Below are 57,671 nucleotides of genomic sequence, written 5' to 3' on the forward strand. Positions count from 1 at the left end.
GTCGGGGTGGCCTGCGCGGGGGGGGGGCCCTTACAGTGGGGGCGTGCACTGGGAGGGCGCAAAGGGCGATGCGGTCCGGGGCCGCGCCTTCCGGCGCCGCCCAGGACCGCTTCAGTGGCTTGTTACGCGGGCTTGTTACGCGAGCGGGCCCGACGGGACCACCAGGTCCCGCGTGATGTCCGCGAGGGTCCTGCTTCCCGAGAGGGTCATCGCCAGGTCCAGATCGGCGAGCAGACAGCGCAGGACGTGCTCCACGCCCGCCTGCCCGTCGAGCGCGAGACCGTACAGGTACGGCCTGCCGAACAGGATCGCGTCCGCGCCCAGCGCCAGCGCCTTGACCACGTCCGTGCCCGTGCGCACCCCGGAGTCCATCAGGACCGGGACGTCGGGGCCGAGGGCCGCGCGCACCGCGGGCAGCGCGTCGAGCGCGGCCACACCGCCGTCCAGCTGACGGCCGCCGTGGTTGGAGACCACGACACCGTCGGCGCCGGACGCGAGCGCCTTGCGGGCGTCGTCCGGGTGCTGGACGCCCTTGATGAGGATGGGCAGGTCCGTCCACGACCGAAGGCGCGGCAGGTCGTCCCAGGTGAGCGTCGGGTTGCCCGAGATCTTCGCCCAGTGCCCGACGGCCGCCATCGGCCCGCCGTCCGCGGGCAACTGGGCCTGGAACGCCGGGTCGCTGGTGAAGTTGGCGATGCCCTGGCCGTGCACGAACGGGATGTACGCGGTGTCCATGTCGCAGGGCCGGTAGCCGAAGGTGGGGTTGTCCACCGTGACCACGATCGCCGAGTACCCGGCGGGCGCGACCCGGCGGACCAGGGACTCGGCCACCTCCGGGTCGTTCGGCCAGTACAGCTGGTACCAGCGCGGCTCGTCCCCGGCCGCCTTCGCCACGTCCTCCATGGAGTGCGAGGAGAAGGACGAGAGGACGAACGGCAGGCCGACCTCGGCGGCGGCGCGGACCGAGGCCAGCTCGCCCTCGGGGTGCGCCACCGTCTGCGCGGCCACCGGCGCAAGGAGCACCGGCGCGTCCAGGCGCTGCCCGAACAGGGTCACCGACATGTCCCGCTCGCTGACGCCCTTCCACATGCGCGGCAGCAGCCGCCAGCGCTCGAACGCCTCGCGGTTGACGTGGCCGGTCGTGCCGGTGCCCGCGTCCCCCGCGATGTAGGCGTGCGCGTGCGGCTCCAGGACCGCGCGCGCCGCCTCCTCCAGCGTCGTCAGGTCCGTGGACAGCTTCGGCTTCCGCCCGGAGATCCCGGCCAGATAGATCTGCCGGACCATCTCGGCACGGGGCGGCCGCGCCTGGTCGGTCCCCTCGGTCTGCTCGGTCTGCTCGCTCATGCGCCGCCCGCCTCTCCGGCCGCCCGCGCCAGGTCCGCACGGATGACACGGGTGAGCAGCGGGACCACCGCCGGGTCGGGCTCGGTGAGGGCGAAGTGGCCGCCGGGAATCAGCTCCAGGCGGTACTCGCCCGTGGTGTGCCGCTCCCAGTCGGCCATCTGCTCGGCCGTGTTCTTCGGGTCGTCCCGCGCGAGCAGGACCGTGAGGGGCGCCGTGATCGCGGCGCCGTCCTTGGCCTGGTAGCGGCCGAGGACCTCCTGGTCGCCGCGCATCAGGCGGATCATCTCGGCGACCATCTCGGGGTCGTTGAGAATGACGTCCGGCACGCCGCCGAGCCACCGGATGTGGCCGAGGATCTCCTCGTCGGAGTGCGCCCCGTCGGCGTGCGCGCGCCAGTCAGCCGAGGGCGGCCACGCCGCCGACGCGAACAGGCGGGCCAGGCCGGCCCGCTCCTGCAGGAGACGGGCCGACTCGAAGGCCACGAGCGAGCCGAAGCTGTGCCCGAGCAGGAACAGCGGCCGGTCGTCGAAGTCGGCGAGCGCGTCCACGATGCCCGTGGCGAGCGTCGTCACGTCCTCCGCGAACGGCTCCGCCCTGCGGTCCTGCCGCCCCGGGTACTGCACGGCGAGCAGCTCGACATCGGCGGGCAGCGCCGCCGACAGCGCGGTGAACGCGATCGAGGGACCGCCGGCGTGCGGGAAGCACACCAGGCGGGCCTTGGCGTCGGGCTTCGCATGGAACGTACGAATCCATTTGTTGCGACTCATGATGTGGGTCCCGTTCCTCAGGAGCCGAGCTTGGTGAGCAGGGCGTTCAGACGGTCGGTCACGGTGTCGCGCACCGCGTCACCGAGCTGAGCCCCGGTGACCTCGGCGAACACCGACTCCAGCTTGGTGATCTCGTCGAGCAGGGCCTGCGGGTCACCGGCGGCGTCCGCGGGGCCCGCGGCCTCGGCGGTGTCGGCAGCGCCCGCAGCGTTTTCTACGTAGCCCTGCTCCGCCTTCAGGTGCTCCACCAGTTCGGCCGGGGTCGGCCAGTCGTAGATGAACGTGGCGGGCAGCTTCACGCCGGTGGCGGCGCCGAGCCGGTTGCGCAGCTCCACCGCCGTCAGCGAGTCGAAGCCGATCTGGTCGAAGGCGCCGTGCGGGTCGACGACCGCGGCGGAGGCGTGGCCGAGGACCGCCGCGACCTCCTGCAGGACCGTGTCCAGGAGCCGGTCGCCGGTGCCCGCGCTCTGGGCGGGGGCGTCGGCGGTCGCCGCCGCGGCCTTGCGGGCGGCGGCCGGGACCAGGTTCTTCAGGAGCGCCGGGACGGCGCCGCCGTTCGCGACCTGCTCGCGCAGACCCTCCAGGTGCCAGGCGGCGGCCACGGCCACCGCGGCATCCCTGCGGACCGCCGCGTCGAGCAGCTCCAGGCCCCGCTCCGACGTCAGCGGCGCGACGCCGATGCGGCTCATGCGGGTGATGTCGGTCTCGGTCAGGCCGGAGCCCATGCCGCCGACGCCCTCCCACAGGCCCCACGCGATGGACACGCCGGGCTTGCCGATCGAACGCCGGTACTCGACGAGGCCGTCGAGGAAGGAGTTGCCCGCGGCGTAACCGCCCTGCGCGGGCGAACCCATGGTGCCCGCGAGCGAGGAGAACAGCACGAACGCGTCCAGACCCAGGTGCTCGGTCAGCTCGTGCAGGTTCAGCGCCGCGTCCACCTTCGGGCGCAGCGACCGGTCCAGGCTCTCCGGGGTGAGGTCCGCGAGGATGCCGTCGTCCAGGACGCCCGCCGCGTGCAGGACGCTGCCGACGTGCACGCCGTCCGCCGCGAGGGAGTCCAGGGCCGCGGCCAGCGCGTCCCGGTCCGCCGCGTCGCACGCCACCACACGCACGTCCACGCCCTGCGCGCGCAGCTCGTCGATGTCCCGCCGCGCGTCCTCCTTCGGCGCGCCCCGGCCCATCAGGACCACGCTGCGCGCGCCGTGCTCGGCCACGAGGTGCTTGGCGACGAGACGGCCGAGCCAGCCCAGGCCGCCGGTGATGAGGGCGGCGCGGGTGGTGTCGTACGGCTCGTCCGGGTCGGACAGGGCCAGGACGACCTTGCCGATGTGCCGGGCCTCGCTCAGGTAGCGGAACGCCTCGGGCGCGCGCCGGATGTCCCACACCGAGATCGGCGGGGCCTTGAGGGCGCCCTGCTGGAACAGCTCAAGGAGTTCAAGGAGCATGCCCTGGATGCGGTCCGGGCCGGGCTCGCGCACGTCGTAGGCGCGGTAGTCCACGCCCTCGTGCGCCGCGGCCACCTCGGCCGGGTCGCGCCGGTCGGTCTTGCCCATCTCCAGGAACCGGCCGCCGCGCGGAAGCAGGCGCAGCGACGCGTCGGCGAACTCGCCCGCGAGGGAGTTCAGGACGACGTCGACGCCCTTGCCGCCGGAGACGCCCAGGAAGGACTGCTCGAAGTCGAGCGTCCGGGAGGAGGCGATGTGGTCGTCGGCGACACCCGCGGCGCGCAGCGCGTCCCACTTGCCCTGGCTCGCCGTCGAGTAGACCGTGGCGCCCAGGTGCCTGGCGATCTGGATGGCCGCCGTGCCGACGCCACCGGCACCCGCGTGGATGAGGACCGACTCGCCCTCGCCGAGCCGGGCGAGGTCCACCAGGCCGTAGTACGCGGTCAGATACGTCACCGGGACCGCGGCGGCCTGCCGGAACGACCAGCCGTCGGGGATCCGGCAGACCAGGCGGTGGTCGGTCACCGTGTTCGGGCCGACGCCGTTGATGAGGCCCATCACGCGGTCGCCGGGCTTCAGGTCCGTGACGCCGGGGCCGACCTCGACGACGACACCCGCGCCCTCGCCGCCACCGCCGTTGTCGGACGCGTTGGCGTCTACGGAGGCGTGGATGACGCCGAGCGCGAGCAGCGCCTCACGGAAGTTCAGACCCGCGGCGCGCAGCCGCAGGCGGATCTGGCCCTCCTTGAGCGGCTCGGCGATCTCCGGCCACGGCTCGAAGGACAGGTTCGCGAACGACGACTTGGCGACGTAGTCCAGGTACCAGTTCGGCTCGTTCAGCGGCGGGCGCAGCGTGGTGCCCGCGGCCGTGGTGCTCAGGGCCGGGCGGTAGCCGGTGGCGCCGCGCAGCGCGAGCTGCGGCTCGTCGGCGGCGACGGCGACCGCGCCCGCGAGCGCCGCCCGCGCACCGGCCGTGCCGTCCTCGTCCAGGAGCGCGAAGCGGCCCGGGTGCTCGGCGACAGCCGACCGCAGCAGACCCCACACCGCGCGCTGGCCGAGCCGTCCCGTGGGCTGCTCGGCGTCCACGGCGACCGCGCCGCGCGTGACCGCGACCAGACGCGTCGTCGACAACCGGTCGTCGGCGAGGAGGAGCTGAGCGGTCGTCAGGACGTGCCGCAGGGCGTCGCGGACGGCCGCCGGGTCCGGCGTCTCGTCGGCGGCGCCCGCCGCGACGGGCAGCAGGATGACCTCGGGGGCCTCCTCGCCCTCGTCCAGGGCGTTGGACAGGGAAGCCTGGTCGGCGAAGCGGCGCGGCACGACGCCGTGCAGCGCCTCGTCGGCGAAGTCGCCGATGACCGCCCACAGGTCCGTGTCGCCGGTCGAGGGCAGCTCCGCGAGGGCCTCCCACGACGGCACGTACAGGCCGTCGCGGTCGCTCGCGGACGCCATCGCGGCCGGGCGCAGCGCCAGCGAACCGATCGACGCCACCGGCTTGCCCGCGGCGTCGGCGACGTCCACGGAGATCGCGTTCTGGCCCGCCGGGGCGAGCCGCACGCGCAGCGCGGCGTCGGCCGTGCCGAGGGTGCGGGCGTTGTTCCAGGCGTAGGGGAGCAGCGTCTTGCCGCCCGAGGAGTCGGTCAGGCCACCGGCCGCCGACGGGTGCAGGGCCGCGTCGAGGAGCGCCGGGTGCAGGCCGTAGCCGCCCGTGCCGGGCTGCTTGTCGTCCGGCAGCGCCACCTCGGCGAACACCTCGTCGCCGCGCTTGTACATCGCCTTGACGCCGCGGAACACCGGGCCGTACGACAGGCCCTTCGCGGTGAGGTCGGCGTACAGGTCGTCCAGGGCGACGGGCAGTTCCTCGGCGTCCTGCGGCGGCCACACCGTGAGGTCGGCGGGGGCCGCCTCGTCGGTGCCCTCGGCGACGGAGCCGCTGGCGTTGCGCAGCCAGCCGCCGAGCTCGGCGTCGCCCTCGCGGCGCGAGTGGATCGTCACCTCACGGCTGCCGGTGGCGTCCGGGGCCGCGAGGAACACCCGCAGCTGCACCTCGGCGTCCTCGGCGACGATCAGCGGCGCCTCGAGGAGCAGCTCCTCCACGACGCCGTAGCCCGCCTCGCGGGCGGAGCGCGCGGCCAGGTCGAGCAGGGCGGTGCCCGGCACCAGGACCTGGTCCCCGACCTTGTGGTCGGCCAGCCACGCGTGCGTGGCCAGGGAAAGACGGCCGGTCAGCAACAGGCCGTCCAGCTCCGGGAGTTCGGCGACGGCCGTCAGCATCGGGTGGTCGAGCGCGACCAGACCGGCCGAGCGCACGTCACCGGAGACGACGCGCTTGTCGAGCCAGTACGGGCGGTGCTGGAAGGCGTACGTCGGCAGCTCGACGCGGTGCGCGCCGTGGCCCGCGAACACCGCGGCCCAGTCGACGTCGCCGCCGCTCGCGTGGGTGCGGCCGAGCGCGGTGAGCAGCGTCTCGGTCTCCGCGTGGCGGCGGCGCAGCGAGGGGATCAGCTCGTGCGCGGTGCGCGCGGTGCGCTGCTCGGCGAGGCCGTCCGCGGCCATCGCGGTGAGGTCGCCGGACGGGCCCATCTCCAGGAACCGGACGCAGCCGTCGGCGGCGAGGCTGTGCACACCGTCCTGGAAGCGGACCGCGTTGCGCATGTGCCGCACCCAGTAGTCGGGGCTGGCCAGCTCGTCGGGCTCCACCGGCTGCCCGGTGAGGTCCGAGACGACCGTCAGCTCGGGGAAGTTGAACTCCAGGCGGGCGGCGAGCGCGCGGAACTCGGCGAGCGCCGGCTCCATCAGCGGGGAGTGGAAGGCGTGGCTGACCTTCAGCCAGGTCGCCTTGCCACCCGCCTCCTCGAACGGCTTGACGGCGGCGGCGAGCGCCTCCTTGTCGCCGGAGAGCACGGTCGCGGCGGGGCCGTTGACGGCGGCGAGCGACACCTTGCCCTCGAACCCGGCGAGGAGCTTGACCGCCTCCTCCTCGGAGGTGCGCAGCGCCACCATGGCGCCGCCCGCGGGCAGCTGCTGCATGATCCGGCCGCGGGTGACGGCCAGTTGGGCGGCGTCCTCCAGGGAGAGCACCCCGGCCGCGTGCACGGCCGCGAACGCGCCGACCGAGTGGCCGAGCACGGCGTCCGGGCGGATGCCCCAGGACTCGAAGAGCCGGAACAGCGCCACCTCGACGGCGAACAGCGCGGGCTGGGTGTACTCGGTGCGGTTCAGGAGCTCGGCCTCGGGCGTGCCCTCGGCGGCGAAGACCACCTCGGACAGCGGCCTGGCCAGGTGCGGGTCGACCACGGCGCACACGGCGTCGAAGGCCGCGGCGTACGCGGGGAACGTCTCGTACAGCTCCTTGCCCATGCCCGGGCGCTGGGAGCCCTGCCCGGCGAAGAGGAACGCGGTGCGGCCCTCGGCGGCCTTGCCGCGCACGACCTCGGCGCCCGCCGTGTCGTCGGCGAGGGCGCGCAGCTGGTTCAGGAGCGACTCGCGGTCGGCGGCCGTCAGGACGGCGCGGTGCGCCAGGTGGGCGCGCGCGGTGGCGAGGGACAGGCCGAGTGGCGCGAGGCCGTCGGCGGTCACGGAGGGCTCGGCGGTCAGGTGCTGGTGCAGCCGGTCGGCCTGGGCGCGCAGGGCGGCCTCGGTGGTCGCCGACAGGACGTGCGGGACGGCGGGCAGCGGCTTGGCGGCCGGCTCCTCGGCGGGCCGCTCGGCGGGCTCGGGGGCCTGCTCCAGGATGACGTGCGCGTTGGTGCCGCCGATGCCGAAGGAGGACACGGCGGCGCGGCGCGGCCGGTCGACCTGCGGCCACGGCTTGGCCTCGGTGAGCAGCTCCAGGGTGCCGCTGGACCAGTCGACGTTCGGGCTGGGCTCGTCCACGTGCAGCGTCTTGGGCATCACGCCGTGCCGCAGCGCCATCGTCAGCTTGATGAGGCCACCGACACCCGCGGCCGCCTGGGCGTGCCCGATGTTGGACTTCAGGGAGCCGAGGTACAGCGGGTTGTCCGCGGTGCGGGCCGCGCCGTACGTGGCGAGCAGCGCGTTCGCCTCCAGCGGGTCGCCGAGCGGGGTGCCCGTGCCGTGCGCCTCCAGGAGGTCGACGTCGGCGCCGCTCAGGCCGGTGCCCGCGAGCGCCTGCTTGATCAGGGCTTCCTGGGCGGGGCCGTTGGGCGCGGTCAGGCCGTTGCTCGCGCCGTCCTGGTTGACGGCCGAGCCGCGCACCACCGCGAGGACGGGGTGGCCGAGGCGGCGGGCGTCGGACAGGCGCTCGACGAGCAGCAGGCCCGCGCCCTCCGCCCAGGCGGTGCCGTCGGCGGACGCCGCGAAGGACTTGCAGCGGCCGTCCTTCGACAGGCCGCGCTGACGGCTGAACTCCACGAAGGAGTTGGGGGTCGCCATCAGCGTCGCGCCGCCCGCGAGGGCCAGCGAGCACTCGCCGCGGCGCAGCGAGCTCACGGCCAGGTGCAGCGCCACCAGGGACGACGAGCACGCCGTGTCGACGGTGATCGCCGGGCCCTGCAGGCCGAAGGTGTACGACACCCGGCCCGAGGCGACGCTGCCGGTGCTGCCGATGGTCAGGTACGCCTCGTACTCCTCCGGGGCGGGCGACAGGCGCGCCGCGTAGTCGTCGTACATGGTGCCGACGAACACGCCGGTGCGGCTGCCGCGCAGCGTCGCGGGGTCGATGCCCGCGCGCTCGAAGGCCTCCCAGGCGGTCTCGAGGAGGAGCCGCTGCTGGGGGTCGATCGCGTGCGCCTCACGCGGGGAGATGCCGAAGAACTCGGGGTCGAACTGCGCGGCGTCGTAGAGGAATCCGCCCTGCTCGACGTAGGAGGTGCCGGCGTGGTCGGGGTCCGGGTCGAACAGGTTCGACAGGTCCCAGCCGCGGTCGGTGGGGAAGGCGCCGACCGCGTCGACCTCGTCGGTGACCAGCTGCCACAGGTCCTGCGGCGAGCTGACGCCGCCGGGGAAGCGGCAGCCCATGCCGACGATCGCTATCGGTTCCTCGTCGCGCTCCTTGGCGCGGGCGTTCGCGGCCTTCAGCCGCTCGTTCTCCTTCAGCGCGGCCCGCAACGCGTCGACGACTTGCTGGGGTGATGTGGACGCCATCGTGTCTCTCTCCATAGTTCCCTGCTGGGGCTGTGTCAGGACTCGCTGTCGCCTAGAGCCAGGCGGATCAAGTCGTCGGTGTTCATGTCGTCCAGGAGGCTTTCGCTCTCGGACAAGTCGGTGCCGATCAAGGCGTTCTGCGGGTCGTGCGGACCGGCTTCGCCGTCCGCGGCGGACTCCTCGACGGGCTCGGGAGCGAGCGCGCCGAGCAGCCACTGCGCGAGGGAACCGGGGGTCGGGTGGTCGAATACCAGGGTCGGCGGCAGCTTGATGCCGGTCGCGGCGATCAGCCGGTTGCGCAGCTCCACCGCGGTCAGCGAGGTGAAGCCCAGGTCCTGGAAGCGCTGCCCCGCCGAGACCTGCCCCGGCTCCTGGCCGAGGACGGCCGCGACCTCGGCGCGGATGAGCTGGAGCACGATGTGCCGGTGCTCGCGCTCGGGCGCACGGCCCAGCTTCTCGCGCAGCTCCGCCGCCGAGTCCTTCGGGGGCGCAACGGCCGCCGCCCGGTGCGGGGCCAGGCCCTTCAGGAGCGCGGGGGCGGTGGCCTTGTCCAGGGCGCGCGGGTCGAGCACGAAGGCCGCGAGGACCGGCGCGCCGTCACCGAGGGCCGCGTCGAACAGGGCGAGCCCGTCCTCGGCGGACAGCGTCCCGATGCCGGAGCGCTGCAGCCGCAGCAGATCGGCCTCACCGAGGCCGCCCGTCATCGTGGACTCGTCCGCCCACAGGCCCCACGCCACGGACAGCGCGGGCCGCCCCTCGGCGCGGCGCCGCTGCGCGAGGCCGTCCAGATAGGCGTTGGCCGCCGCGTAGTTGGCCTGGCCCGGGGTGCCGAGCGTGCCCGCGAACGACGAGAACAGCACGAACGCGGTCAGGTCGAGCTCCCGCGTCAGCTCGTCCAGGAGCGCCGCGCCCGCGACCTTGGGCCGCAGGACCGTGTCCAGGCGCTCCGGGGTGAGGGAGCCGATGACGGCGTCGTCGAGGACACCGGCCGCGTGCACCACACCGGTCAGCGGGTGCGCGGCCGGGACCGCGCCGATGACCCCGGCGAGCGCGGCCCGGTCGGCCGTGTCGCAGGCCGCGACCCGCACCTCGGCGCCGGTGGCCCGCAGGGAGGCCACGAACTCCTCGGCGTCCGGGGTGCTCATGCCGCGGCGGCCGGTCAGCAGGAGTCGGCGTACGCCGTGCTCCGTGACGAGGTGCCGGGCGAGCAGACGGCCCAGGGTGCCGAGGCCGCCGGTGATCAGGACGTGGCTCGTGCTGTCGAAGGCCGGGGCGGCGGCCTGCCCGGTCTGCTCCTTCGGGGCCCGCGGCTCGTGCTCGTGCAGCAGCGGCGCCGTCACCCGCCCGGCGCGCAGCGCCAGTTGGGGATCGTCCCCGGCCGCGGCCTGGACCACGCCGGGCGCGGACTCGGGGCGCCCGTCGGTGTCGATGAGGGTGAAGCGGCCCGGGTTCTCCGTCTGCGCCGAGCGCAGCAGGCCCCACACCGGGGCCCCGGTCAGGTCGACGCTCTCGTCGGCGGTGACCGCGACGGCCCGCTCGGTCACCACGGCGAGGCGGGATCCGACGAGGCGGGAGTCGGCGAGCCAGTCCTGGGCCAGGGCGAGGGCCGCGCGGGTGGCGGCGGCCGGCCCCTCGGTGGGTCCACCGGGTTCGGTGGACCCACCGGCCGTGGCGGGCCCGTTGGTGGCGGGCTCGCTGATGGGGGATCCGCTGGGTGCGGCGGATCCGCCGGGTCCGGTGGCGACGACGACGGTCGGCACCGCTGCCCCGTCGTCGAGCGCCCGGCGCAGTCCGGCCAGGTCGGGGTAGGCGTCCACCGACACCCCCGCGGCCCGGACCACGCCCGTCAGGTGGGAGCGGTCGTGACCCACGACCGCCCAGGTTCCCTCCGGGGTCGCCCCCGGCGTCTGCGGTTCGGCCCAGTCGAGGGCGAACAGGGCCGCCCCGTCGGCCGATGCGGCCGAAGCGGCCGAGGCGAGCGTCTCCGCCGGAAGCTCGCGCACCGCGAGGGTTTCGGCGTCGAGAACCGGCGTACCGGTTTCGTCGGCGATGTGCACGGAGCAGGAGTCCCTTTCGTGTTGCCGGATACGGACGCGCAGCGCGGTCGCGCCGGGCGTGTAGAGGGTCAGGCCGCTCCAGGCGAACGGCACGACGAGCCGGGTGCCCTCGCCGCTCGTGCCGCTGACCAGGGTCTGCAGCGCGGAGTCCAGCGCGGCCGGGTGCAGTTGGAAGCCGCGCGCGTGGGTCTCGGCGGGCAGCTCCACCTCGGCGTAGACGTCGGCTCCCCGCCGCCAGACGGCGCGCAGACCCTGGAAGGAGGGCCCGTACTCGTATCCGATCTTGGCGAGTTCGGTGTAGAGGCCGTCGATGGGCACCGGCACCGCGTTCACCGGCGGCCACAGGGCCAGGGCCGCGGAACCCTCCGGGTCGGCGGTGGGCTCGGCGACCTCCAGGACACCGGCGGCGTGCCGCTTCCAGTCGTCCTTCGCCGCGGCCTCGGGCCGGGAGTAGAGGGTGAAGGCGCGCGCGCCGTCCGCGTCGGCCGGGCCCACCATCAGTTGCAGGCCCATCGGCTCGGAGAGCAGCAGCGGCCGCTCCAGGGCGATGTCGCTGACGCGCTCCGCGCCGGACTTGCGCCCCGCGTACAGGGCGAGCTCGGCGACGGCCGCGCCCGGAAGCAGCGGCTGGCCCATCAGCGTGTGGTCGGCCAGCCAGTGGTGCACGTCCGGGTCGATCTCCCCGGTGAACAACCAGCCCTGGCCACCGGCCAGTTCGACGGCCTGGCTCAGCAGCGGGTGCCCGGTGGAGTTCTGCGCGGGCGCGCTGCTCGCGGCGGTCAGCCAGTAGCTCTCGCGCTGGTACGCGTACGTGGGCAGCGCCACCGTACGGCCGCCGCGGAGCAGGTCGCCCCACTCCACGGTGACGCCCTGCGCATGCGCCTCGCCGAGCGCGAGCGCGAACCGGCCCGGGCCGCCGTCACCGCGGTGCAGCGTGCCGACGGCCGCCGCGTCCCGGACGCCCGCGCGGCGCGCGGTCTCCACGACCGCCGACGTCAGGACGGGGTGCCCGCCGGTCTCGACGAACGTGCGGTGGCCGAGGCCCACCAGGCTGCTGACCGCGCGGTGGAACTCCACCGGCGAGCGCAGCCCGCGCGCCCAGTACGCGGCGTCCAGGAGCGCGGTGTCCACGGCCTCGCTGTCCACCGTCGAGTAGAACGGCACCTGCGAGGAGCGCGGGGTGATCCCGTCGAGCAGACCGGGCAGTTCGGCCGCCGCCGCGTCCGCCGCCGCCGTGTGCGCGGCGTGCCCGCCGTCGATGCGGCGGGCCGTGATCCGCTCCGTCGCGCAGGCCGCGAGCAGCATTTCCAGGGCCGCGGGCTCACCCGCGAGCACCGTGGACGAGGGGCTGTCGACGGCCGCGACGGCGATCCGGCCCGCGGAGCCGGTGATCCGGGCCTCGGCCGCGGCGCGCGGCAGGCCCACGGCGACCGCGCCGCCGCGGCCCGCGAGGTGCCCGGCGATCAGCTTGGCGCGGGCCGCGACGACCCGGGCGGCGTCCGTCAGGGACAGGCCGCCGGTGACGGCCACGGCCGCCAGCTCGCCGTGGCCGTGCCCGACGACCGCGGCGGGCTCGACGCCGTGCGCGCGCCACAGCTCCGCGAGGGACACCATCACGGCCCACGACAGGGGCTGCGTGATGTCGACGCGGTCCGGGCTGCCCGCGAGTTCGGTGGCGAAGTCCCAGTCCACGAACGGGGCGAGCGCCTCGCCGCACTCCCGCATCCGGTCCGCGAAGACCGGCTCGGACTCCATCAGCTCACGGGCCGCGCCCGCCCAGTGGGCGTCCTCGCCGGGGAAGACGAAGACCGCGTCACCGGCCTGCCGGGCCTTGCCCACGACCGTCAGCGGCGACGGCTCGCCCCGGGCGACGGCCTCCAGACCGGCGAGGAGCTCGTCCCTGCCGCCCGCGACCACCACGGCCCGGTGCTCCAGGGCCGCACGGCCGCGCACCAGCGACGCGGCCACGTCGACCGGCGCGAGGTCGGGCCGCCCGGCGACGTGCGCCCGCAGCCGCTCGGCCTGCGCGCGCAGCGCGGCCGGGCTCTTCGCCGACACCGTCCACGGCACCACGGCGGGCGCCGGGGCGTCGGCCGAGGCGTCGACCCCGGCGGCCTCGGGGTCGGGGGTCGGCTGCTCCAGGATGACGTGGGCGTTCGTACCGCTGACGCCGAACGAGGAGACGCTGGCGCGGCGGGCGCGGCCGGTCTCGGGCCACGGCCGCTCCTCGGTGAGCAGCGACACCGCGCCCGAGGTCCAGTCGACGTGGGTCGTCGGCCGGTCGACGTGCAGGGTGCGGGGCAGCACGCCGTGCCGCATCGCCATGATCATCTTGATGACGCCGCCGACACCCGAAGCCGCCTGCGCGTGCCCGATGTTGGACTTCAGCGAGCCCAGGTACAGCGGCTTGTCGGCGTCGCGGCCCTGGCCGTAGGTGGCGAGCACGGCCCGCGCCTCGATCGGGTCGCCCAGCTTGGTGCCGGTGCCGTGCGCCTCGACGGCGTCGACGTCGGCGGCGGCCAGGCCCGCGAAGGCGAGCGCGTCCCGGATGACCCGCTCCTGCGAGGGGCCGTGCGGGGCGGTGATGCCGTTGCTCGCGCCGTCCTGGTTGACCGCCGAGCCGCGTACCACCGCTAGGACCTCGTGGCCGTTGCGGCGCGCGTCGGAGAGCCGCTCGAGGAGCAGCACGCCCACGCCCTCGCTCCAGCCGAGCCCGTCCGCGGACTCCGAGAACGACTTGCAGCGCCCGTCCACGGAGAGCCCGCGCTGGCGGCTGAACTCCTGGAACGTGCTGGGCGACGACATGATCGCGACACCGCCCGCGAGCGCCAGGTCGCACTCGCCGCCGCGCAGCGCCTGCGCCGCCAGGTGCAGCGACACGAGCGACGAGGAGCACGCCGTGTCGACGGTGACCGCCGGGCCCTGCAGGCCGAAGGTGTACGACACGCGGCCGGAGGCCACGCTCGGCGAGTTGCCGATGAAGCGGTTCGCCTCCACGTCGTCCGGCGCGGTGTGGAGCCGCGAGGTGTAGTCGCTGTACATCACGCCGCTGAACACGCCGGTACGAGTGCCGTGCAGGGACGTCGGGGCGATGCCCGCGCTCTCCACGGCCTCCCAGCTGGTCTCCAACAGCAGCCGCTGCTGCGGGTCGAGCCGGACGCTCTCCCGGGTGCTCAGACCGAAGAACTCGGCGTCGAACTGGTCGGCGTCGTAGAGGAATCCGCCGTGGCGCGTGTAGGACTTGCCGTGCCGGTCCGGGTCCGGGTCGTACAGGTCCTCGACGTCCCAGCCGCGGTTCTCCGGGAACGGGCCGATCGCGTCGGTGCCGGACGCCACCAGGTTCCACAGGTCCTCGGGGGAGCGGGTGTCGCCCGGGTAGCGGCAGGCCATGCCGACGATGACGACGGGGTCGTCCTGCGTGGCCGCCGCGCGCGCCGGGACCGGCCCCGCGGCCTCGTCGGGCCGCTCGTCACCGGCGACCTCCGCGACCTCGGCGAGGAGGTGGTCGACGAGCGCGCCCGGCGAGGGGTGGTCGAAGACCAGCGTGGTCGACAGGGCCACACCGGAGGCGGCACCGAGCCGCCCGCGCAGTTCGAGGGCCGTCAGCGAGTCCATGCCGAGGTCCTTGAACGCCACGGCGTCGGCGACGGCCGCCGGGCCCGCGAGCCCGAGCACGGCCGCCACGGTCGAGCGGACCAGGTCCGTGACCGCCCGCCGCCGCTCGCCCTCGGGCAGCGCCGCCGTCGTACGCGCCCACGTGGACGCGTCCGCACCGGCCGCCACGGCCTTGGCCACCGTGCGGCGGCGGGCCGTGCGCACCAGACCGCGCAGCAGCGCGGGCGCGGACCGCGCGGCGTCCGCGTCGCGCAGCGCGGCCAGGTCGAGCTCGGCCGCGAGGAACACCGGGTCCGCGGTGGTGAGGGCCGCGTCGAAGATCTCCGCGCCGCGCGCGGCCGTGATCGGGGCGAGCCCGCTGCGCCGCCAGCGCGCCAGGTCGCCGTCGGACAGCGTCCCCGCCATGCCGTCGGTGCCCCACAGGCCCCAGGCCAGCGAGGTGGCGGGCAGGCCCAGGTCGCGGCGGCGGCGGGCCAGGGCGTCCAGGAAGACGTTGGCCGCCGCGTAGTTCGCCTGGCCCGCGTTGCCGATGAGGCCCGCGATCGAGGAGAACAGCACGAAGGCCGCGAGCGGCGCGTCGGCGGTCAGCTCGTGCAGGTTCCAGGCGGCGTCCGCCTTCGGCCGCAGGACCGCGTCCAGGTCGGCGTCCGTGAGGTTCTGCAGGGTCGCGTCGGCGAGCACGCCCGCCGTGTGGATCACGGCGGTCAGCGGGGCTTCCGCCGGTACGCCGGACAACAGCTCCGCGAGCGCGGCGCGGTCGGCCACGTCGCAGGCCGCGACGGTGACCTCGGCGCCCAGACCCTCCAGGAACGCGGTGAGTTCACCGACGCCCTCGGCGGCCGGGCCGCGGCGGCTGGTCAGGAGCAGGCGCCGGACGCCGTGCCGGGTGACGAGGTGCTCGGCGAAGAGACGGCCGAGGGCGCCGGTGCCGCCGGTGATGAGGACGGTGCCTTCGGGGTCGAGGGCGGGGATCGCCTGGTCCGCGGCGGTCGCGGCGGTCGCGTCGGTCGCGTCGGTCGGGGTGGCCGGGGTGGCCGGGGCGACCGGGGTGCGCTCCAGGGCGGGCTCGTACAACTCGCCCTCGCGGAGGGCTAGTTCGCCTCCCTCGGCCACGACGGCCAGGGCGGCGGCGACGAGCTGTGCGGGCGGCGTGCCCTCGGGGGTGTTGGCGGCTGGCGTGTGCTCCGGGGAGGTCTCGCGCAAGTTGCGTGAGTGCGGGGCCAGTTCGGCTTCCTCGGCCGCGACGGCCAGGGCGGCGGTGTCGAGCTGCGCGGGCGGTGCGCCCTCGGCGGCGGTGGCGGACGCGGTGCCGGTGGCGTCGGTCGAGGCCGCGGCCTCGGCACCGTCGGTGGCGGCAGCGGCTCCCGCCACGTCCAACAGGGCGAAGCGCCCCGGGTGTTCGCTGCGCGCGGTCCGCACGAGCCCCCAAGCGGCGGCGCCGGGCAGGTCCGCCACCTTCTCGGCGGCGCCCGCGGCGACCGCGCCCCCGGTGAGCAGCAGGAGCCGGCTCGGGGCCAGGCGCTCGTCGGTCAGGCAGCGCCGGACGGCGTCCAGGGCGTCGGCGGCCGCGGTGTGCGCGGCGTCGGCGACGGCTCCGGACACGCCCTCGGCGCCGGGCGCCGGGCGGGTCAGGACGACCACGTCCGGGGCGCCCGCGCCGAGCGTGGGGGCAAGGGCGGCGGCGTCCGCGAAGGCGTCGGCGGCCACCCCGGCGGCGGTCAGCGCGGCGGTGAGGCCGAGCGGGTCGGCGCCGAGCACGGCCCAACGGCCCGCCGCGGCGACGGCGTTCGGCTCCGCGGCGGCGGGAGCCTGCCGCACCGGCTTCCAGCCGAAGCGGTACAGGCCCTCGTGGTGCGCGGCCGCCCGCACGGCGAGCCGGTCGGCGGGCAGCGCCCGCAGGACCACGGAGCCCACGGTGAGCACCGGCTCGCCGTCGGGCGTGACGGCCGTCAGGGCGGCGCCGTCACGGCCCGCCGGGGTCAGGCGCACCCGCAGCGCCGTGGCGCCCGCGGCGTGCAGCGTGACGCCGTCGAAGGAGAACGGAAGCCGCAGTTCGTCGCTCAGGCCGCCCTCGGGCCCGGCGAGCAGCAGCGCGTGCAGGGCCGCGTCCAGGAGCGCCGGGTGCACGCCGTACCCGGCGGCCTCGGCGTGCAGGTCGGCGGGGAGCGCCACCTCCGCGTACCGGTCGTCGCCCGCCTGCCAGGCGCCGACGAGGCCCTGGAAGGCGGGGCCGTAGGTGTAACCGAGGTCGTTCAGGCGGTCGTACACGCCGTCGACGTCGATCGGCGTCGCGTCCTGCGGCGGCCAGGTCGCCCCGGCGTCCGTCGGCGCGTCGCCGTCCACCGCGAGGACACCCGACGCGTGCCGCGTCCAGCCGCCCTCGTCCCAGGGCTCGCCCTGGCCCGCGCTCTCCCGGCGGGAGTGGACGGCCACCGGACGCTGCCCGGAGCCGTCGGCCGCGCCGACGGTCACCTGGACGCGGACCGCCCCGTCCTCGGGCACGATCAGCGGTTCCTCCAGGACGACCTCGCGCAGCCGGTCGTGGCCGAGGCGGTCGCCCGCGGCCACGGCGAGCTCGACCATCGCGGTGCCCGGGAGCAGCGCGGCACCGGCGATGACGTGGTCGGCGAGCCACGGGTGGCCGCGCAGCGAGAGCCGGCCGGTGAGGAGCAGGCCGTCGCCCTCGGCGAGGCTCGTCATGCCGCCGAGCAGCGGGTGGCCGGCGGGGGAGATGCCGAGACCGGTGGCGTCGGCCGCGGCGGCGGGCGCGTCGAGCCAGTAGCGCTCGCGCTGGAAGGCGTACGTGGGCAGTTCGGTCCGCAGGGCGCCGGGGAAGAGGCGTGCGGTGTCGGGCGTCGCGCCGCGAAGGGCGGCGTGGCCGAGCGCGGCGGCGACGGTCAGGGACTCGGCCCTGCCCTTGCGGAGCACCGCGACGGGCGCGGCCGCCTCGGCCTGCTCCTCGCCCAGGCAGTTGCGGACCATGGCGGCGAGCACCGCGTCAGGGCCGAGCTCCACGTACGCGGTGACGCCCGCCTCGCGCAGGACGCGCACGCCGTCCTGGAAGCGGACGGTGCCGCGCAGGTGGCTCGTCCAGTAGTCGGGCGAGGCCAGCTCCTCGGGGGTGGCGAGGGCGCCGGTGAGGTTGGAGACGACGGGGATGCGCGGGGCGGCGTACGTCAGGCCCGCGGCGACCGCGCGGAACTCGTCGAGGACGCCGTCCATGTGGTGCGAGTGGAAGGCGTGGCTGACCTTCAGGCGCGAGGTGCGGCGGCCCTGCTCCTTGAAGGCGGCGGCCAGTTCGAGCGCGGCGTCCTCGTCGCCGGTCACGACGGCGGCCAGCGGGCCGTTGACCGCGGCGACGTCCAGGCGTCCCGCGTACGCGGGCAGGGCCTCGCGGACCTCCTCCTCGGTGGCCTCGACGGCGACCATCGCGCCCCCGCCCGGCGCGGCCTGCATCAGCCGCCCGCGGGCCGCGACCAGCGCGCAGGCGTCCGCGAGGGAGAGCACGCCCGCGACGTGGGCGGCGGCCAGCTCGCCGACGGAGTGGCCGATGAGGTAGTCGGGGGAGAGGCCGCTGTGCTCCATCAGGCGGAACAGCGCGACCTCGACGGCGAACAGCGAGGCCTGCGTGTACAGCGTCTGGCCGAGCAGCGCCGCCTCGTCGCTGCCCTCGGCGGCGAACACCACGTCCTTCACCGCGTGCGGCAGATGCGGGTCGAGGTGCGCGCACACCGTGTCGAGGGCGACGGCGAACGCCGGGCAGTTCTCGTACAGTTCACGCCCCATGCCGAGGCGCTGGCTGCCCTGACCGGTGAACAGGAACGCCGTCCTGCCCTTGGTGGAGCGGCCGGTGACCGCCTTCGTGGGGACGGCGGGCGGGCCCTGCAGGACCTCGGCGGCGGACTCGCCCGCGGCGAGCGCGGCCAGGCCCCGGACGAAGCCGTCGCGGTCCTCGGCGACGACGGCCGCGGTGTGCGCGAACAGGGTGCGCGCGGACATCAACGACAGGCCGATGTCGGCGAGTTCACCCTCGGGGTGCTCGGCGACGAAGTCCCGGAGGCGGGCCGCCTGCTCGCGCAGCGCGCCCTCGGTGCGGCCGGAGAGCAGCCACGGCGTGGCCGGGACCGGCGCGGGCCCGACGGCACGCGGCGCGGGCACGACGACGGGCGCCTGCTCCACGATGACGTGGGCGTTGGTGCCGCTGATGCCGAACGAGGAGACGCCCGCACGGCGGGCGCGGCCGGTCTCGGGCCAGGGGCGCGCCTCGGTCAGGAGCGAGACGGCCCCCGAGGTCCAGTCGACGTGGCTGCTGGGCGTGTCGACGTGCAGCGTGCGCGGCAGCACGCCGTGGCGCATCGCCATCACCATCTTGATCAGACCGCCGACGCCCGCCGCGGCCTGCGAGTGGCCGACGTTGGACTTCAGCGAGCCCAGGTACAGCGGCTCCACGGCGCCCTCGCGCTGACCGTACGTGGCGAGCAGGGCCTGGGCCTCGATCGGGTCGCCCAGCCTGGTGCCGGTGCCGTGCGCCTCGACGGCGTCCACGTCGGCGACGGTCAGGTCCCCGCTGGCGAGGGCGTCCAGGATCACCCGCTCCTGGGAGGGGCCGTTGGGGGCGGCGATGCCGTTGCTCGCGCCGTCCTGGTTGAGCGCGGATCCGCGTACGACGGCGAGGACCTCGTGGCCGTTGCGGCGCGCGTCGGAGAGGCGCTCCAGGATCAGCATGCCCGCGCCCTCGGCCCAGCCGGTGCCGTCGGCGGAGTCGGCGAACGCCTTGCAGCGCCCGTCGGGGGAGAGCCCGCGCTGGCGGCTGAACTCCATGAACAGACCGGGGCTCGACATCACCGTCACGCCGCCCGCGAACGCGAGCTCGCACTCGCCGTTCCGCAGTGCCTGCGCGGCCATGTGCACGGCCACGAGCGAGGAGGAGCACGCGGTGTCGACGGTGACGGCGGGGCCCTGCAGACCGAAGGTGTACGAGGCGCGGCCGGAGACCACGCTGGTGAAGTTGCCGGTGATCAGGTAGCCGCTCGCGGTCTCGTCGGCGGCGTCCAGGCGGGGGCCGTAGTCCTGCTTGATGGCGCCGACGTACACGCCGGTGCCGCTGCCGCGCAGCACGGAGGGGTCGATTCCGCCGCGCTCGACGGTCTCCCACACCGTCTCCAGGATCAGCCGCTGCTGCGGGTCGAGGCCGAGGGCCTCGCGCGGGCTGATGCCGAAGAACTCCGCGTCGAACAGGTCCGCGTCGTGCAGGAAGCCGCCCTCGCGGGCGTAGGAGCGGCCCGCGCGGTCCGGGTCGTCGTCGAACAGCGCGTCCAGCGGCCAGCCGCGGTTCTCGGGGAACGGCGAGATGGCGTCGCGGCCGTCGAGGACGAGCCGCCACAGGTCCTCGGGCGACGTCACGTCGCCGGGGAAGCGGCAGGCCATGGAGACGATCACGATCGGGTCGTCCTCGGCGCCGCTCCGCGCGGCCGCCTTGCGTCCGCTCGCCTTCGGCGCGGACTTCGTGCCGAGGATCTCCTCGGCGATGCGGGCGGCGAGGTCCTGCGGCGTCGGGTGGTTGAAGAGCAGCGTCGCCGGGAGCTTCAGGCCGGTCGCCTCGACCAGGCGGTTGCGCATCTCCACGGCCGTCACCGACTCGAAGCCGAGGTCGATGAACGCGCCCTCGGGGTCGACGTCGGCGCCGCTGTCGTGGCCGAGCACCAGGGCCGCCTCGGCGCGCACCAGGTCGAGCGCCCGCTCCAGGGTCTCCTCCGGGCTCAGGCCGCGCAGGCCCGACTCGTCGTCGAGGTCGGTGTGGTCGGAGACGTCCGGGGTGGCCTGGGCGCCGTACTCCGCCCGTGCCGGGGCCGTCGCCGGTACGAGGTCGGCGCGCGGCTCGTCCCCGGCGGCGGGCACGGCGTCGGCCGCGGGGGCCGCGAGGGTCGTGGTGCCGGTCGCGGCAGAGGCGGTGCCGGTGCCCGCGAGGCCCTCCAGCCAGTAGCCGCGCCGCTGGAACGCGTACGTCGGCAGCTCGACGGCCGAGGCGTCCGCCGGGAACGCGGGACGCCAATCCACCTCCGCGCCACTGGCGTTGAGCTGCGCCAGCGAGGTGAGGAAGCGGCGTCGGCCGTCCTCGCCGCGGCGCAGCGTGCCGACGATCGCCGCGTCCGAGCCGACGTCCTCGGTGATCTGCTGCAGCGCCATGCCGAGCACCGGGTGCGGGGTGATCTCGACGAACGCGTCGGTTCCGGGGGCGAGTTCCCGGACGGTCCGCTCGAAGTTCACGGTGCCGGTGAGGTTGCTCATCCAGTACGTGCCGTCGAGGACCGGCCCGTCGACGAGCTCGCCGGTGATCGTCGAGTACATCGGCAGCGTCGGCGTGCGCGGCCGGATCGGCGCCAGGAGGCCGAGGATCTCCTCGCGCAGGACCTCCATCCAGGCGCAGTGCGGCGCCAGGTCGATCTGGATGCGCCGGGCCTGTACGCCCTCGGCGACCAGCTCGGCCTGCAGGGCCTCGATGGCCTCGACGTCACCGGACAGCGTGAACAGGCGCGGCCCGTTGATGGTGGAGACGAAGAGGCGGTCCTGCCACGCGGACAGGCGCGGCGTGACCTCGGCGACCGGCAGCGGCACCGAGAGCATCGTGCCCTGGCCGACGACGGCCAGCATCGCCCTGCTCCACAGCGCCACCACACGCGCGCCGTCCTCCAGGGACAGGGCGCCGGAGACCACGGCGGCGCTGATCTCGCCGTTGCTGTGCCCGACGACGGCGTCGGGCTCGACGCCGAACGACTGCCACAGCGCGGCGAGGGACACCATGACCGCGAACAGCGCGGGCTGGGCGACGTCCTCGCGCTCCAGGGAGGCCGCGCCGGGCGCGTCCCTGAGCACGGCCTCCAGGTCCCAGTCGATGTGCGGCGCGAGCGCGGCCGCGCACTCGTCGATGCGGGCCCGGAACACGTCCGACGCGTCGAGCAGGTCGCCCGCCATGCCGGTCCACTGCGGGCCCTGGCCGGGGAAGACGAACACGACGCGCTCGCGCGGCTTGGCGGTGCCGCTGATCCGCGTGGCCGAGCGGCGGCCCTCGGCGAGCGCGGCCAGCTCGGCGGTGAGCTCCTCGCGGCCGGAGCCGAGGACGACGGCGCGGTGCTTGAAGGCGGTACGCGTGGTGGCGAGCGAGAGCCCGATGTCGGCGGCGCTCGCGGCCTGGCCCTCCAGGTGGGCGAGGAGCCGCTCGGCCTGCGCGCGCACGGCGGCGGCGCTGCGGCCGGAGACGAGCCAGGGGAGCGGGCCGCCGCGCAGGGACGGCGACACCGCGCCCGCCACGGCTTCGGAACCCTCCGCGCCCTCCGCGCCCTCTCCGGTCTCCGCGATCTTCGCGACCTCCGCGGCATCCGTGCTCTCGGCGCTCTCCGGCGCCGAGGCCACCACCACATGGCAGTTGGTCCCGCCGACGCTGAACGACGAGACACCGGCGAGCCGTTCGCCCTCGCCCGGCCAGTCGCCCACCGTGTCCTGCACCCGCAGGTTCAGCTCGGCCATGGGGATGCGGGGGTTGGGCGAGGCGTAGTTGAGGCTCGGCGGGAGCTGGCCGTGCGTGAGGGAGAGGACGACCTTCAGGAGCCCGGCCATGCCGGCCGCGGCGCCCAGGTGCCCGATGTTGGTCTTCACGGAGCCGACGAGCAGCGGCTCCCCGGCGGGCCGGGCGGCGCCGAGCACCGCGCCGAGGGCGGCGGCCTCGACCGGGTCGCCCACGGGGGTGCCGGTGCCGTGCAGTTCGACGTAGCCGACCTCGGCGGGCGCGGTCCCGGCCCGCTCGTGGGCGCGGCGCAGCAGGTCGCGCTGGGCGTCCTCGTGCGGCACGGTCAGGCCCGCGCCGCCGCCGTCGTTGTTCACGGCGCTGCCGCGCAGCACGGCGTGCACGCGGTCGCCGTCGGCGAGGGCACGCCGCAGCGTCTTCAGGACGACGACGGCGCCGCCCTCACCGCGTACGTAGCCGTTGGCGCGGGCGTCGAAGGTGTAGCACCGGCCGTCGGGGGAGAGGCCGCCGAACTTCTGCGCCAGGGCGGTCTTCTCGGGTGCCAGGTGCAGCTCGACGCCGCCCGCGAGGGCGACCTCGGACTCGCTGTTGCGCAGCGACTGGCAGGCCATGTGCACGGCGACGAGGGAGGACGCCTGGCCCGCGTCGACGGTCAGGCTCGGGCCGCGCAGGCCGAGCACGTACGAGACGCGGTTGGCGATGAGGCTGCGGTCGAGGCCGGTGAAGGAGTGGTGCGTGACGTTCGAGCCGTCGGTGGCGCGGTGCACGAGGTCGGCGTAGTCGCCGGTGGTCGCGCCGAGGAAGATGCCGGTGTCGCCGCCCTGGAGGTCGGCGGGGACGACGCCGGCCTGCTCCAGGGCCTCCCAGCCCAGTTCGAGGACGAGCCGCTGCTGCGGGTCCATCATCGCCGCCTCGCGCGGCGGGATGTTGAAGAAGCCCGGGTCGAAGCGGTCGATCCCGTCGAGGAAGGCACCCTTGCCGGCCGGGCCGTGCTCGATGCCGAGGCCGAGCTCCGCGCGCTCGGCGGGCGTGTCGGTGACGGCGTCCTGCCCGGTCACGAGCAGCCGCCAGTACGCCTCGGGATCGTGGGCGCCGGGGAAGCGGCAGGACATCCCGACGACGGCTATGGGTTCCCCGGCAAGCCCTGCATCGCTGCGGGTGTTGTCAACTGACATGCCATTCCTCACTGAAGGTCAAGCGGTGTTCTGGGGAGAGCCGCCACCAGGAGGCGGGCGGCGGGCGACCGGCGGCTTCGGCGGCCTTGGCGGACGGGGTGAACGGGATGAACGGAGGTGCGAACGGGGGCGACGGGGCGGACTACCAGGCGACGAGCAGCCGGGAGAGGCCGCGGGTGCCCATGCCGTCCTTCCAGACCACCGGCTCGGGGACGTCGGCGAAGCGCAGTCCGGGGAACCGTTCGACCAGTCGGCGGAAGACGATCTGCAGCTGGATCCGGCCGAGCGGGGCGCCGAGGCAGCGGTGCAGGCCGTGGCCGAAGGTGAGGTGGACCGAGTCGCGGCCCTCCGGCTCCAGGAGGTCGGGCTCGGGGTAGACCTTGGCGTCGCGGTTGCCGTTCAGGAGCGAGACCATCAGGGCGTCGCCCGCCTGCACCTGGACGCTGCCGAGCTGCACGGGCTCCGTCGCCACGCGCGAGAAGCTCAGCGGGGTGGTGGGGGTGAGGCGCATCAGCTCCTCGACCGCCGCGTCCACGCGCTCGGGGTGCTCGACCAGGTCGCGGTAGCCGGCCGGGTCGGAGAGCAGCACGTTCGCGGAGAGGGCGATCTGGCCGACCGTCGTCTCGTAGCCCGCCATCAGCAGGGTCAGGCCGAGGGTGATCAGCTCGCCCTGGGTCAGCTCGCCCCGGTCCTGCGCCTGGATCAGCGAGGAGAGCAGGTCGTCCTCGGGGGCGCGGCGCTTGGTGGCGAGCAGGTCGGCCATGTAGCCGCTGAGTTCGAGGCGCTTGCGGCCCTTCTCCTGCGGGGAGCTGGCCGAGATGTCGAAGAGCACCTCGACCCAGTCGCGGAACTGCGCGCTGTCCGTCAGCGGGATGCCGAGCAGCTGGCACAGCACGTCGAGCGGCAGCGGGTTGGCGAGGCCCTCCATCAGGTCGGCGCCGGGGCCCGCCTCTTCCAGGGCGTCCAGGTAGCGGTCGGTCACCTCGGTGATGCCCGGGGCCATGGCGGCCATCTTCCGGGCGGTGAAGGCGCCGATGACGGTCTTGCGCAGCCGGGCGTGCTCGGCGCCGTCCATGCTCATCATCGACTCGGCCACGGGCTGCGCGTCGTTGAACGTCGGAGCGCCCGGCGCCACGGCGGCGGTCCTGCTGAACCGCTTGTCCGCGAGGACGAGACGGCTGAGCGCGTAGTCGCGCACGAGCCACATCTTGTCGCCGGTCGGCGTGATCATCTGCGTCACGTCGTCCGTGCCGGGATCCCCCGGCTCGAAGAAGTCCGGCAGCGGGCCCAGCTGGTGATAGGGGCACTGCGTCATGGGTGTCTTTCCTCCCCCTGGTCGGCGGCTGTCAGGCAGCCGGAATTCGGCGCTCCGTTTTTCGCGGTGTCACGGTGTCGTGGTGTCACGGCCGCCTGGAGGACGCTCCGCACGCCGACCCCGGACGCACACAGGCCCGCCGCGGGGCGGGGCGGTGACGCGTACTCAACGGTTTTGCGGTCCCCCGCCGCGGACGGCCGGTGGGCCGGGCGGTCGCGGGTGACACGGCACGAGGGCGGCGGTGTGCCGTCCCGGCGTGCGGCCGGTACCGAGAGAACCAAAAGAACCGGTGGAGCCGGAAGGCGAGAGATGACGCGATCGCGCGGTCGCGGACACGGCCATATCCCCCCTTCACCTCGAATTCACTGTGCACAAGCCTGGATCGGCCCCGGGGATCCTTCTGCATTCCCCCTCGGGAAAGGAGGGCTGCTGCCGCGCCCGCTCCTGGATTTCCGGCTTTCTGGCCGAGCTCGAACATACCCTCCGGCCGGGAAACGGTGAACCGGAAACTGGAGACTACGGGGGTAGTTGACGACAGGTCCGCGTACCGCTGCCGCCGCTGCGCTCTCGGCTGTCCTGTCAACGGGACGGACTGCGCTGGCGGCCCTCCCGTACGGGCCCACCGGGCCCGTGCCAAGGGGCCCCGACGGGCCGAACTTGACACCCGCGACCCGCTCGCACTACCTCTTCGGCGAATCGTGAATTCCGTATGAGCGGCCGTCGGGAAATCCTTGACGCATTCATAACGGACCGCGCTTCGGCTGTTCTTCGTTACGTACTCGGGTACGCCGCCGAAGAACACCTGGAGTTCGCCCGGAAGTCGGCTGCCGGGGCTCCGCGCATGGTGACACGGGCGGGAACCGGTGCGGCAGTGAACTCCGTCATATTCATTTCACAGTTCCTGCCGCGCCGCGACCGTTCCTGTCGGGCCGCGGGCGACGGAGGGGGCCGCCGCCGCGAGTGCGGCAGCGACCCCCTTCAGTGATGCGGTTCTCCGGCGCCGCGGTTCCTCCGCGGTGCGGCTTTTCCGTCAGGCCGCGGCGAGGGCCTCGATGAGGGTGGCCCGTGCCCGGGCCACCCGGGAGCGGACCGTGCCGACGGGGCAGCCGATGGCGGCGGCCGCCTCCGCGTACGGCTGCTGGAGGAGCTGGGTGAGGACGAACGCCTCGCGCCGCTCGGCCGGTATGCCGTCGAGGAGTTCGGCGAGCGCGATGCCGTCGTCGAACCCGGGAAGCCCGCGCGGCTGCGCCTGCTCGGCCGCGGCCTGCCAGTCGTCGCGGTCCGAGAGCCGGGGCCGCGCGGCCGCGTGCCGCAGGCTGTCGACGACGGTGCGCCGCGCGATCGAGAGCAGCCAGGTGCGCGCCGAGGAGCGCCCCTCGAACCGGTGCAGGCTGCCGAGCGCCCGCAGGAACGTGTCCTGCGCGAGGTCGTCGGCGGCCTGCGGGTCGGCGCTGAGGTGCGCGACGTAGCGCAGGACGTCCCGGTGCAGGGCGCGCACGAAACGCTCGACGGCCTCGGGGTCACCGTCCCGCGCGGCGAGGGCGAGCCGCGTGACGGGTTCGTCGGCGGCGTCGGTGCGGCGCGTGCGGGTTCGGGTGGGGACGGCTGGGACGGCTGGGCCGGGACAGGGGGAGTCCGCGGGGGCGCCCGAGGATTCCGGTGCCGCTGGTGCCGGGTTCTGGGCAGGGGGTGCCGTCAGGGTAGGAGTCATCGCCTGAAGTCCTTTAGGAGTCCGGGAGTTCGGGATCCGGCCGCGCACGGGGCGGGGCCGGTGAGGTGTCGTACGACCCGGCGGCATCAGGGCGGCGCGGGTCGGTGCCCGACCTGCCCGGGGTGTGCGTGCCGCGACGTGCCGCGGTGCGGCGTGACGTGGCGGGACGCGCACGGGCGGGACACGGTCCGACGGCGGGGGTACGGCGGCACGGGCGCGGAGCCGTGGGGGCGCCGAGCCGGGGGTGTGCGAGGTGAAGCCGTACCGTGCCGAGCGGATGCCGTGCGAACGCCGTGCGTGCCGGGGTGGGTCGGGGGGAAACCAGCTGTCAGACGACAGCGATCCCGAGGGGCGGACCCCTGGACGTGATGGCGTGGACGAGAAGCAGGCGCCGTGCGCGCCGTGCGCCGAAGTCGCGGCGCGGGCGCAGCCGCGGCCGGTGCGGGGGTCGCGGCAGTCGTAGGGCGAGCCGCAGCGGGGCGACGAGCCAGCCCGCGACGGCGCGGCCGACGCGGAACGCGGCGCGCTCGCCGTACGCGAGCCACAGGCCGCACAGGAGTGCGGCCAGGAGGTGGGCGGCGAGCATGCCGAACGGCGACATGCCCCCCATGTCATGCCCGGAATGCATCCCCGACATCCCCGACGACATCCCAGGCATGTCTGGCATGCCCGTCATGTCCCCGATGCTGGGATCCGGTTCCGCGATGGCACCCGACGTGTCGTGCATACCGGACGTACCAGATGCACCGGACATGCCGTGCCCCATGGAGGCATGGGTGCCGCCCGCGCCGGAAGTCCCCGCGGTCCCCGCGTCGACGGTCTCCTGCATGCCCATGGAGTGCCGGGTGTGCCCCGGCGGCGGACCGTGCAGCCGGTCGGCGAGGCCCGCGTCGGTGACGGCGCGTACCGCGTCCGCCTCCGGCAGCATCCCCGTACCGCCCGTCCCGCACAGCAGATGACGCGCCCACTGCTGGGCGATCGACGCGCCGCCGCCCGCCGACGACTGGGCCATGGCCTGCGCCAGCGAGAACCAGGTGTGCAGCGCGGCCTGCGCCACGACGGACGCGGAGGTGACGGCGAGGACACCGCGCTCCCGCCCGGCGAGGAGCCAGGCCCCCGCGAACGTGGCACCGCCCGCGCCGGGAAGCGCCCACCAGGGCAACGGCGCCGACGACATCAGGGCGTGGCCCGTGGCTGCGAGCAGCACACAGGCGGCCGCGAACACCGCAGCCCGTACCGCGCGACAGCTTCGGCCCCCAGTCATGGCGGCCTCATCCTTGCATCCGCCTCACGGCGGCAGCGGGCGGGTCCGGAATGTTCCGCCGGACGCACGGCGAGGCCGGGCGGCGCCTGGGGTGTGGCCGGGGTGCGGCTGGGGTGTGGTCGGGGTCACGAAGGCACCCGGGAACCCGGGAGGTGACGGATCCGACTCCTGCGGCGGCGTGTTGGGCCGCGACGCGGGAGCGCGCGGCGCGGTGCGGTGTGAACACGGTGGATTTGTCCGGCTGTACGAGACTTCCTGGGGGCGGCTGAGTGGGGACGGAGCAGGCGGGCGGTGCGCAGGAACGCGGGCCGGGGCCGGTGGGGGGCGGGCCGGAGCCGCGGCTTGAACCCGGGCCGGGGGCGGGGTCTGCGGCGTCGGGGTCCGTGGCGCCGGGGCTCCCGCTGCGGCCGGAGCCCGCTGGGCCGCAGCCGCAGCCGGACGGCGCCGAGTCGCAGCTTCAGCCGGAGGCGCGTCCACGGCCGGAGGACACCGCGCCCCGTCGAGGTCCGCGCCCGCACCTGGAACCGGGGCCGGACGGCGCCGAGCCGGAGCTCTGCGGCACCAAGTCGCAGATCCCGCAGCAGGGGCCCGCCGAGCCGCATCCACACCTGGAGCTGGAGCCGGAACTGGAGCCGGAACTGGGACCGGAGCCGGACGGGACCGGTCCGCAGCCAGAGCCGAAGGCCACCGACGCCGGGCAGTCGCAGCGCCCCCCTTCCCCTTCCCCGCCGCCCGCCCGCCCGCTCCCCACCGCCCTCCTCACCTGCGCCATGGCGTTCTCCATGCTCCAGCTCTTCCTGCTCGGAGCGCTCGGCCCGCGCCTGGTGGACGAGTTGGACATCTCGCCCACGGTGCTCGGCCTGACCACGACGATCGGCTTCGGCACGGCGGCCGTGCTGTCGCCAGCGGGCGGCCGGATCGTGGACCGGGTGGGACCGCGCCGCGCGCTGGCGGCGCTGCTCCTGCTGTCGGCGGTGGCGCTCGCCCTGATCGGCGCGGCGCCCGGGGCGGGTTTCCTGCTGGCGGCGGTGGCCCTCGGCGGGCTGCCCCAGGCGCTCGCCAACCCGGCGACGAACAAGGCGATCCTCGCGTCGGTCGAACCGGCGCGCCGGGGCGCGGTGACCGGCATGAAGCAGTCGGGCGTCCAACTGGGCGCCTTCGCGGCGGGCCTGCCGCTCGCGGCGCTGGCCGGATGGCTCGGCTGGCGGGGCGCGGTGTGGACGGCGGCGGGCGCGGCGGTGGTGACTGCGGTGTGGGCGCTGCGTACGTTGCCGCCGGACGCGCCCGCCCGGACCGGCGCGCCACCGGCCTCCCTCGTGCCGCGCGGCACCATCGCCTGGCTGGCGGGCTTCTCGCTCCTCCTCGGCTGCGGCATCGCCTCCGTCAACACGTACCTGGCGCTGTACGGGGCGCACCGCCTCGACCTGGGCCCTGGCGCGGCCGGGGCGCTGGTGGCGGTGCTCGGCGTGTCCGGAGTCGTGGGCCGCGTGGCCTGGTCCAAGGCGGCGACACCCGGCCGTGCGGAGTGGCTGCCGGGCCTCCTCGCGGCGGGCGCGGTCGGCGCGGCGCTGCTCCTGGCCGGGGCGGCCGCGCTGGGCGTACTGGTGTGGCCGGGCGCGGTGGCGGTGGGCGTGTTCGCGGTGTCGGCCAACGCGGTGTCGATGGTCCTGGTCATGCAACGCGCCGCACCGGGCCGGGCGGGTCAGGACTCCGCCCTGGTCTCGGCGGGCTTCTTCGCGGGCTTCGCCCTCGGCCCGCCCCTCTTCGGCCTCCTGGCCTCCGCCGACCACTACGGATGGGGCTGGGCCCTGGTGACGACGGAGTTCGCGGCGGCGGGCGCGGTGGCACTGACGTGGGCGGTACGGGAACGGGGCCGTGGGGTTGGTGTGGGGGAGGGGCGGGGCGCTTGAGGGGCGGGTCGGCGGGTGTCCGGTGGTGGGACAAGGTGCGAAGGAAATGGTCGTAGTGCGGGACGAGCGGGGCGGGATCCGGGTGACGGGGGATCGGGATGCGTGAAGGACCGGGCGGCATGACGGACGGGTGGGCCGAGGGCGCCCTCGACGCCGTCCTCGGCCGGGTCGCCGTGACCCTCGCCGAGGTCGGCCCCCGCTTCCCGCTGTCCGCCGACCCCGACACCGGTACCTGGACGACGACCCGGCGCGGCTCCTGGACGGGCGGCTTCTGGGCCGGACTGCTCTGGCTGCGGGCGCGGTACACGGGCGCCCCGGCCGACCGGACCGCCGCCGAGGCCTGCACGGCGCGCCTCGCCGACTGGGCCGACGCCGACACCGCGACGCGCGGCCTGATCCTCTGGTACGGCACCGCCTCGGCCACCGGCTCGGAGGCCGCAACCGCCCTCCGCGCCCGCGCCGCCCGCGCCTGCCTCACCGCCTTCGACCCCGAACTCGGCCTGGTCCCCTGGGGTTCTGCCTTCGGCGGCCCACGCCTGCTCGCCCGCGCGGACGGCGCACCGGGGCTGGTCCCGCTCCTCGCCTCGGCGGGGCCGCGGGGGAGGGAGGCGGCGGCCTCGCACCTGCGTCGGCACCTGGAGCTGTGCGTGGGCGACGGCGGGAAGCTCGCCCCCGCCTGGCGCCACGACCCCACCACCGGCTGGCACCCCCTCACCGAACCGGCCCCCGGCTGGAGCCGAGGCCGGGCCTGGCTCCTGCTCGCCGTCGCGGACGCGCTGACGCGGCCCGGCGGAGCCGTGGCGAACCCGGACCACCTGCGCGCGACGGCCAGGTGGTTGGGGGCACCGGGGCCTGGGCCGGCCGGGGCTGCGGCTTGCCCCGCCACGGTCGCGGAGACGGCTCGGCCCGCTTCATCCGGGGGTGCGGTTCGGCCCACTTCACCTGGGGGTACGGCTCGGCCCGCCTCACCCGGGGGTACGGCTCGGCCCACTTCACCTGAGGGCACGGTTCGGCCGGCCTCACCCGGGGGCACGGTTCGGCCCGCCTCACCCCGGGCCGCGGCTCGCTCCACTCCACTCGGGCCCACGGGTCACCTCGCTGCGCTCGGGGACGAGCCTCTCCCCGCCCCGCTCGCGGACGCACCGCACCCCACCCCACTCGGGGACACACCCCGCCTCACCTCACGCGCAGCCGCACCTCTCCCCACCTCACGCGCAGCCGTGCCCCGCCCGGCCTCACGCGCGGACGTGCCCTGTCCGACCTCACGCGCAGCCGTGCCCCGCCCGGCCTCACGCGTGGACGCGCCCCGTCCGGCCTCACGCGCAGCCGTGCCCCGCCCGGCCTCACGCGTGGACGCGCCCCGTCCGACCTCACCTGCGGATGCGCCCCAGCCGACCTCACCTGCGGACGTGCCCCGCCCGACCCCACCCGCGGACGCACCTCTCCCCACCCCACCCGCGGACGCACCCCGCCCGACCCCACCCGCGGACGCACCTCTCCCCACCCCACCCCCACCTCCAGCCACAACCCCCTCCACCTCACCCACTCAAGCACCGCCCCCGGCAACCCCCCTCATCCCACCCGCCGACGAATCCCACCCCGACGGCCCGTCCGACACCTCCGCCGCCGCGATCACCGCCGTCGCTCTCCTCAAACTCGCGACCCTGCCCGGCGAGGAGGTCTGCGCCCGCCGAGCGGAGGCCATCCTGCACCGCCTGGTCACCGCGCACCTGAGCGGCACCGGCAGCGCGACGGACACCGGCGCCAATACCGGTACTGGGACCGGCACCAACACCGGAACCGGCGGCACCAACTCCGGAACCGGACCCGGACCCGGAACCGAGACCGGCACCAATCCCGGCACCGGAAAAGCCCTCTCTGCCCTCACCATCCCCACGGCCCTCACCACGCCGCCCGTCCGCCCGCCCGGCATGCTCCTCCACGGCTGCCACGACGCCACCACCGGCACCGCCGTCCAACACGAGCTGATCTGGGGTGACTTCTTCCTGGCCCTCGGCCTCGCCGCGCTGACGGGCCTGGTGGACCCACGCGAAGCGTGAGGCGCAGGCCGAAGGCCGCGCTGTCCTCGGCGGGCTCCCGGCCAGTGCTCGCCGTCCTCAGGGCCCCCGGGCAGCGCCCCTCGGCCAGAGCGCCCCCAGCCCAAACCCCCTACACGTACCCACCCAGCACCCGCCGAGCCACCGAAGTGATGTGCAACTCGTCCGGCCCGTCGAGGATCCGCGCCGCGCGCCCCGTGCGCAGGAGCGCGGGCAGCGCGGTGTCGGGCCCGAGCCCCGCCGCGCCGTGCACCTGCACCGCCGCGTCCACGACCTGTTGAAGCGTCCGCGCCGCCGCGACCTTGGCGAGACCCACCTCGACGTGCGCGTCCTCCCCGGCGACGAGCCGGGCCACCGCCTCGTGCACCAGCGGCCGCGCCGTACGCAGCGCGAGGAGCGACTCGAAGACATGGCGCTGGACGAGTTGGTGGGAGGAGAGCGCCCCACGGGACCCCGTACGGGCGACCGCCCGCGCGGCCATCAGGTCGAACGCCCGCTGAGCCTGCCCGAGCCAGCGCAGACAGCGCAGCGTGCGGCCGAGTTGGAGCCGCTCCCCGGCGACGGCGAGAGCGGCGCCGCGCACCCCGACGAGGTGGTCACCCGGCACCCGTACGCCGTCGAACTCGATCTCCCACTGTCCGCCCGCCCCGAGCACGGGCAGTTCCCGTACGACCCGGAAGCCGGGCGACGCCGTGGGCACGAGGAACAGCGACAGGCCGTCGCGGTCCGGCGACGCGCCGTCCGTGCGGGCCAGGACGGTGACGAGGTCCGCCCCCGCAGCCCCGGAGGTGAACCACTTGCGGCCGGTCAGGCGCCAACTCCCGTCCGGCCGGAGGTCGGCGCGGGTACCGGTGAGGAAGGGGTCGGTGCCCGGCACGTCGGGCTCGGTCATCGCGTAACAGGTGCGCAGCTCGCCCGAGACGAGCCGCGTGAGATACGCCTCGCGGACCCGCGCGCTGCCGTGGCGGCGCAGCATCGTCACATCGAGGAGCGGCGCGGAGCCGAGCGCGGCGGGTCCGTGATCGCTGGCGCCCTCCGCCTCGGCGAACGTCGCGTACTGGGCGAGGCCGAGCCCCTGCCCGCCCAGTTCGGCTGGCAGCGGCAGCGCCCAGAGACCGGCCCGCCGGGCCCGCTCCCGCAGGGTCCGCAGCACGGCGTCGGCCGGTGGTCCGCCCGCGTCCAGGGTGTCCTCGTACGGCATGACGTGTTCGCGTACGAAGGTGGCGACGCGCTCGGGCAAGGCGGCCAAGTCGGATGAGTCGGGTGAGCTGGGTGAGCCGGATGAGTCGAGTGAGCCGGATGAGCTGGATGAGTCGGGTGAGCCGGGTGAGGGCGCGGTGCCGTCGTCGGCCGGGGCCACCGCCCCCACCCCGGCCGCGCCCCCGCCCCGCTCGCCCGACACGTCCACCTCATCCACCCCAGCCATCCCAGTCACCTCAGCCCTCTCGTCCACCACACCCACCACGTCCTCCGCTGCCACCGCTCCCACCGCTTCCTCTGGTTCACCGGGAACCCGCGGGCCCGGGCGCCCGACTGTCTTCCAAGGAACTGGTCGGGTGCCGACGGCCTCGGGTTCCCGCGTTCGGAACGACCCCGGCGGGGGCTGCCCCCGCACCGGGAGAGGAGATACGACTGACATGACGTCACCACCCCTCACCACAGTGCGGACCGCCGCCCTGCCCCTGGAGTCGCTGCGCTGCGACGTCGCAGGGCCGCAGGAGCTGACGCGGGTCGTCGCCGAGCATCTGCGCCTGCTCGGCGCCGAGATAGCCGGTACGGCCGGGCGGGCGGAGGCCACCGGGACCGCGGCGCCTGCCGGAGCCAACGGGACCGGGGCCACCGGAGCCGAGGCCACCCCCGGAGCCCCGGAGCCCGGCGCCGAGCCCCACACCCACGCCCGTGTCGTCCTTACCGGCGACGGGTTCGGGCCGGTGACGGCGGAGGTGCACTGGGCGGAGGCCCGGACGACGGCGTCGCGCGACGCGGTGAGCGCGCGGCGCGGCGGCGACGCGTGCACCCCGTCCGAAGCTGAGACGGCCACCCCGGCACGGGACACAGCGACTTCGCCCGCGCGGGACGTGCCGCCCCCGGCATCGGACGACGTGCTGCCCGCGGCGACGGCGCCCGCCGGGCCCGACGCTTCCCCGGAGGACACCTCCGCCGAAGGCACGACGCAGCACACCTCCGCCGAAGACGCGACCGCCGTCGGCCCCGCCGGGTCGGCGACCGCCCCGGACACCCCCACCCCGCACCTCCGCGAAGCACCCCCCACCCCCGACGAAGCCACCGTCCAAGCCGCCACCGGCATCATGTCCGTGCACGGGCGCCGGGACGACGGCCCTCGCGGGCTCGGCGCCGACTACGCCGCCACCGCCGCGGGCGTCCTCGCCGTGCAGGGGATGCTGGCCCAGCTCATCGCCCAGGCCCGGGGCGGCGACGCCCACGCGGCGGGGCGGGTCACGACCAGTGCGGCGCGTGCGGGGCTGCTCGCGGTGTCGCAGTACCTCGCGGCCACCGGCGCCGACGAGGACGAGGCGGCGCGACTCGCCCCGGGCGGGCCCCCGTTCACCTCCGCCGACGGCACCCGCTTCGAGCTGGAGACCCTCGACCCCGGCGCCTGGGCCGCGTTCTGGCGGGCCCTGGACGCGCCGGGCGAGGCGATACGTGCCGGCTGGCGGCCCTTCCAGTTCCGGTACGCCACCGCCTGCGCGCCCATCCCGGAGGCCCTGCACGCCACGGCCCGCGCCCACGCGTGGGCACGCATAAGGCAGGCCGCGGTCACCTCGGGCGCCGAGGTCTGCGCCCTGCGCACCCTCGAGGAGCGGGCGGCCGAGCACGACGGCGCCGCGCCCTGGTCCCTGGCACGGCTCGGCCCGGCCGCCGCCGCGCCCGGGCGGAAGGACCGCCGACTCCCCACCCCGGAGCTCCCGTTGGCCGGGATCACCGTCCTGGAGGCGGGTCGCCGCATCCAGGCCCCGCTGGCCGCCCACCTGCTCCGCCTCCTCGGCGCCGACATCGTCCGCATCGAGCCCCCGGGCGGCGACCCCCTGCGCGGCATGCCGCCCGCCTGCGGCGGCGTCTCGGCCCGCTGGCTGGCCCTGAACCGGGGCAAGCGCGCCGTCGAGGCCGACATCAAGTCCCCCTCCGGGCGCCGCCGTCTGCGCGAACTCGTCGCCGACGCCGATGTGTTCCTGCACAACTGGGCCCCCGGCAAGGCCGCCCAGCTCGGCCTGGACGCCGTCGACCTCACCGCCGTCAACCCGGGCCTCGTGTACGCGTACACGAGCGGCTGGGGCGACCGGCTCGACGACGCCCCCATGGGCACCGACTTCATGGTCCAGGCCCGCACGGCCGTCGGCGCGGCGGTCCGTCCGGCCGACGAGCCGCCCGCGCCCTCCCTGATGACCCTCCTCGACGTGCTCGGCGGCCTCCTCGGCGCGGAGGCCGTTCTCGCCGGGCTGCTCCTGCGCGAGCGCAACGGCGGGCGCGGCGTACGCGTCGACTCCTCCCTCCTCGGCGCCGCCGACACCCTCACCGCCCCCGCCCTGCGCCGCGCGGCCCACGGCGCCGACCCCCGCCCGCCCGCCGGTTTCCGCCGCCCCCTGCGCACGGCGGACGGCTGGCTCGCCCCGACCGACACCTGCGCGGCGGCCGCGGCGGCGTACGACCTGAGCGCCCTGCCCACGCCCGACGCCCTGGACCTCCTGCGCTCCCACGGCCTGACCGCGACGCCCGTCACCACCGACCTCGTCGCCCTGCACACCGACGCGCGCTTCACGGACTCGATCGGGCGCGACACGCACGGGGCGCCCGTCGTCCCGGACCCGTGGGCCTTCTCCTGACGCCCGCCGCGACCCGCGGCCGCCGCAACGGCCCACGCAACGGCCCGTACACCGGCCCGTGCACCGGTCCCCACACCGGCCCGCACACCGGCCCCGACACCGGCCCGCACACCGGTCCCCACACGGGCCCGCGCACCGGCCCCCACACCGGCCCGCGCGCGACGCCCCGAACGCCTCCCTCCCTCTCCCTCCCAGGAGCCCTCATGCCCCGCCCCCTGAACGACCTCCTGCCCGCCTCCCTCCGCCGCGCCTGGGCGGTCGACGGCACCTGCCCCGACCTCGACCTGTACAGCCTGTTCCGGGCCCGGCAGATCAGCGATCTGCACCGCACGGCCGTCATCGACGCCAAGGGCAAGCTCTGTTACACCGCCCTGGACCGCAAGGTCCGATGTCTGGCCGTCGGGCTCAGAGAGCTCGGCGTCGCGGCCGGAGACGTCGTCGGCGTACAACTCCCCAACGCCCGCGCGGCGGTCATCGCCGACCTCGCCCTCGCGGCCATCGGCGCCGTCGCCCTGCCCTTCCCCGTGGGCCGCGGCGCCGCCGAGGCCACGAGCCTGCTGCGGCGCGCCGACGCGGTGGCCGTCATCGCCGCCGCGGAGCACCGCGGCGCCCACCCGGCGGCGGCCCTCCTCGCCGCCGCCCCCACGTCCCTGCGGCACGTCATAGCCGTCGGTCCCGGTGCCCTCCCCGAAGGCGCAGTCCCCTTCGCCCAGTTGCTGCGCGCCGACCCCGCCGCGTTCGTGGCCGCCCGCCCCGACCCGGACGGCCCCGCCCGCATCCTGGTGTCGTCCGGCTCCGAGGCCGAGCCGAAGATGGTCGCGTACTCCCACAACGCCCTCGCCGGGGGCCGCGGCAACTTCTTCGCCTCGCTGATGCCGGACCCGGCCGAGCCCCCGCGCTGCCTCTTCCTCGTACCGCTGGCCTCCGCGTTCGGCTCCAACGGCACGTCCGTCGCCCTCGCCCGGCACGGCGGCACCCTCGTCCTGCTCGACCACTTCACGCCCGAGGCCGCCATCGCCGCCGTACGGGAGCACGAACCCACCCACGTCCTGGGCGTCCCGACGATGGCCCGCATGATCCTCGACCGCCTGGAGCAGGAGCGCGAACAGGACCAGGAAGGCGCCGGGAAGCTCCCCGCGCCCACAGCCCTCGTGCTCGGCGGCTCCCCCCTCGACGCCACCACGGCCGCCGAGGCCCGGCACGCCTTCGGCTGTCCCGTCGTGAACCTCTACGGCTCGGCGGACGGCGTCAACTGCCATACGGGGCTGGGGACGTGGGGCGGCGGGCCGGGGGATGGCTCCGCCGGAGCCGGAGCCGGAGCCGGGGACGGCCCCGGGGCCGTCCCCGGGAACGCGAACGGGGACCGGTACGGCATCGTCGCGGGCCGCCCCGACCCCCGCGTCGCCGACATCCGCGTCGCCGATCCCACCACCCACGAGCCCCTGCCGGAAGGCGCCGTCGGCGAGATCGTCGCGCGCGGCCCGATGACGCCCCTGTGCTACGTCGGCGCCCCCGAACTCGACGCCCGCTACCGCACCCCCGACGGCTGGGTCCGCACCGGAGACCTCGGGCTCCTCGACGCGGACGGCGTCCTGCACGTCGTCGGCCGCCTCAAGGACGTGGTGATCCGCGGCGGCGCCAACATCAGCCCCGCGGAGGTCGAGCGGGAGCTGAGCGCGCATCCGCTGGTACGCGACGTGGTGTGCGTCGGCGTTCCCGACCCGGTGATGGGGGAGCGGCTCGCGGCCTGCGTGGTCCCGGCGTCCCGCGCGGCCGGGCCCGCGCCGACCCTCGACGACCTGGTCCTGCACCTGACCGGCCGCGGCATCGACCGCGTCAAGCACCCCGAACGGCTGCTGCTCGTCGAGGAGTTGCCGCTCACCCCGGCGGGCAAGCCGGACCGGGCGGCGCTGCGGGAGCGGGCCGCGCGGGCCTGAGGCCGGGCGGCGAAAGGGGCGGGGGGTGGTGCCGGGGAGAACATCCCCGGCACCACCCCCCGACTCAACGCGCCCGGCCCCGGCGCCCCATCAGCCCATCCTTCAGCCCTTCGCCTTCATCGCCTTCATGGCTTTCTTCAGCTCCGCCGCAGCGTCCCGGTACACCGGCAGCAGATCCAGGTCCTTGCCCGGGTAGTTGACGATCTTCACCTGTGCGGCGCCGGAGTCGGGGAGGACCTTCCCGGTGGACATGTGCGCGTTGTCGAGGACGAACGCGGGCTTCTTCGCGGAGAGCCGGGCGAGCTGTCCGGCGGTCACCGCTTCCGGCCCGTACGTGCCGACGGTCCGCGCGCCCGCCATCCGCGCCGACCACGTGGTGAACACCTGGCTGACGACGGCCGGGCTGGTGCCGCCGGGCCAGGACGCCTTGAGGTCCTTGGCGAGCGCGGCGTACTCGCGGTCGAAGGTCTTGGTCCAGCCGGCCGCCGCGGCCTTGGTGCCGAAGAGCCCGCCGAGCCGGGTGACCTCGCCGCGCACCTTGGCGGCGTCGTTGTCGAGGTTCACCTTGACCAGCTCGGCGTCGGAGCCCGCCGCGTCCTTGATCTTCCCGGCGTACGGCTCGAAGGGCGCGTACAGGACGAAGTCGGCCTTCGCCACGGCGGCGAGGTCGGACGGCTTCGGGTCGTAGTCCGGGGCGTGCTGCGTGGACGGCGGGATCAGGACCGTGACGTTCTTGGCGCCCGCGGCCTTGGCGAAGGCGCCCTCCCACGTGGTGGTGGCGACCACGACGGGCCCGTCCTTCTTGCTGTCCGAGCCTCCGTCGGACGAGTCGTCGCCGCAGCCAGCGGCCGTGCCGGCGAGGACGGCGCTCAGTGCGAGGAGGGCGGGCTTGCGGAAGTGGGGGATGCGGACGCCGGTGCGCGCCATGAGGTGATGCTCCGTTCGGGGATGAGGTGGACGGCGAGGACGACGGCCCCCGCGGTCAGGACGAGGACGGGCCCTGGCGGCCAGTCCAGCCAGAGGGCGATGAGGAAGCCCGTGACGTTGACGGCGAGGCCGATGACCACGGCCCACAGCGCGATGGTGGTGAGCCGCTTGCCGAGGCGGCGTGCGGCGAGCGCGGGAAGCAGGGTGAGCGCGTCCACGAGCAGCGCCCCGGTCAGCTTGATCGCCCCGGCCACGGCGACGGCGACGAGGACGAGCAGGACGACGGTGAGCGGGCCGACGGGTACGCCCGAGCACTGCGCGAGTTCACGGTCGTAGAGGAGCAGCGCGAGGTCGCGTCGGCGCCACCAGAACAGCGCGGGGACCACGACGGCGAGCACCCCGACCACGACGAGGTCGGCGCTGCCGACGGACAGGATCGACCCCCACAGCAGCGCGAACGCGCCGGAGGCGTTGACCCCGGACACGGAGAGGACGAGCAGCGCCGCCGCGATGGCCATGCTCATCAGGAGCCCCATGGCCCCGGAGAGCCCGGCCGGTGTCCTGGCCAGCGGCGCGACCCCCGCCCCCGCGAGCGCGCACGCCACCAGGGCGCACAGCATCGGATCGAGCCCCGTGAGCAGCCCCACGGCAATCCCGAGCAACGCGACGTGCATCATCGCGAACCGCACCGGCATGATGTCGAGCCCCACGATCACGACCCCGACGATCGGCAGCCCGACGGCGGCGAGCAACAACGCGAACCCGGCCCGCTGCACAGGCACGAGTTCGAGCATCAGCCCCACGTCGGCCGTGGCGAGAACAGTCATCGCAACACCTCGGGTTCCCCGAGCAGACGCCCCCTGAAGCCCATGACGAACCGCGAACCGGCGGCAACCTCCACCCGGTCTGGCCCAAGACCCCAGCCGGTGCGACTTTCGAGCACGAGCTTCGGGCCGGCGCCGACCCCCCAGCCTGTCCGGCGTTTGAGGACGTGCCGCGGAGCAGCGATCAGCGGCGGCTCGTCCCACCCGCCCGGGACCCCCACCCCACCCCGTCCCGCCTCAGCCCGTCCGGCGTTTGAGGACGAGGCCGAAGGCCGATCGGGGGCGCACCGTGCCACGGCAACGGGACACCCACCCCGGGGTCCAGGGGCGGCGCCCCGGTTTCGGGAAGGGGCGGGATCGGGGAGCCCCCGGCAAGGCCTCACCCCTCCACCTCCCGCAGCCGCCCCGCCGCCATGTCGAGCACGCGATCACAGCGCTCGGCGAGCGCCCGGTCATGGGTGACGACCACAAGCGTGACCGGCAGCGCGGTGAGCGCGGCGGCAGCCTCCTCCTGGCCCGCGAAGTCGAGCGCGGCGGTGGGCTCGTCGGCGAGCAGCACCCCGGCCCCGGCGGCGACGCACCCGATGGCACGGGCCAGGTACATCCGCTGCAACTGCCCCCCGGACAACGTGTCCAGAGGCTGCCGCCGCAAAGCGCCGACGCCCAACTCCCCGGCCGCCTCCGCGGCCTGCTCGGGCGCGCCGCCGGAATCCAGCAACTCCCCCGCGAGCAGCGGGAACCGGCCGGCCGCGGGCTTCTGCGGCACCCAGGCGCAAGCCCGCCGCCGCCACGTCCGATCCGCCGCGGACGCGGTGTCGCGGCCGCCGACGAGGATGGTCCCCGCAGTCTGCCGGTGCAGGCCGAGGACGGCCCGCAGCAGCGTGGACTTGCCGGATCCGTTCGTCCCGGTGAGCGCCACGCGTTCCCCGGCGGCGACCTCCAGGTGCACGTCGTCGACGGCGACCACGCGCCCATGGCCGCAGGTCACACCCCGCATGCGTATGTCCAGACCACCCATCGGTCGCCCATGCCCCTCTCCCGGCCCTGGTCGTGGGCCTGTTCAGGCCTCTTCAGGCCTGCTCCGGCCTCTTCCGGCCTGTCCCGGCCGCTGTCCCGGGGCAGTAGTCGGACGGGCGGGGCGGGAAGTTCCCGTGGGCGGGCGGCGGATCCGCGGCTCAGCTGCCGGGCCTGACCACCACGGCCCGTACCGTCACCTCCCCGCTGTGCCTGAAGCGCAGGACGAAGGGCACCTTGTCGCCGACCCGCAGCGTCCTGGTGGGCCGCAGCATCACGTCCAGGCCCTCGGGCGTCATCCGCACCACGGACCGCGCGGGCACGGCCGCGGAGTCGACCATCCGCATCGACTCCACGTTCCCGGGCCGCTCCACGGTCCGGCTGAGCATGACGTCGTCGGCCTCGGGCGAACGGACGGACAGCAACACGTCCCCGGACTCCCCGGTGTTGGTGATCCGGAAGAACGCCGCGGTCTCCTCGGTACTGCCGTACGGCAGGAACACCCGCCCGTCGTCGACCGTCACGCGCGCGGGGCTGCCCGCGGCCCCGGCGGCGACCCACAACGAGAGCCCGCACAGGGCGAGCGCGCAGGCGAGGACGGGGGCGAGGACGCCGGGGAGGGCGGACCGCAGCCGTGCGTACGTATCACCGGTGGCGCCGGGACCACTGGTGGCACCGGAACCGCCGACGGCACCGGAACCGCCGACGCCACCGGGGCCTTCGGCGCCCCCAGGACCTTCGGCGACCCGCTCCCGGGCATTCGGACGTGCCTTCACCGCAGGCTCCTTCCTCGCGCGGCCCGCGCTCCCCGAGCCCGCTCCCGACCTGAGGGCTCCCGACCTGAGGGACCCCGCCCTGCCCGCTCCCGACCTGAAGGGCCTCGCCCCGCCTGCTCCCGCGCCGCACTCCGCGGCACCGGCTCCCACGTACGCAGCCGCAGGCTGTTCGCGACCACGAGCAGGGAGCTGGCCGACATGGCGAGGGCCGCCGTCATCGGGCCGAGACGGCCGACGGCGGCGAGCGGTACGGCGAGGGCGTTGTAGCCGAACGCCCAGACCAGGTTGGCGCGGATGGTGGCCAGGGTGCGCCGGGCGAGGCGCACCGCGACGGCCGCCGTGCCGATGTCCCCCGAGGCCAGCGTCACGTCGGCCGCGCCGATCGCGGCGTCGCTGCCGCAGCCCATGGCGATGCCGAGGTCGGCGCGGGCGAGCGCAGCCGCGTCGTTCACGCCGTCGCCGAGCACCGCGACGCGGCGCCCCGCCGCCCGAAGGCGCCCGACCAGCTCCGCCTTGTCCTCGGGCGTGCAGCGCGCGTGCACCTCGTCGATCCCCAGCTCGGCGGCCACGGCGTGTGCGGTCGCGGCCCGGTCCCCGGTGGCGAGGACCGGCTCCACGCCGAGCCGCCGCAGCCGGTCCACCGCGCGGTAACTCCCGGCCCGCAGCACGTCCCCCACGGCCACGACGGCCTCGACGGCACCGTCCACCCGCACCAGGACGACGGTCCGCGCGGCGGCCTCGGCGTCGGCGATGGCGCGGGCGAGGCCCTCGGGGAGGGCTTGGTCGGAGCCGTCTTGAGAGGCGTCTTCGGGGAGACCAGTACCCTCCGCGAGGTCAGGTGCGGGGTCCTCGGCGTGCGCGCGGGCGAGGCCCTCGGGAAGTGCGAGGCCGGAACCCTCGGCGCGTGCGCGAGCGATCCCCTCGGGGAACGCACGGGCAGAGCCCCCGGGCACCCCCTCCGCCCCCGGCGAGCACACCTCCACCAGCCGCCCCTCCACCACACCCCGCACACCCCACCCGGGCCGCGCCCGGAACTCCGTGACCTCGGGCAACTCCCGGTCCGGCAGCTCCTGTCGGGCGTACGCGGTGATCGCGCGACCCAGCGGATGCTCCGAGCCCCGCTCCACCGCCCCGGCGAGCCGCAGGGCCGTGTCCCGGCCCAGGCCGTCCGGCGCGGCGGTGACCTGGGTGACGGTCATGTGTCCCGTCGTCAGCGTGCCGGTCTTGTCGAGGACGACCGTGTCGACGTTGCGGAGCGTCTCCAGGGCGCGCGGTCCGCTGACGAGGACGCCGAGTTGGGCGCCGCGTCCGGTCGCGGCGAGGAGCGCGGTGGGCGTGGCGAGGCCCAGGGCGCAGGGGCAGGCGACGACGAGGACGGCCACGGACGCGGTGACGGCGGCCTGCGGGTCGGCCCCGGCGCCGAGCCAGAACCCGAGGACGGTCACGGCGAGCGTCAGGACGACGGGGACGAAGACGCCCGCCGCGGCGTCCGCGAGGCGCTGGGCGCGGGCCTTCCCGGCCTGGGCCTCCGTCACCATCTTCGTGATGCGGGCGAGTTGGGTGTCGGAGCCCACGGCGGTGGCCCGCACGACGAGCAGCCCACTCTCGTTGACGGCGGCCCCGACGACGTCCTGCCCGGGGCCGACCTCCACCGGCTCGCTCTCACCGGTCACGAGGGACAGATCGAGCGCGGAGTGCCCGGACACCACCACACCGTCGGTTGCCACCCGATCCCCGGGCCGGACGACGAACTCCTGCCCCACCAGCAACTCCCCGGCGGGCACGAGCCGTTCACCACCCCCCGGGTCCCGTACCGCGACGTCCTTGACGGCGAGCGAGGCAAGCGACCGCAGCGCCGCCCCGGTGCCGTGCCGCGCCCGCGCCTCCAGGAAGCGCCCCGCGAGCACCGAAAGGGGCACGCCGACCGCAGCCTCCAGATACACGTGCGCGCCACCGCCCGCCGACGGCAGCACCTCGAACGGCATCCGCATCCCCGGCTCGCCCGCCCCGCCGAGGAACAGCGCGTACGCCGACCAGGAGAAGGAGGCCGCGACACCCAGCGACACCAGCGTGTCCATGGTCGCGGCGCCGTGCCGCAGGCCGCGTACCGCCCGCAGGTGGAAGGGCCACGCGCCCCACACCGCGACCGGCGCCGTCAGCATGAAGCACAGCCACTGCCAGTTGCGGAACTGCCAGGCGGGCACCATCGACAGGACGAGCACGGGCAGTGAGAGCAGCGCGGTGACCAGCAGCCGCTGCCGCTCGGCCCGCGCCTCGTCGTCGCCCGCCGCCGGTTCCGCCGCCGACGGCGTGGGCGGTGCGGGCGGCGGGGGCGGCTCGGCCGTGTACCCGGCGCGCACGACGACGGCGACGAGCTCGTCCGTGCCCGTGCCGACGGGGTGGCGCACCCGGGCCCGGCCGGTGGCGAGGTTGACGGTCGCGCTGACGCCCGCCAGCTTGCCGAGTTTCTTCTCGACGCGGTTCACACAGGCGGCACAGGTCATCCCGCCGACGATCAGGTCGGTGGTGACGGTGGCTTCGGGGGTCACTGGCCGTGGCCCCCGTGTCCGCCCCCGTGGCCCCCGCCCGAGCCGCCGTCCTTGTCGTCGCCGTGCCCGCCGTCCGGCGTCGAGGACCGCATCCCCGGCGCCACCGGCCCCATGGACGAGCCGACTTGATACGCGACGGCGAAGACGACGACGAGCAGGAGGAGGAACCCCAGGAGCACGGGTGGCGGCCGCCACACCCCGGACGCTCCCGGCGTACGTGCACTGCTTGACGTACGCGAACTCGGCGACGTACCCGAAAGGGACGAACGCTCGTCTGCCATCGACGCTCCCGTGGCTGATCCGGCGGCGCGGGCAGCGGACGCCCGGCACCGGCCAGGTAGTCGCGCGCCGCCGCCAGTGGGTTCCCGGGGGGTGTGAGACGTGCCATCCCGGACGTGTCGCAGTTGGGCCGAACGGGTGACTTGCGCAAGAATTGCCTGGTGCAGACGTTGAGGACGAGTCAGGACGGGGTTGCTCTGTGACCAGCCACGAAGCCACCGACGAACAGTGGGAAGGGCTCGCCCAGGTCGTACCGCTGCGCGGCCGCAACGAATGGCCGTCGTGGCCGGGGCACCGCGCGCTGCCCGACGCCGAGACGGAAGCGCGCCGACGTTTCATCGTGACACGTGTGAACATCTTCGCGGACGCCCGTGAGGTCGCCGAGCACCTCATGGCGCAGACGCCGGTCCTGCTCGACCTGTCCGGCGCGGAGACCGAAGTCGCCAAGCGGGTCCTCGACTTCAGCAGCGGCGTGGTCTTCGGACTCGGCTGCGGGATGCACCGCGTGGAGAAGAACGTCTTCCTGCTGTCCCCGGCCGACACCGAGGTGCAGGGCCTGGTGGAGGCGGCGACCGGCATATAGACCGGTGCGCGGCCGGTGCGGGGCCGCTGTCTGGCTGCCTGTGTGGCCGCTGTGTGGCCGCTATGTGGCTGGAAGACGGGGAGCACGAGGGCCGGGGCCGGTGGTGATCTAGCCCAACTCGCCCTCCCACGTGGGACTTCGGCCGCCGATCCCTCGATCGTGCGAAGGTCGCTTGGGCAAAACGGTTCGGCTTGTCCACCGGCCCGTAGCTTCCGTTCATGACTGTGCACTCGCGCCGGGCGCTCGCGCAGGATCCGTCGGCCCGGGCCAAGCCACGCGTCACCGAACTGCGGCTCTCCGCCTTCGCGGGCCACCGCGGCGCCGCGTTCCCGCTCGGCCCGCTCACGCTCTTCGCGGGCCCGAGCGGCAGCGGCAAGACGAGCGCGCTGCGGGCGTACGAGGCGCTCGCGCTGCTCGGTGCCGGAGTCGAACTCGTCGATGTCTTCCCCGAGCCCACCCGCTGCGTCCCCGAGCGCGCACGTGCCGACGGCCAGGCCCGCCGCGGCTTCCGCATCGGCTGTACGGTCGACGGCCCCGCCGGACCCGTCCGGCTCGACGTCGCCGTCCAGGCCGAGCCGGAACTGCGCATCGCGGGCGAGCGGTTGACGCGCGACGGGCTCACCCTCCTGGAGACCGCGCTGCGCGACCCCGGCCGCCGCGCCGTCCAGGCCGCCTGGCACACGGCGGGCGCCGCGCCCGTGACCCGCGCGCCGCTGCCCGACGACCGGCTCGGCACGGCCCTCCTTCCGCTGCGCGTCGCGGGCAAGACCGATGGCCAGCGCCTGGTGCTCGCCGCGGCCGAGCAGGTCGTCGTGGCGCTGCGCTCGGTGTTCACCTGCGATCCGCGGCCCGGCCGCATGCGGGAGCCGGTGCCGCCCGGACTCGTCGGCGCCGGCCGGCTGCTCGGCGGCTGCGACAACCTCGCGGAGGTCCTGTGGCGGACCCGCTCCGAGTGCGGCAACCGGCACGCCCAGCTCGTGGCGGCGCTGCGCTCCGGCTGCGCGGGACCGGTCGCCGACGTCCTCGCCGAGGAGACCCGCGACGGCGCGCTGCGGGCGCTGCTCGACCGCGGCGACGGCGTCCGCACCTGCGTCGGACGGCTCGGCGACGGCGAACTGCGCTATCTCGCCCTCGCCCTGGTGCTGCTCACCGGGCCGCGCGTCCTGGAGGTCGACCCGGTGGCGGAGGTCCCGGAGGCCTACCAGAGCCTCACCGTCCTCGCCGACGGCTTCGACCGCTGCCTGGACCAGCGCCAGAAGCGGGCCCTCGCGGACCTCGCGGTACGCATGTGCGGACGCGGGCACCTGCGCCTGATCGGGGCCGTGGCCGACGCGACGTGGGCCGCGACGGCGGACGGGGTGACGGTGGTGGACCTGGGGCGGGCCGGGAGCGGTAGCGGGGGCGCGGGAGCCGAGGGCGCACCGGCTGCCCGTCGCGCGCGGGTGCCGAGATCGCGGACGCCCGGGATGTAGTTGACTTGGGGCGTGACAGACCAAGACGTAGCGGGACTGCAGCGCAGGCTGGCCGAGTTCGCGGCCGCGCGGCACTGGGAGCCCTACCACACGCCCAAGAACCTCGCCGCCGCGCTCAGCGTGGAGGCCTCCGAACTCGTCGAGATCTTCCAATGGCTGACGCCGGAGGAGTCGGCGCGGGTGATGGCCGACCCGGACTCGGCGCACCGCGTCACGGACGAGGTCGCCGACGTCCTCGCCTATCTCCTCCAGTTCTGCGAAGTGCTCGGCATCGACCCGCTGCAGGCGCTCGCGGCGAAGATCGAGCGGAACGAGCACCGCTTCCCGGCGCCCTAGCGCCCGCGTGCGCCGGAGGGCGGCTCCCGGCGCGGTGCGGCCCGTTCTCCGGCGCGGGCGCGGCTCATCCGCCTCGTGAGTCCCCGGCCGTCACCGCCTGTTGGACATGCCGAAAGCCCCCCAAAGACACCTCATCGTCACTCTCCGGAGTTGATGCATTGTCCACAGTCGATTTTTTGTCCACAGATTTCAGGCTTCCTCTGGCTTTTCGTCCTGAAGGCGCTCACTGTGGGTAGTGGATAAGGGAGTTCGGATGTACGTGCTGTGAGTGGGCGCGCGATGAAGTGGGGACAGCGCATGGATGCGATGCGGCTCATCGAGGCGAGCAGGTGCGCTCTGGCGCGGAGTCAGGAGTCCGCGGCCATCGTGGTGGAGGTGTGGCAGTCCCAGGCCCTGGCACAGGCGATCGGCAGCCGCCTCGCGGTCGCGGGCCCACCGGAGTTACGGGGCGAGGCGCTGGGCCTGAGCGAGCTCAGCGGCAGAGGCTGCGCGGTCCTGGATCCCCCGCAGTCCGGGACCCAGGAGATACGGGCCGCGGGCCTGACGGACATAGGAGACGCCCACGACACCCTCCTGGGCCTCGGCGCCCTCCTGGGCGAAGTGGGCATCGCCCTGGTCACGGTGGCCATGGGAGCCGAGGACGAGGGGGTGTACTGGCAGTGCATGGAAGCCATCGACGCCGCCGACGAGTCCCGCGACCGGGTCCTCGAAATGCTCCGCAGACTCGCGGCCCGCGAACGCAACGCGGTGTCTGGCGGGAGCGCCTTGGACCGGGGAAGCCGAGGGGGCCGGGGGAGGGGTGACCGGGTGCCGGAGGGGAAGTCGCCCTCCTGCTGAGGGCGGGCTCGGGTCGGCAAGCGATAGCCCGTCCGGCGATTGAGGACGAGCGCGGAGCGCGATCGGCGGTGGCCCCGGGCGGGCATGGCCCGGCCGCCGGGTGGGATGCGGCGGCCGGGGCGTCCGGTGCGGCGACGGCGCCCGTCAGACGCGGTCCTGCTCCTCACCGGCAGGCGGCCGCGTGGTCGTGGACTGCTGGAGGTCGGCGTCCAGTTGGGTCAGATCCGCGTTGAGCGCGGCCATGAGCTCCTCCATCTGCTGCAGCAGGCCCTTGGGCGCACCCTGCTGCCCGGCCGGTGCCTGCGCGCGAGCCTGCTCCGGCACCACCTCGTCGCGGGGCTGCTCCGGCGCGAGCGGGTCGTGCGCCTGCTCGGGCACGGCTTCCTGGGACATGACGGCCTCCTCGGCCCGCGCCCCGCCGGTCCCGGGGGCGCGCCCCGGCCGGGCAAGGCGGTTGATGCGGGGGACGCGTCGGCAGCGACCGCCGGCGCGGGTGCCGGGCGGTCCGGCTCCGCCGAGCCAACGATCACCCGTGCGGCGCGGTCACTGCGACGGACCCGCCCCGGTCGCCGGGTTGACGGATTTCACCCGACCGGGGCGGCGGTGGACCGGTGGGACAGAGGAGGTTGACGGGCGTTCGACCGTGCAGGATGGAGGTATGGATCTTCGCATCTTCACCGAGCCCCAGCAGGGGGCCACCTACGACACTCTGCTCGCCGTCGCCAAGGCGACCGAAGACCTGGGCTTCGACGCGTTCTTCCGTTCCGACCACTATCTGCGCATGGGCGCGGTCGACGGGCTGCCCGGGCCCACGGACGCCTGGATCACGCTGGCCGGGCTCGCCCGTGAGACCAAGCGCATCCGGCTCGGCACGCTGATGACGGCGGGCACGTTCCGGCTGCCGGGCGTGCTCGCCATCCAGGTGGCGCAGGTCGACCAGATGTCGGGCGGCCGGGTCGAGCTGGGTCTGGGCGCGGGCTGGTTCGAGGAGGAGCACAAGGCGTACGGCATCCCGTTCCCGAAGGAGAAGTTCGCGCGCCTCGAGGAGCAGCTCGCGATCGTCACCGGACTGTGGGACACGGCGCCGGGCGACACGTTCTCGTACGAGGGCACGCACTACCGGCTGACCGAATCACCCGCGCTGCCCAAGCCCGCGCAGGCCAAGGTGCCGGTCCTGATCGGCGGTCACGGCGCGAAGCGCACGCCGCGCCTCGCCGCGCGGTACGCGGACGAGTTCAACATCCCGTTCGCCTCGGTGGAGGACAGCGAGCGGCAGTTCGGCCGGGTGCGGGCCGCCGCCGAGGAGGCCGGTCGCAAGGCCGACGACCTGGTGTACTCGAACGCCCTGGTGGCGTGCGTGGGCAAGGACGACGCCGAGGTGGCCCGGCGCGCGGCCGTCATCGGGCGTGAGGTGGAGGAGTTGAAGGCCAACGGGCTCGCGGGTTCCCCGGCCGAGGTCGTCGACAAGATCGGCCGGTACGCGGAGATCGGCGCGAGCCGCGTCTACCTCCAGTGCCTGGACCTGTCCGACCTGGACCACCTGGAGCTGATCTCGGCGCAGGTGCAGTCGCAACTGTCGTAGCGAGCGCGAGGGCCCGCCGACGACTCGGCGGGCCCTCGCGTCAGGTGCGGTTGAGCACCGCAGGGTGCTGCTAGCCGCGGCCCTGGGTGGTGTGGGCGACGATGAAGTACTGGCCGCAGTTGCCGCCGAACCCCCACGTGCCGCGGCCCACCCACTTGCCGTAGATGGTCTTGCCGTTGCTGCAGTCCGTGACGGCCCGGGCCTGGCCGCTCTTCACGGTGCAGGTGGCGGACCAGTTGTTGACCTTCATCTTCCAGTTGCCGCAGCTGTAGTTGCCACCGGCGGAGGCGGGCGTCGCGGTGGCGAGGCCGCCGACGAGGAACGCGGCCGCGACGGAAGCGGTCACGGCATGGCGCCGCATGTTGAGCTTCAAGGAAGTCTCCCCCAGAGATGCCCTGTCGGGCGAACGGTACGTCTGCGAACACGACGGGGCGTGCTCATGATCATTCTAAGGGCGGGGCCGAGCCCGCCGAGGCCGGGGCGGGGAGCGTCCGGCAGGCCGGTGCCACCGATCGCTGTGGTAGGAACGGAAGGTGGCCGAGACACGGATCGATGTGGTGATCGCCGACGATCAGGAGCTGGTGCGGACCGGATTCAGCCTGATCCTGGGGGCACAGCCGGGCATCACCGTGGTCGGTGCGGCGGCCGACGGGGTGGAGTGCATCGACATGGCGCGTCGGCTGCGCCCCGACGTGGTGCTCGCCGACATCCGCATGCCGCGCCTCGACGGCCTGGAAGTGGTGCGGCAGTTGGCCGGTCCCGGTGTGGCCGAGCCGCTGAACGTCGTGCTGATCACCACGTTCGACCAGGACGACTACGTGCGGACCGGGCTGCGGAACGGGGCGTGCGGGTTCCTCCTGAAGGACGCGTCGCCGGGGCTGCTCGTGGAGGCGGTGCAGGCCGCGTCGCGCGGGGACGCTCTGGTGTCACCGGCGGTGACGGTGCGTCTGCTGCGGCGTCTGGAGGAGTCGGAGCGGGGCTCCGCGTCGGGGAACGCGGGGGCCGCCGGGCTCAGCGAGCGGGAGCTGGACATCGTGCGGCTCGTCGCGGTGGGGCGTACGAACCAGGAGATCTGCGACGAGTTGTTCCTGTCGTTGTCGACGGTGAAGACGTATCTGGCGCGGATCCAGGCCAAGCTCGTGGCCCGCAACCGGGTGGAGGTCGCGGCGTGGGCGTGGGAGCACGGCGTGGCGCACCCGGCGCGCTGACTCCCGGACCGTCCGAGGCGCCGGTCCGCCAGCGCCCTTGCGCCTGGCCGACCCTGTTCCCTCAGCGCCCTCGTGCCTCAGCCGACCCCGCCCCCTCGGCGCCCCGCGCCCCCTCAGCGCCCCTGCCCGTGGTCCTGGAGGACGTCCGCGGCGGCCGTCGCCAGCGGGAAGGCGGCCTCGACCTGCCAGCCGCCCTGGGGGAGCGCGCCGGTGCGCAGCGTCCCGTCCAGGGCCTCGACGCGTTCGCGCAGCCCGAGCAGGCCGAAGCCGCCGCGCCCGCCCGCCGGTGCGGTGCCCCGGTGCGGGGCCGCGGTGTTGGTGACCGTCACCCGTAGCCAGCCGGGTTCCGCGTCCAGGCGGACCGTTGCGCGGGCGCCGCAGGCGTGCCTGCGGACGTTGGTGAGGGCTTCCTGGACCAGCCGGAGCACGGAGATCTCGACTTCGGGGCTGAGCCGGGCGGTGCGGGCGGCGGCCGCGACGTCGAGGCGGGCGGGCGTGTCGGTACCGGAGGCATCGGGGGCATCGAGGGCATCGAAGGCACCGTTGGCACCGTTGGCACCGGAGGCGTCGGCGCTGGTGTGGGCGCAGTGGGCCGAGACGAGGTCGGCCAGTTCGGTGAGCAGGTCGCCGGGGCGCAGCGCGGCGTGATTGTCCTCCCGCAGGACGCCCACCAGACGGCGCATCGACTCCAGCGTCTCCGTGCCGGACCGGGCGATGTTGCGCAGCAGGGGGTCCACCTGGTCGGGCGCGCTGCCCTGGATGGTCACGGCGGCGTTGGCCTGGACGATGATGCCCGTCATGTGATGGGCGATCAGGTCGTGCAGGTCCCGGGCGAGGGCGAGGCGCTCCGCCTGGCGCACGTCGTGCACGGCCCGCTCCCTGCGGAGCTCCATGGCGCGCAGGGCACAGCCGGTGGCGACGCAGATGGCGAGGGCCACGGTCAGGATGTAGCCGCCCGCCACGAACGCGGACCAGGAGCCGCTGCGCAGCGGCAGCATCAGGACGGCGACGCACAGGGCGACGGTCGCCGCGGTCGCGCGCGCCGGACGCCAGGCGTGCGCCGTGGTGCGGATGGTGAGGAAGAGCAGTCCGCAGGTCTCCAGGGCTCCCCACCACTGCAGGCCGGAGGAGTCGATCAAGGTCCACACGGTCAGGGCGAGGGAGATCGTCACGGCGCCGACGACGCGTCGGCCCAGCGCGAACGCGCGCGGCAGGCCGAGGACGGCGAGGCCGATCAGCGGGCCGGTGACGATCACGGGCAGCCACGCGGTCGGCGCCTGGAGCGGAGCGGCGTTGGCGATGCGCGCGGCGCCGAAGTCCCCGAGCAGGATCAGCGCGAACGCCGTCAGGCTGCTGATCCTGAGGAGCCTGCCGCCGGCGGCCGGGTTGAGGGGGAGTTTCCAGTCCACGCCGATCAGCGTAGGAGCGGAAGCGGAGGCCCGTGTCGGCCGAATGACCGACAGGCCGGTTCGCGAAGGGTACGCACGGCTGACGGAACGGGCCCCCGCCAGGCGGAACCCTGGTGACCACGGCGGCCGGAGACCTACCCCCGGGGCCCGGCCGCCGCCCGCACGTCCCGGGACCGGGGGCGACGCACGCCCGCTGCGACCGGTTCGGCCCGCTGCACCCCAGCAGCAGGGCCCAGCCTGCTCGCACCCACAGGCGCCCCGCCTGCCCGCACCCACAGACAGAGAGTGATCGCACCCCCTCATGGCCACCTTCCTGCACCGCATCGGCCGGACCGCCTTCAGGCGACGCTGGCTGGTCGTCCTCCTCTGGGCGCTCGTCCTCGGTGCCGTGGGCGTCGCCGCCGCCAACGGCTCGGGCCCGCAGACATCCAACGTCACCCTCCCCGGCACGGAGGCACAGCGCGCCAACGACCTGCTGGAGAAGCAGTTCCCGGCCGCCAACGCCGACGGCGCCAACGCCCGCGTCGTTCTGCGGGCCCCCGGTGGGGAGAAGATTGGCAGCGCCGACAACCGAGCGGCGCTCGAGGCGACCCTGGCCGAGGTGAAGAAGTCCTCCGCGCACATCGCCAAGGTCACCGACCCCTTCGCGGCGAAGGCGGTCAGCGCGAACGGCACCACCGCCTACTCCCAGGTCACGTACAGCGTGACGGACACCGAGCTGACGGACCGTGACCACACCGGTCTCGACAAGGCGTTGGAGGCGGGCCGCGACCACGGTCTGACGGTGGAGGCGTCGGGGAACGCGCTGCGGCCGCCCGAGGAGGGCCACTCGGCGGAGGCCATCGGCTTCGCCCTGGCCGCCGTCATCCTCCTCATCACCTTCGGCTCCCTGGTCGCCGCCGGGCTTCCGCTGGTGACCGCGCTGGTCGGGGTGGCCGTGAGCATGACCGCCATCACGGCGCTCAGCGGGCCGTTCGACCTCAACAGCAACGCCTCGGTCCTGGCCACGATGCTGGGCATCGCCGTCGGCATCGACTACGCCCTGTTCATCGTCTCCCGCTACCGCTCCGAACGCGCCGAGGGGTACGACGCCGAGGAGGCCGCCGCCCGCGCCAACGGCACCGCCGGATCGGCCGTCGTCTTCGCCGGTCTCACGGTCGTGATCGCGCTCGCGGGGCTCGCCGTGGTGAACCTGTCCATCCTGACCGCGATGGGCCTGGCCGCCGCAGGGGCGGTCGCCGTCGCCGTGCTCGTCGCCGTCACGCTGATGCCCGCGCTGCTCGGCTTCGCCGGTGAACGGGTGGTCGGCAGGGGCCGCGGACGGTTCGTCCGCCGGTTCCTGCCGAGCCGGACCGCGGCGCCCGCGAGGACGGGCCTCGCGCAGCGCTGGATCGCGTTCGTCCTGCGCAGGCCCGCGCGGGTCCTGGTCCTGGCCGTCCTCGCCCTCGGCGTGATCGCCCTGCCCGCCACGAAGCTCGAACTCGGGCTGCCGGACGACGGCTCCAAGACCGCGTCCTCCACCCAGCGCAAGGCGTACGACATGCTGTCGCAGTCCTTCGGCCCCGGCTTCAACGGGCCGCTCACGGTGACCGTCGACGACCGGGATCCCGCCGTCGCCCGCACCGGGGCGGCGGAGCTGGGCACGTCCCTGAAGGAACTGCGCGACGTGGCCGCCGTGACCCCGGCCCTCTTCAACAAGGCGGGCGACACCGCCGTCATCACGGTCGTCCCGAAGAGCGCGCCGGGCAGCGACGCCACGAAGGAACTCGTCGGCGACATCCGGTCCCTGGCCGACCGCACCGGAGCGGACTCGGGCGCCCGCGCCCTGGTGACCGGCACGACGGCCCTCAACATCGACGTCTCCGACAAGTTCAGCAAGGCGATCGTGCCCTACCTGGCGCTCGTCGTCGGACTCGCGGTCCTCGTCCTGATCCTGGTGTTCCGTTCGATCCTCGTACCCGTCAAGGCCGCCCTCGGCTTCCTGCTCTCCGTGCTCGCCTCGCTGGGCGCGATCGTCGCGGTGTTCCAGTGGGGCTGGCTGAAGGACCTGATCGGCCTGGAGCAGACCGGTCCCCTCATGAGCCTGATGCCCATCCTGATGGTCGGCATCGTCTTCGGCCTGGCCATGGACTACCAGGTGTTCCTGGTGACCCGGATGCGGGAGGCGTACGTCCACGGCGCGGACGCGCGGACGGCGGTGGAGGCCGGTTTCCGGCACAGCGCGACCGTCGTCACCGTCGCGGCCCTCATCATGATCACGGTCTTCGCCGGGTTCGTCGGCTCCGAGGACGCCATGATCAAGGCCCTCGGCTTCGGTCTCGCGGTCGCCGTCGCCTTCGACGCGTTCGTCGTCCGCATGACGATCGTGCCCGCCGCCCTCGCCCTGCTCGGCAAGCGCGCCTGGTCCCTGCCCGGGTGGCTGGACCGGATCCTGCCCCACGTCGACATCGAGGGGGAGAAGCTGGCGCGTGCCGAGCCCACGGCGCCCCTGCCGGAGCAGCCGGACCCCCGGCCCGCGCACGACTACAGCGGACGGAGCTGAGCGGCGGAGGGTGGTGCCGGGCCTTGGGGGCGGAGCTCGGCGCCCGGCCTGAGCAGCAGGGCGTGGAGCCCGGCCTGAGCGGCAGGGGTTGGCGCCCGGCTTGAGCGGCGGGGCGCGGTGCTCGGCCTGAGGGGCAGGGGACGGCGCCCGGCCTGAGGAGCAAGTGATGGCGCCCGGCCCGAGGCGCAGGGGGTGGTGCCCGTCCGGCACCACCCCCTCGCCGGGGCGGGGCGAGGTGCGACGAAGGCGCAATCGGCGGGAGCCCGGGGCTGGTCAGCCCCTGCGTCCCTGGTCCAGGCTGGCCCTGCCCGACCTGGCGCCGCCCGCCGCGCCGCACCCCTGCCCGCCGCGCCCGCACCGTGCCCGCGCACCTCGCCCCAGGAGCCGCCCATGCCAAGGCCCCGCTTCGCCGTCCTCGGAGCCGGCAGCGTCGGCTGTCACCTCGGCGGCCACCTCGTCGCCGCCGGGCACGACGTGACCTTCATCGGCCGGTCCGCCGCCATGGCGACCCTGGCCGACCGGGGACTCACGCTCAGCAGCTCCACCCGCCCGCCCGTGCACCTCACACCGGACCGGCTGAAGCTGGCCACCGGACCGGAGGCGGCGGCGGGCGCCGACCACGTCCTCGTCACCGTGAAGAGCGCCGACACCGAGGCCGCCGCCACGGGCCTGGCCGCCCATCTCGCCCCCGGTGCCGTCGTGGTGAGCTTCCAGAACGGCCTGCGCAACCCCGCCGCCCTGCGCGCCGCGCTGCCCGGCCACGCCGTCCTCGCCGGGATGGTCCCGTACAACGTGATGCGGTCCGAGCCGGGCACCGTGCACCAGGGCATGCCGGGACGGCTCATGGCCGAGCCCGACGACACGCTCCTCGCCGCCTTCCGCGAGGCGGGCCTGGACATCGAGGCCCGCACCGACATGTCCGAGGTGCAGCACTCCAAGCTCCTGATGAACCTCAACAACGCGGTCAACGCCCTGTCCGGACTTCCGCTGCGCGACCAGCTCGGACTGCGGGCCTACCGCGGCTGCCTCGCCCTGTGCCAGCGCGAAGCGCTCGCCGCCTTCCGCGCCGCCGGGGTCGCGCCCGCCCGCCTCGGCCCCATCGCGCCCGGCGCCATCCCGTTCGTCCTCGGGCTCCCCGACGCCGTCTTCCGCCGGGTGGCGGCCGCGTCCCTGCGGACCGACGCCCACGCGCGTTCCTCGATGTGGGAGGACCTGCGGTGCGGCCGCCCCACGGAGGTCGACTCCCTGCAGGGCGAGATCGTCGACCTCGCCACCGCCCAGGGCCGGCGCGCCCCCGTGAACGCGCGCCTGGTCGCCCTGGTGCACGAGGCGGAGTCCGCGCCGCGCACCTGGACGGGCCCCGATCTCTACGCCGAACTGCGCGCGGCACGCTGAGCCGTGAGGCGCCGGACCGGGCGACGGTGGGGCGGACGGCACCGGACCAGGCGGCGGAGCGGAAATTCCCGCGTACGTCCGAGGCCTTCGCTGTACGTTTGTGCAGGTGCGCCGGGAAGAGGGCGGTGCGTGGCGAGAGGTCCGCGCCGCGGCGCACGCGACAGATACGGGGGGTTGAGGAGCGGGCCGAGGTCGCGCCGGAAGACGCGCGCCCGGCTTGCGGGGGCGTGATCTGTCACCCCTTCGCGCAAGGCCGGTCGGCCGACGCAGGAAAAGTCGGGCCGACACGCCGTGCGCCAGACAGCCCAGCACGTCATCACGGCTCAGATTGCCCATCGAGTCCACGGCTCAGATTGCTTATCGAGGCATACCCATGTTCTTGACGATCAGCACCACCGGCACTCCGGAACGCCCCGCGACCGACCTCGGGTTCCTGCTGCACAAGCATCCCGGCAAGGCGCAGGCGTTCTCCACGTCCTACGGGCAGGCGTACGTCTTCTACCCCGAGGCGACCGCGGAGCGCTGCACGGCCGCGCTGCTGCTCGAAGTGGACCCGGTGGCGCTCGCGCGGCGCGTCAGGGGCGCCACCAAGGGCCGGGGCGGCGCCGCCGACGCGGCTCTCGCGCAGTACGTCAACGACCGTCCGTACGCCGCGTCCTCGCTGTTCGCCGTCGCCCTGAGCACGGTGTTCTCCAGCGCCCTGCGCGGCGTGTGCAAGAACCTGCCCGAGCGGGCGGCGCAGCCGCTGCCGCTGCGCGTCGAGGTGCCCGCGCTGCCCGCGCGCGGCGGAGCCCGCCTGGTCCGGGCGCTGTTCGAGCCGCTGGGCTGGACCGTGGACGCCGATCCCGTGCCGCTCGACGAGCGCTTCCCGGAGTGGGGCGACTCGCGGTACGTACGCCTCGTACTGGAGGTGCCGGACGGCGGGCTGACCCTCAGCGAGGCGCTGCGCCACCTGTACGTCCTGCTTCCGGTGCTCGACGACGCCAAGCACTACTGGGTCTCGGCCGACGAGGTCGACAAGCTGCTGCGCGCCGGGGAGGGCTGGCTCGCCGACCACCCCGAGCAGAAGCTGATCACCAACCGCTATCTGGCCCGGCGCTGGTCGCTGACGCGCGAGGCCATGGAACGGCTCGAACTGGCGCGGCTCGCGGACGCGGACGACACGGCCGTAGAGGAGATCGACAACGCCGTCGCCGACGAGGGACCGGAGGCGGAGGACAAGCCCGCGCCGCTCGCCGAGCGGCGCAGGGACGCGATCCTCGCCGCCCTCGACGCGGCGGGCGCCGCCCGTGTCCTCGATCTCGGCTGCGGCCAGGGCCAGTTGATACAGGCGCTGCTCAAGGACACCCGGTACACGGAGATCGTCGGCGTCGACGTGTCGATGCGCGCGCTGACCGTCGCGTCGCGGCGGCTCAAGCTGGACCGCATGGGCGAGCGCCAGGCGGAGCGCGTGACGCTGCTCCAGGGCTCGCTCGCGTACACCGACAAGCGCCTCAAGGGGTACGACGCGGCGGTGCTCTGCGAGGTCGTGGAGCACGTCGACCCGGAGCGGCTCGCCGCCCTGGAGTACGCGGTGTTCGGCTCGGCACGTCCCCGCACGGTGCTCGTGACCACGCCGAACGTCGAGTACAACGTCCGCTGGGAGTCCCTGCCCGCCGGTCACGTCCGCCACGGCGACCACCGCTTCGAGTGGACCCGCGCGGAGTTCGGCCAGTGGGCGGACCAGGTCGCCCGGCAGCACGGGTACGGGGTGGAGTTCGTGGCCGTCGGCCCCGACGACCCCGAGGTGGGGCCGCCGACCCAGATGGCGGTGTTCACCCGGACCCAGGACGACAGGAACACGAAGGAGGCGAAGGCAGCATGACCGACAACACCACCGGCACCAGCACCGACAACACCACCGGCAGCGCCACCCCCGGCCGCCGCCTCCCCGTCACCGACCTCTCCCTCGTCGTCCTCATCGGCGCCTCCGGCGCGGGCAAGTCCACCTTCGCGCGGCGCCACTTCAAGCCCACCGAAGTGCTGTCCAGCGACTTCTGCCGGGGGCTCGTCGCCGACGACGAGAACGACCAGGGCGCGAGCGGCGACGCCTTCGACGTCCTGAACTACATCGCGGGCAAGCGGCTCGCCGCCGGGCGCCGTACCGTCGTCGACGCCACGAGCGTGCAGGCCGACAGCCGCAAGCAGCTCATCGAGCTGGCCCGGCGGCACGACGTGCTGCCCATCGCCGTGGTCCTCGACGTGCCCGAGGAGGTCTGCGCCGAGCGGAACGCGGCCCGGGCCGACCGGGCCGGGATGCCGCGCCGGGTCATCCAGCGCCACCAGCGCGAACTGCGGCGCTCGCTCAGGCACCTGGAGCGCGAGGGCTTCCGGAAGGTGCACGTCCTGCGGGGCGTGGCGGAGGTCGAGAGCGCCGAGGTCGTCACGGAGCGGCGCTTCAACGACCTCACCCACCTCACCGGTCCCTTCGACATCATCGGTGACATCCATGGCTGCGCGAGCGAGCTGGAGACGCTGCTCGGCAGGCTCGGTTACGTCGACGGGGCGCACCCCGAGGGCCGCACCGCCGTGTTCGTCGGCGACCTCGTCGACCGCGGCCCGGACAGCCCGGGCGTGCTCCGCCGCGTCATGGGGATGGTCGCCGACGGCACCGCCCTGTGCGTACCGGGCAACCACGAGAACAAGCTCGGCCGCTATCTGAAGGGCCGCGGCGTCCAGCACACCCACGGCCTCGCGGAGACCATCGCGCAGCTGGAGGCGGAGGACGCGAGGGACCCGGACTTCCGGGCGCGGGTGCGGGAGTTCGTGGACGGCCTCGTCAGCCACTACGTCCTCGATGGCGGCAAGCTGGTGGTCTGCCACGCGGGCCTGCCC

The 57,671-nt window shown here is 74.9% G+C and carries 30 protein-coding genes and 1 pseudogene (1 of these 31 running past the window's edge); 14 read left to right on the top strand and 17 right to left on the bottom strand.

All coding sequences use genetic code 11. The features are described from left to right. Window positions 1-135: 135 nt before the first annotated feature. From ACFVHO_RS01655 to ACFVHO_RS01685, 7 genes and pseudogenes are all read right to left on the bottom strand, one after another. A complete protein-coding gene (locus ACFVHO_RS01655) occupies window positions 136-1,344 on the bottom strand; it encodes an alpha-hydroxy-acid oxidizing protein (protein WP_385708647.1) in 1,209 nt (402 codons plus the stop codon). Then, window positions 1,341-2,111 carry a thioesterase II family protein gene (locus ACFVHO_RS01660; protein WP_385708650.1) on the bottom strand — a complete coding sequence of 257 codons (771 nt, stop codon included), beginning with the start codon at window positions 2,109-2,111 and terminating at the stop codon, window positions 1,341-1,343. The genes ACFVHO_RS01655 and ACFVHO_RS01660 overlap by 4 nt, the downstream gene beginning before the upstream one ends. Before the next feature lie 17 nt (window positions 2,112-2,128). Further along, a pseudogene (locus ACFVHO_RS01665) lies at window positions 2,129-8,638 on the bottom strand (SDR family NAD(P)-dependent oxidoreductase); the annotation flags it as partial. Window positions 8,639-8,694: 56 nt separating this feature from the next. Further along, a complete protein-coding gene (locus tag ACFVHO_RS01670) occupies window positions 8,695-23,028 on the bottom strand; it encodes a type I polyketide synthase (protein ID WP_385708653.1) in 14,334 nt (4,777 codons plus the stop codon). Between the two features lie 142 nt (window positions 23,029-23,170). Next, window positions 23,171-24,343 carry a cytochrome P450 gene (locus tag ACFVHO_RS01675; protein ID WP_385708656.1) on the bottom strand — a complete coding sequence of 391 codons (1,173 nt, stop codon included), beginning with the start codon at window positions 24,341-24,343 and terminating at the stop codon, window positions 23,171-23,173. Between the two features lie 1,030 nt (window positions 24,344-25,373). After that, window positions 25,374-26,054 (bottom strand): sigma-70 family RNA polymerase sigma factor, encoded by a 681-nt coding sequence (locus ACFVHO_RS01680; protein ID WP_385708658.1) that lies wholly within the window; start codon window positions 26,052-26,054, stop codon window positions 25,374-25,376. A 328-nt stretch (window positions 26,055-26,382) separates the two neighbouring features. Next, window positions 26,383-27,318: a hypothetical protein gene (locus ACFVHO_RS01685; protein ID WP_385708661.1), complete on the bottom strand. Its 936-nt coding sequence runs from the start codon at window positions 27,316-27,318 to the stop codon at window positions 26,383-26,385. Window positions 27,319-27,701: 383 nt separating this feature from the next. On the opposite strand from ACFVHO_RS01685, the gene ACFVHO_RS01690 reads away from it, so the two are divergent. Further along, on the top strand, window positions 27,702-29,228 hold the full coding sequence (locus ACFVHO_RS01690; RefSeq protein WP_385708663.1) for an MFS transporter: 1,527 nt from the start codon (window positions 27,702-27,704) through the stop codon (window positions 29,226-29,228). 119 nt (window positions 29,229-29,347) lie between these two features. Continuing rightward, on the top strand, window positions 29,348-31,288 hold the full coding sequence (locus ACFVHO_RS01695; RefSeq protein WP_385708666.1) for a hypothetical protein: 1,941 nt from the start codon (window positions 29,348-29,350) through the stop codon (window positions 31,286-31,288). A gap of 109 nt (window positions 31,289-31,397) precedes the next feature. Here the strand turns inward: ACFVHO_RS01695 and ACFVHO_RS01700 are convergent, their stop codons facing one another. Beyond that, a complete protein-coding gene (locus ACFVHO_RS01700; protein ID WP_385708668.1) occupies window positions 31,398-32,711 on the bottom strand; it encodes an acyl-CoA dehydrogenase family protein in 1,314 nt (437 codons plus the stop codon). Between the two features lie 211 nt (window positions 32,712-32,922). On the opposite strand from ACFVHO_RS01700, the gene ACFVHO_RS01705 reads away from it, so the two are divergent. Then, window positions 32,923-35,127 carry a CoA transferase gene (locus tag ACFVHO_RS01705; protein ID WP_385708671.1) on the top strand — a complete coding sequence of 735 codons (2,205 nt, stop codon included), beginning with the start codon at window positions 32,923-32,925 and terminating at the stop codon, window positions 35,125-35,127. A 203-nt stretch (window positions 35,128-35,330) separates the two neighbouring features. Next, entirely contained in the window at window positions 35,331-37,064 is a 1,734-nt protein-coding gene (locus ACFVHO_RS01710; protein WP_385708673.1) for a class I adenylate-forming enzyme family protein, read from the top strand. Window positions 37,065-37,166: 102 nt separating this feature from the next. Here the strand turns inward: ACFVHO_RS01710 and ACFVHO_RS01715 are convergent, their stop codons facing one another. The 6 genes from ACFVHO_RS01715 to ACFVHO_RS01740 all read right to left on the bottom strand — a co-directional run bounded on the left by ACFVHO_RS01715 (window position 37,167) and on the right by ACFVHO_RS01740 (window position 43,435). Continuing rightward, window positions 37,167-37,991, bottom strand: coding sequence for a metal ABC transporter solute-binding protein, Zn/Mn family (locus ACFVHO_RS01715; protein WP_385708676.1), 825 nt, complete (start codon window positions 37,989-37,991; stop codon window positions 37,167-37,169). After that, complete coding sequence (locus tag ACFVHO_RS01720) at window positions 37,934-38,818, bottom strand: metal ABC transporter permease (protein WP_385708679.1); 885 nt, start codon at window positions 38,816-38,818, stop codon at window positions 37,934-37,936. The genes ACFVHO_RS01715 and ACFVHO_RS01720 overlap by 58 nt, the downstream gene beginning before the upstream one ends. Before the next feature lie 376 nt (window positions 38,819-39,194). Further along, window positions 39,195-39,833 carry an ATP-binding cassette domain-containing protein gene (locus ACFVHO_RS01725; protein ID WP_385708682.1) on the bottom strand — a complete coding sequence of 213 codons (639 nt, stop codon included), beginning with the start codon at window positions 39,831-39,833 and terminating at the stop codon, window positions 39,195-39,197. Between the two features lie 157 nt (window positions 39,834-39,990). Continuing rightward, window positions 39,991-40,605 (bottom strand): copper chaperone PCu(A)C, encoded by a 615-nt coding sequence (locus ACFVHO_RS01730; protein WP_385708684.1) that lies wholly within the window; start codon window positions 40,603-40,605, stop codon window positions 39,991-39,993. Then, the gene (locus ACFVHO_RS01735; RefSeq protein ID WP_385708687.1) at window positions 40,602-43,154 is read right to left on the bottom strand and encodes a heavy metal translocating P-type ATPase; all 2,553 of its coding nucleotides are present in this window, start codon (window positions 43,152-43,154) and stop codon (window positions 40,602-40,604) included. The genes ACFVHO_RS01730 and ACFVHO_RS01735 overlap by 4 nt, the downstream gene beginning before the upstream one ends. Beyond that, window positions 43,151-43,435: a hypothetical protein gene (locus ACFVHO_RS01740; protein WP_385708690.1), complete on the bottom strand. Its 285-nt coding sequence runs from the start codon at window positions 43,433-43,435 to the stop codon at window positions 43,151-43,153. The genes ACFVHO_RS01735 and ACFVHO_RS01740 overlap by 4 nt, the downstream gene beginning before the upstream one ends. A 197-nt stretch (window positions 43,436-43,632) precedes the next feature. Here ACFVHO_RS01740 and ACFVHO_RS01745 point away from each other — a divergent pair, with 197 nt between their 5' ends. The 4 genes from ACFVHO_RS01745 (at window position 43,633) to ACFVHO_RS01760 (ending at window position 46,661) form a co-directional block, all read left to right on the top strand. Further along, on the top strand, window positions 43,633-44,016 hold the full coding sequence (locus ACFVHO_RS01745; protein WP_030357269.1) for a cell division protein SepF: 384 nt from the start codon (window positions 43,633-43,635) through the stop codon (window positions 44,014-44,016). A 218-nt stretch (window positions 44,017-44,234) separates the two neighbouring features. Continuing rightward, window positions 44,235-45,488 carry an ATP-binding protein gene (locus ACFVHO_RS01750; protein ID WP_385708693.1) on the top strand — a complete coding sequence of 418 codons (1,254 nt, stop codon included), beginning with the start codon at window positions 44,235-44,237 and terminating at the stop codon, window positions 45,486-45,488. A gap of 12 nt (window positions 45,489-45,500) precedes the next feature. Further along, window positions 45,501-45,824: a nucleotide pyrophosphohydrolase gene (locus ACFVHO_RS01755; protein WP_030357267.1), complete on the top strand. Its 324-nt coding sequence runs from the start codon at window positions 45,501-45,503 to the stop codon at window positions 45,822-45,824. Window positions 45,825-46,121: 297 nt separating this feature from the next. Next, window positions 46,122-46,661, top strand: coding sequence for a DUF6099 family protein (locus ACFVHO_RS01760; RefSeq protein ID WP_385708697.1), 540 nt, complete (start codon window positions 46,122-46,124; stop codon window positions 46,659-46,661). Between the two features lie 144 nt (window positions 46,662-46,805). Here the strand turns inward: ACFVHO_RS01760 and ACFVHO_RS01765 are convergent, their stop codons facing one another. Beyond that, on the bottom strand, window positions 46,806-47,054 hold the full coding sequence (locus tag ACFVHO_RS01765) for a hypothetical protein (RefSeq protein WP_385708700.1): 249 nt from the start codon (window positions 47,052-47,054) through the stop codon (window positions 46,806-46,808). A 265-nt stretch (window positions 47,055-47,319) separates the two neighbouring features. Between ACFVHO_RS01765 and ACFVHO_RS01770 the strand changes: the two genes are divergently transcribed. Next, window positions 47,320-48,243: an LLM class F420-dependent oxidoreductase gene (locus ACFVHO_RS01770; protein WP_385708703.1), complete on the top strand. Its 924-nt coding sequence runs from the start codon at window positions 47,320-47,322 to the stop codon at window positions 48,241-48,243. A gap of 70 nt (window positions 48,244-48,313) precedes the next feature. On the opposite strand, the gene ACFVHO_RS01775 is transcribed toward ACFVHO_RS01770, so the two are convergent. Further along, a complete protein-coding gene (locus tag ACFVHO_RS01775) occupies window positions 48,314-48,616 on the bottom strand; it encodes a hypothetical protein (protein ID WP_385708706.1) in 303 nt (100 codons plus the stop codon). Window positions 48,617-48,776: 160 nt separating this feature from the next. On the opposite strand from ACFVHO_RS01775, the gene ACFVHO_RS01780 reads away from it, so the two are divergent. Then, window positions 48,777-49,451: a response regulator gene (locus ACFVHO_RS01780; protein ID WP_385708709.1), complete on the top strand. Its 675-nt coding sequence runs from the start codon at window positions 48,777-48,779 to the stop codon at window positions 49,449-49,451. Window positions 49,452-49,564: 113 nt separating this feature from the next. Here the strand turns inward: ACFVHO_RS01780 and ACFVHO_RS01785 are convergent, their stop codons facing one another. Next, window positions 49,565-50,860 (bottom strand): sensor histidine kinase, encoded by a 1,296-nt coding sequence (locus tag ACFVHO_RS01785; protein ID WP_385708712.1) that lies wholly within the window; start codon window positions 50,858-50,860, stop codon window positions 49,565-49,567. Between the two features lie 301 nt (window positions 50,861-51,161). Here ACFVHO_RS01785 and ACFVHO_RS01790 point away from each other — a divergent pair, with 301 nt between their 5' ends. The 4 genes from ACFVHO_RS01790 to ACFVHO_RS01805 form a co-directional block, all read left to right on the top strand. Continuing rightward, window positions 51,162-53,402 carry an MMPL family transporter gene (locus tag ACFVHO_RS01790; protein WP_385708715.1) on the top strand — a complete coding sequence of 747 codons (2,241 nt, stop codon included), beginning with the start codon at window positions 51,162-51,164 and terminating at the stop codon, window positions 53,400-53,402. A 390-nt stretch (window positions 53,403-53,792) separates the two neighbouring features. Further along, window positions 53,793-54,797, top strand: a complete 1,005-nt coding sequence (locus ACFVHO_RS01795; RefSeq protein ID WP_385708718.1) for a 2-dehydropantoate 2-reductase — start codon at window positions 53,793-53,795, stop codon at window positions 54,795-54,797. Window positions 54,798-55,170: 373 nt separating this feature from the next. Then, window positions 55,171-56,661: a 3' terminal RNA ribose 2'-O-methyltransferase Hen1 gene (locus ACFVHO_RS01800; RefSeq protein WP_385708721.1), complete on the top strand. Its 1,491-nt coding sequence runs from the start codon at window positions 55,171-55,173 to the stop codon at window positions 56,659-56,661. After that, a protein-coding gene (locus ACFVHO_RS01805; protein WP_385708725.1) for a polynucleotide kinase-phosphatase crosses the window boundary here: on the top strand, window positions 56,658-57,671 show its beginning. It continues 1,608 nt past the right edge of the window; only the first 1,014 of its 2,622 coding nucleotides appear in the window; the start codon lies at window positions 56,658-56,660; its stop codon lies beyond the right edge, outside the window. Before ACFVHO_RS01800 ends, ACFVHO_RS01805 begins: the two co-directional genes overlap by 4 nt.

Origin of the sequence: Streptomyces sp. NPDC127108 (assembly GCF_042677545.1) — a bacterium.
Classification (GTDB): Bacteria; Actinomycetota; Actinomycetes; order Streptomycetales; family Streptomycetaceae; genus Streptomyces.

Bases quoted from the DNA above. Each gene is read 5' to 3' on its own strand.
- ACFVHO_RS01685 (WP_385708661.1), bottom strand. From the start codon at position 27,318: ATGACTGGGGGCCGAAGCTGTCGCGCGGTACGGGCTGCGGTGTTCGCG.
- ACFVHO_RS01710 (WP_385708673.1), top strand. From the start codon at position 35,331: ATGCCCCGCCCCCTGAACGACCTCCTGCCCGCCTCCCTCCGCCGCGCC.
- ACFVHO_RS01670 (WP_385708653.1), bottom strand. From the start codon at position 23,028: ATGTCAGTTGACAACACCCGCAGCGATGCAGGGCTTGCCGGGGAACCC.
- ACFVHO_RS01795 (WP_385708718.1), top strand. From the start codon at position 53,793: ATGCCAAGGCCCCGCTTCGCCGTCCTCGGAGCCGGCAGCGTCGGCTGT.
- ACFVHO_RS01720 (WP_385708679.1), bottom strand. From the start codon at position 38,818: ATGACTGTTCTCGCCACGGCCGACGTGGGGCTGATGCTCGAACTCGTG.
- ACFVHO_RS01655 (WP_385708647.1), bottom strand. From the start codon at position 1,344: ATGAGCGAGCAGACCGAGCAGACCGAGGGGACCGACCAGGCGCGGCCG.
- ACFVHO_RS01770 (WP_385708703.1), top strand. From the start codon at position 47,320: ATGGATCTTCGCATCTTCACCGAGCCCCAGCAGGGGGCCACCTACGAC.
- ACFVHO_RS01765 (WP_385708700.1), bottom strand. From the start codon at position 47,054: ATGTCCCAGGAAGCCGTGCCCGAGCAGGCGCACGACCCGCTCGCGCCG.
- ACFVHO_RS01790 (WP_385708715.1), top strand. From the start codon at position 51,162: ATGGCCACCTTCCTGCACCGCATCGGCCGGACCGCCTTCAGGCGACGC.
- ACFVHO_RS01700 (WP_385708668.1), bottom strand. From the start codon at position 32,711: ATGGCTGGGGTGGATGAGGTGGACGTGTCGGGCGAGCGGGGCGGGGGC.
- ACFVHO_RS01800 (WP_385708721.1), top strand. From the start codon at position 55,171: ATGTTCTTGACGATCAGCACCACCGGCACTCCGGAACGCCCCGCGACC.
- ACFVHO_RS01695 (WP_385708666.1), top strand. From the start codon at position 29,348: ATGACGGACGGGTGGGCCGAGGGCGCCCTCGACGCCGTCCTCGGCCGG.
- ACFVHO_RS01750 (WP_385708693.1), top strand. From the start codon at position 44,235: ATGACTGTGCACTCGCGCCGGGCGCTCGCGCAGGATCCGTCGGCCCGG.
- ACFVHO_RS01705 (WP_385708671.1), top strand. From the start codon at position 32,923: ATGACGTCACCACCCCTCACCACAGTGCGGACCGCCGCCCTGCCCCTG.
- ACFVHO_RS01760 (WP_385708697.1), top strand. From the start codon at position 46,122: ATGGATGCGATGCGGCTCATCGAGGCGAGCAGGTGCGCTCTGGCGCGG.
- ACFVHO_RS01725 (WP_385708682.1), bottom strand. From the start codon at position 39,833: ATGGGTGGTCTGGACATACGCATGCGGGGTGTGACCTGCGGCCATGGG.
- ACFVHO_RS01715 (WP_385708676.1), bottom strand. From the start codon at position 37,991: ATGGCGCGCACCGGCGTCCGCATCCCCCACTTCCGCAAGCCCGCCCTC.
- ACFVHO_RS01680 (WP_385708658.1), bottom strand. From the start codon at position 26,054: ATGACTCCTACCCTGACGGCACCCCCTGCCCAGAACCCGGCACCAGCG.
- ACFVHO_RS01675 (WP_385708656.1), bottom strand. From the start codon at position 24,343: ATGACGCAGTGCCCCTATCACCAGCTGGGCCCGCTGCCGGACTTCTTC.
- ACFVHO_RS01740 (WP_385708690.1), bottom strand. From the start codon at position 43,435: ATGGCAGACGAGCGTTCGTCCCTTTCGGGTACGTCGCCGAGTTCGCGT.
- ACFVHO_RS01660 (WP_385708650.1), bottom strand. From the start codon at position 2,111: ATGAGTCGCAACAAATGGATTCGTACGTTCCATGCGAAGCCCGACGCC.